This is a genomic window from Bacillus sp. T17B1, assembly GCF_026796395.1.
GTDB lineage: Bacteria > Bacillota > Bacilli > Bacillales > Bacillaceae > Bacillus > Bacillus spizizenii_A.
Genome location: NZ_JALAYA010000001.1, coordinates 57672 through 115342, shown reverse-complemented (window position 1 = coordinate 115342; position 57671 = coordinate 57672). Strand labels below are relative to the sequence as shown.

Sequence of the window (57671 nt, the reverse complement as noted above, 5' to 3'; positions counted from 1 at the left end):
ACAGGAAGCGATGCTTTAGCGGCTTTACAGCTTGACGATGCGATTCTTGAGCTTGGTTTAACGCCAAACCGCGCGGATGCCATGAACATGCTTGGTGTTGCTTACGAGGTTGCAGCGATTTTAGATACAGAGGTAAAACTTCCGAAAACGGATTATCCGGCTGCTTCAGAACAAGCGTCTGATTACATCGCTGTCAAAGTCGAAGATCAAGAAGCGAACCCGCTGTACACTGCAAAAATCATTAAAAACGTTACGATCGCTCCATCACCGCTTTGGATGCAGACGAAGCTGATGAATGCAGGCATTCGCCCGCACAACAACGTCGTCGACATCACAAACTTTGTCCTGTTGGAATACGGACAGCCGCTTCACGCGTTTGATTATGACAGATTCGGCTCGAAGGAAGTTGTAGTAAGAAAAGCAGCTGAAAATGAAACGATCGTAACCCTTGATGATCAAGAACGAAAGCTTTCTGCCGATCACCTTGTCATTACAAACGGAACGAAAGCGCAAGCCGTTGCCGGTGTCATGGGAGGAGCAGAGTCAGAAGTTCAGGAAGACACGAAAACGATTTTGCTGGAGGCTGCGTATTTCAATGGACAGACAGTTCGCAAGGCTTCCAAAGACCTTGGTTTGAGAAGTGAATCAAGTGTAAGATTTGAAAAAGGCATTGATCCGGCTCGTGTACGTCTTGCAGCAGAACGGGCTGCACAGCTGATCCATCTGTATGCTGGCGGTGAAGTGCTCACTGGCACGGTTGAGGATGATCACCTGACAATCGAAGCAAATAACATTCATGTATCTGCTGACAAAGTGAGCAGCGTTCTCGGCCTGACAATCGGCAAAGAAGAACTCATCAGCATTTACAAGCGTCTCGGTTTTACTGTCGGTGAAGCGAATGAACTTCTCGTTGTAACAGTACCATCACGCCGCGGTGACATTACAATCGAAGAGGATTTAATTGAAGAAGCGGCACGACTGTACGGCTACGATAACATTTCGTCCACGCTTCCTGAGACAGCGGGAACAACAGGCGGATTAACGCCATATCAGGCAAAACGCCGTAAGGTCAGACGTTTTCTTGAAGGCGCAGGCTTGTCACAAGCCATCACGTACTCACTGACAAACGAGAAGAAAGCGGCAGCGTTTGCGATTGAAAAATCATTGAACACTGTGCTTGCGCTTCCAATGAGTGAAGAAAGAAGCATTCTCAGACACAGTCTTGTTCCTAATCTGCTTGAGTCCGTTTCTTACAACCTGGCGAGACAGACTGACTCAGTCGCACTGTACGAAGTCGGCTCCGTTTTCCTGACGAAGGAAGAGGATACAAAACCTGTTGAAACAGAACGCGTGGCAGGAGCTGTTACCGGATTATGGCGCAAGCAGCTGTGGCAGGGCGAGAAAAAACCGGTTGATTTCTTTGTCGCCAAAGGAATTGTGGAAGGGCTGTTAGACAAACTGAACGTCCTCGACAGCGTTGAATTTGTTCAATCTGAACGCAAACAGCTGCACCCGGGCAGAACAGCGAACATTCTATTGAATGGTTCACTTATTGGCTTTATCGGCCAAGTCCATCCTTCTGTGGAAAAAGAATTGGATATAAAAGAGACATATGTGTTTGAGATTGACCTTCATGCACTGCTCGCAGCGGATACAGCGCCGCTTGTTTACACGGCGATTCCAAAATATCCGTCTGTGACACGTGATATCGCGCTTGTAACAGATCAATCCGTCACAAGCCGCCAGCTCGAGAGCGTGATTAAAGAGGCTGGCGGCAAGCTTCTGAAAGAAGTATCCGTCTTTGACGTATACGAAGGCGAGCATATGGAGGAAGGCAAAAAGTCAGTCGCTTTCTCACTTCAATACGTCAACCCTGAACAGACACTGACTGAAGAAGAAGTGACAAAGGCGCACAGCAAAGTGCTGAAAGCGTTAGAAGACACATATCAGGCTGTTTTGAGAGGCTAATAATAAAGCTTGCAGATTTCTCTGCAAGCTTTTTCTATGAGCGTTTTTTATCAGCAAGGCGCTGCGCTTTCTGCGTATTGGCAAAATGGAGTTTTGTAAAGGTTCTGAGAGCGGATGCCCCTTTTTTGAGGATCAGCTTTGCAGCCGCTTCATCCACGTGCGGGCCGGCCCCTTTCGGAAGTGTCATTCCTGCCTCGCGCGACAGTTTATCCATTTCCATTAAAAACGAATATCTTGCAATGATTGAAGCAGCAGCGACTGACAAGTGAATGCCTTCAGCCTTTGTGCTGAAGTAGGTCCGCTCCCTCACAATGTCTCTGCCCTTTAAATGATTGAAGTAGACGCCTGGCTCAGCGAATTGATCAATCAAAATGGCCTCAGGCTTTACCCCATCCATTTTTCTTAACAAATGGGTGATGGCTTGATTGTGCAGCAAAGCTTTCATTTTCCCTTGGCTCATGCCTTTTTCCTGCATGCTGTTGTACTTTTCATTCTTTAAAACCAACAAGCTGTATGGAATGGTTTTGATCAGGTTTCGGGCAATCTCGATGATTTGCGGATCCTTTAAGTCTTTAGAGTCCTTAACACCTAGTTCCTTCATTAAGGGAAGCATCGTTTTGTCGACGTACGCGCATACAACTGTCATCGGGCCAAAGTAATCTCCGGTTCCAACCTCGTCAGAGCCGATAACAGACATGCTGGCGATATCTGCCGGAGGGGCATAACGGGGGTCAGCCAGCTTTTTGGCCGTTTTCTTCTTTTCCTGCGGCTCTGCTGTTCCCCAGCGCGCGGATTCTGCCGGTGCGTTTTTGCCTTGAAACAGGACCTTGCCGGATTTATATGCTGTAATGGTACAGCCTGGCGGTTTCGCCTGAAAAACGGCTCCCTGCGGAACAGAGGCAGTAAGCGAACCGCTGTATGTCGTTTTCATTTGGTCAATAGCAGACAACGATACTTTTATCACAGAATGGGACACGTAATAATCTCCTTTTTTTACACTATTCGCTGTATATACCAGTGTATCATAACAGCGGGGGGCTCGTCTTTCCATTCATTTAATAAACATGTTATGATAAGAACTAGGATTCTCGCGGAATGGAGGAGAAACGTTGTCTGACGGCAAAAAAACAAAAACAACCGTTGACATTTACGGCCAGCACTTCACGATTGTCGGTGAAGAAAGCAGAGCCCATATGAGGTATGTCGCCGGAATTGTTGATGATAAAATGAGAGAAATCAATGAAAAAAATCCATATCTTGATATAAATAAACTTGCAGTGCTGACAGCGGTAAATGTGGTGCACGATTATGTCAAATTACAAGAGAAATGTGAGAAATTGGAGCGTCAGCTTAAAGAAAAGGATTGAACAACTATGCTAGATATCATCATCTTAATCTTGCTCCTGATGGGGACTTTACTGGGGTTGAAACGCGGTTTCATCCTGCAGTTTATCCGCTTGACGAGCTTTATTTTATCGATCGCCTTTGCGGCTTTATTTTATAAAAATGTGGCGTCGCATTTAAAGTGGATTCCCGCACCAGACTTTTCAGCGGGACAGCCGGCTCTTTCTTTTTTCACGGGAAATTTGGAAGCGGCCTACTATAATGCGATCGCGTTTATCGTTTTATTCATCATCGCTAAAATATTACTGAGAATCATCGGCTCTTTCCTGAGTATTGTCGCCGGCATTCCGGTGATCAAACAAATTAACCAGTTGCTGGGCGCTGTTCTCGGTTTTCTAGAAGTCTATTTATTTACATTTGTGCTGCTGTATGTCGCATCCGTGCTTCCGGTAGATGCTTTGCAGCAAATGATGGGGCAATCGTCTCTCGCAAATGTGATCATTAACCATACACCGTATTTGTCAGGGCTTTTAGAAGAGCTGTGGACACAGTACGGAGCATAAAAACTTCTCTTGTCCGGAGAAGTTTTTTTCGAGTATGATGAAAACATATGTGAACGTCTGGGGGTTATTGTATGCATAAAAAAGACATTATCCGGCTGCTTGAAACCATTGCAGTCTACATGGAACTCAAAGGGGACAACCCGTTTAAAGTATCCGCCTTCCGAAAAGCAGCGGCAGCCCTGGAACAGGACGACCGCAGCTTATCAGAAATCGACGATATGATGTCGCTGTCAGGCATTGGGAAAGGAACGTACAGCGTCATTAAAGAGTATATAGATGAAGGAAAGTCAAGCACGCTCGAATCGCTGCAGAAAGAAGTGCCGGAAGGGCTCGTGCCTTTATTAAAGCTGCCGGGGCTCGGCGGCAAAAAAATCGCAAAGCTGTATAAAGAGCTCGGTGTACATGATGCAGAATCTCTGAAGGAAGCCTGTGAACAGCAAAAGGTACAAGGTCTTGCGGGTTTCGGCAAAAAATCAGAAGAAAAAATATTACAGGCGCTCGGAGAAGCCGGAAAACAGCCTGAACGGTTCCCGATCGGCTACGCCCTCCGGATCGCCCGGGACATTGAAGAGCACCTTTCTCAATTTACGGATATCATCAAATTTTCTCGTGCCGGGAGTCTCCGCAGAGCGCGGGAAACGGTGAAGGATCTGGATTATATCATTGCCACAGATCACCCGGCTGAAGTAAGAGAGCAGCTTCTTGCATTGCCAAACATCAAAAGCGTGATCGCGAGCGGAGATACGAAGGTATCTGTGATCCTTTCCTTTGAATATGAAACAAGCGTCGATTTCCGTCTTGTGACGGAAGAGCAGTTTCCGACAACACTTCATCATTTTACGGGATCAAAGGATCACAATATTAAGATGCGCCAAATCGCGAAAGAACGCGGCGAGCGGATCAGTGAATACGGCGTCGAGACAGTTGAAACCGGAGACATCAAAACATTTCCGAGTGAACGTGAATTTTATGCACACTTCGGCCTGCCGCTGATTCCGCCGGAGCTCCGTGAAAGCGGGCAAGAAGTGGAAACCTACAGCGACAGCATTGAACTCATAGAGCCGGGGCAAATCAAAGGAGATCTCCACATGCACTCAACGTGGAGCGATGGTGCCTTTTCGATTAGAGAGATGGCTGAAGCATGCATGAATAAAGGCTATCAATATATGGCGATTACCGATCACTCGCAATATTTAAAGGTCGCCAACGGGCTGACTGCAGAAAGACTAAAGCAGCAGGCAAAAGAAATTGACGCGCTCAATGCGGAATTCAAGAATTTCCGTATCTTGAAAGGTGTCGAGATGGATATCTTGCCTGATGGCACGCTTGATTATGATGACGACGTGCTGGCGGAAATGGATATCGTCATTGCATCGATTCATTCCAGCTTTAATCAGCCGGAACACGTCATTATGAAACGGCTTGAGACGGCGCTGACCAACAAGCATGTTGACATTATCGCACATCCGACCGGACGCCTGATCGGCAGACGGGCCGGTTACGACATTGATATTGACAAGCTGATTGAGCTTGCGAAGAAAACAAATACGGCGCTTGAACTCAACGCCAACCCTGCGCGTCTCGATCTGCGCACAGAACATTTAATCAAAGCAAACGAACAAGGCGTTACATTGGTGATTAATACTGATGCCCATAATATTGAGATGTTAGACGATATGAAAACCGGCGTTACTGCCGCGCGCAAAGGATGGACGGAAACGAAAAACGTTCTGAATGCCCGATCGCTTGAAGACGTAGAGGCATTTCTGAAGCGCAACGATTAAGTAAGGAGGCTCACACAATCGTGCAGCAAAAAGTATTATCAGCTCTTGAATTTCATAAAGTGAAAGAACAGGTTATTGAGCATGCCGCTTCATCGCTCGGAAAAGAAATGCTTCTCGAGCTTAAGCCTTCTGTTTCTATTGACGAAATTAAAAAACAGCTGGATGAAGTAGACGAAGCTTCTGCCATTATCAGGCTGAGAGGCCAGGCGCCATTTGGCGGCCTTACTGATATCAGAGGAGCGTTAAGACGGGCGGAAATCGGCAGCGTACTCAGTCCCTCAGAATTCACTGAAATCTCAGGCCTGCTTTATGCAGTTAAACAAATGAAACATTTTATCAGCCAAATGGCTGAAGATGGCGTCGACATTCCGCTAATCCATCAGCATGCTGAACAGCTTATCACGCTGTCCGATTTAGAGCGGGACATTAATTCCTGCATCGATGATCACGGAGAAGTGCTTGATCACGCGTCGGAAACATTAAGAGGAATCCGCACACAGCTCAGAACACTTGAATCGAGAATCAGAGACCGGTTAGAGTCAATGCTGCGCTCCTCTTCCGCCTCAAAAATGCTGTCTGATACGATTGTTACGATTCGGAATGACCGCTTTGTGATCCCGGTCAAACAAGAGTACAGATCAAGCTACGGAGGAATTGTGCACGACACTTCTTCCTCAGGCGCGACACTGTTCATAGAACCACAGGCAATTGTAGATATGAACAACTCGCTTCAGCAGGCGAAAGTGAAAGAAAAACAAGAAATTGAGCGCATTTTGCGCGTGCTGACAGAGCAAACGGCTGAACACACAGAAGAGCTCTTTCAAGATTTGCGCGTCCTGCAGACGCTTGACTTTATCTTTGCAAAAGCAAGGTACGCAAAAGCGGTCAAAGCGACAAAACCCGTCATGAACGACAATGGCTTTGTCCGTTTGAAAAAAGCCCGCCATCCATTGCTTCCGCCTGATCAGGTAGTTGCCAATGACATCGAGCTTGGCGGCGATTTTTCTACCATTGTCATTACAGGACCAAACACCGGGGGGAAAACAGTCACCCTTAAAACGTTAGGCCTGTTAACCTTGATGACGCAATCCGGTCTTCATATTCCTGCTGATGAAGGATCAGAGGCCGCGGTATTTGAGCATGTATTCGCTGATATCGGCGATGAACAGTCGATTGAGCAAAGCTTAAGTACGTTCTCATCCCATATGGTGAACATTGTCGGCATTTTAGAACAGGTCAATGAAAACAGCCTAGTGCTCTTCGATGAACTGGGAGCAGGGACAGACCCGCAAGAAGGGGCGGCCCTCGCTATGAGCATCTTGGATGACGTACATCGCACTCATGCAAGAGTGTTGGCCACGACGCATTATCCGGAATTGAAGGCGTACGGCTATAACAGAGAAGGCGTCATGAATGCCAGCGTGGAATTTGACATTGAAACGCTGTCGCCGACCTATAAACTTTTAATTGGTGTGCCGGGACGAAGCAACGCCTTCGAAATCTCAAAACGTCTTGGGCTCCCGAACCATATCATCGGGCAGGCGAAATCAGAAATGACAGCCGAGCATAACGAAGTCGATACGATGATTGCGTCGCTGGAACACAGCAAAAAACGTGCGGAAGAAGAGCTTTCTGAGACAGAATCAATTAGAAAAGAAGCAGAAAAACTGCATAAAGAGCTGCAGCAGCAGATCATCGAGCTCAACAGCAAAAAAGACAAAATGCTCGAGGAGGCTGAACAGCAAGCGGCTGAAAAAGTAAAAGCGGCAATGAAAGAAGCCGAAGACATCATTCATGAATTGCGCTCAATAAAAGAAGAACACAAATCCTTCAAGGATCACGAGCTGATCAACGCGAAGAAACGGTTAGAAGGCGCAGTTCCTACCTTTGAAAAGTCCAAAAAACCGGAAAAAACGAAAACGCAAAAACGTGACTTCAAGCCAGGTGATGAGGTGAAAGTCCTTACCTTCGGGCAAAAAGGAACACTGCTTGAAAAAACCGGCGGCAATGAGTGGAATGTTCAAATCGGCATATTAAAAATGAAAGTAAAAGAAAAAGACCTGGAGTTTATCAAATCAGCTCCGGAACCAAAAAAAGAAAAAATCATTACGGCGGTCAAGGGAAAGAATTATCACGTATCGCTTGAACTTGATCTTCGCGGCGAACGCTATGAAAATGCCCTGAGCCGTGTTGAGAAATACTTGGACGATGCAGTGTTAGCCGGATATCCAAGAGTGTCAATCATCCACGGAAAAGGAACCGGCGCTTTAAGAAAAGGCGTGCAGAATCTTCTGAAAAACCACCGCAGCGTCAAAAGCTCCCGTTTCGGTGAAGCAGGTGAGGGAGGATCAGGCGTTACGGTTGTTGAACTAAAATAAAAGGGAGTATGGCCATGAGTGATTTTTGGGAAAACGAGCTTGTGGAAATCGCGGCGTATTACAGTGTCGCGGTTCTCTGCCTCGTCCTCTTTTTGACTGTGTTTGAGCTGGTGACGGCTTATAAAAACTGGGAAGAGATTCAAAAAGGAAATCTTGCGGTGGCAATGGCGACCGGCGGAAAAATTTTAGGAATCGCAAACGTATTTCAGCATTCCATCTCCCAGCACAATTCTCTGCTGCAGATGATCGGCTGGGGCGTTTACGGATTTGTTATGCTTCTGCTAAGCTACTTTATTTTTGAGTTTTTGACTCCGCGCTTTAAAATTGATAAGGAAATTGAGAATGATAACCGGGCTGTCGGCTTTATTTCATTTGTCATTTCTGTCGGGCTTTCATTTGTGGTGGCAGCCGGTATATAAGGGGACGGAGAATAGATGGAAAAGCTTGCAAAAGTACTGCTCGCCGCGGCGGGAATCTTTTTGTTAATTGGTCTTATATATCTGTTCGTATGATGAGAAAAAGAAAGATTTACCTTTCTTTTTCTTTTTTTTGCCGTCCATCTGCTATAATGATAGGGTGGAACTCTAAAACCGAAAGGGGAGGTTTTATGCAGTCTCAAAAGCCATGGCTTGCCGAGTATCCCGACGATATCCCGCACGAGCTTCCGTTGCCAAACAAAACCCTGCAATCCATCCTGACAGACTCCGCCGCACGATTCCCTGACAAAACCGCAATATCTTTTTATGGAAAAAAACTCACATTTCATGACATTATGACGGATGCTCTTAAACTCGCAGCTTTTTTGCAGGGCAATGGCCTGCAAAAAGGAGACAGAGTGGCTGTCATGCTGCCCAATTGCCCGCAAACAGTGATTTCTTATTATGGCGTTTTGCTTGCCGGTGGCATTGTGGTGCAGACGAATCCGCTTTATACCGAGCACGAGCTTGAATACCAGCTGAGAGATGCTGAGGCAAGCGTGATCATCACCTTAGATTTACTTTTCCCGAAGGCAATAAAAATGAAAACGTTATCAATAGTGGATCAGATATTGATTACCAGCGTAAAAGATTATTTGCCTTTTCCGAAGAATATTCTTTACCCGCTGACGCAAAAACAGAAAGTGCATGTCGATTATGACAAAAAAGCTAACATTCACACATTCGCCTCAAGTATGAAAGAGGAAAAAACTGAGCTCTTGACAATCCCAAAGATCGACCCTGAACATGATATCGCTGTCCTCCAATATACTGGAGGAACAACGGGGGCACCAAAAGGAGTCATGCTCACGCACCAAAACATTTTGGCCAATACAGAAATGTGCTCCGCTTGGATGTACGATGTGAAGGAAGGGGCTGAAAAAGTGCTTGGGATCGTCCCGTTTTTTCACGTCTACGGACTGACGGCAGTGATGAATTATTCGATTAAACTAGGCTTCGAAATGATTCTTCTTCCTAAGTTTGATCCGCTCGAAACGCTCAAAATCATCGACAAACAAAAACCGACGCTCTTTCCTGGCGCACCGACAATTTACATTGGCCTTTTGCATCACCCCGAATTGCAGCATTATGATCTGTCATCCATTAAAAGCTGTCTTAGCGGATCAGCCGCACTCCCTGTGGAGATAAAGCAGAAATTTGAAAAGGTGACTGGCGGAAACCTTGTGGAAGGCTACGGCTTGTCTGAGGCATCCCCAGTGACACATGCCAATTTTATCTGGGGGAAAAACAAGCCAGGCAGTATTGGCTGTCCTTGGCCGAGTACTGACGCAGCGATCTATTCGGAAGAGACGGGTGAGCATGCCGCTCCATATGAGCATGGAGAAATCATTGTAAAAGGTCCGCAAGTCATGAAAGGATATTGGAACAAACCGGAGGAAACTGCCGCTGTATTGAGAGACGGCTGGCTGTTCACCGGAGACATGGGCTACATGGATGAAGAGGGCTTTTTCTATATTGCCGACAGGAAGAAGGATATCATCATCGCCGGCGGCTACAATATTTATCCGCGTGAAGTAGAAGAAGCACTTTATGAACATGAGGCCATCCAGGAAATTGTCGTTACCGGTGTGCCTGATTCCTATAGAGGAGAAACAGTAAAAGCGTTTGTCGTGTTGAAGAAAGGCGCAAAAGCCGATGCAGAAGAACTGGACACTTTTGCGAGATCCCGCCTCGCTCCCTACAAAGTGCCAAAAGCCTACGAGTTCAGAAAAGAGCTGCCGAAAACGGCAGTCGGAAAAATTTTAAGAAGGCGTTTACTTGAAGAAGAAGCCGAAAATCATCATGTCAAATAACAAATGACATAAGAAAAAGAGAATACCTGTGAATAAACTTGACAAAGCCGCAAATCCTTTTTATCATGAAATTATGAATGAATAGTCATTCATTTCTATAGGAAGGAACGATGAACATTGAAGCAAAAACGGCCAAAGTATATGCAGATTATTGATGCAGCAGTAGAAGTTATTGCGGAAAACGGCTACCACCAGTCACAGGTATCCAAGATTGCCAAACAAGCCGGAGTGGCGGACGGCACCATCTACTTGTATTTCAAAAACAAAGAAGACATTTTAATTTCTCTTTTTAAAGAAAAAATGGGTCAATTTATTGAGCGGATGGAAGAGGACATAAAAGAAAAGACAACAGCGAAAGAGAAACTGGCGCTTGTGATTTCAAAGCATTTTTCCCTTTTAGCGGATGATCATAATCTCGCGATTGTCACTCAGCTTGAGCTCCGCCAGTCAAACTTGGAGCTGCGGCAGAAAATCAATGAAATATTAAAAGGCTACTTAAATATTTTGGATAGCATTTTGATGGAAGGCATACAATCAGGCGAATTAAAAGAAGGCCTCGATGTCCGCCTCGCCCGGCAGATGATTTTTGGAACGATTGACGAGACCGTGACAACTTGGGTGATGAATGACCAAAAGTACGATCTCGCTGCCTTGTCAGACAGCGTTTTAGAATTGCTGGTGTCCGGAATTCACAATAAGTAAAGGGGTTCTGTCCTATGAATGCAATTTCACTTGCGGTTGATCAATTTGTGGCATTCTTAACGATTCACAATCCGCCGGCAAATGCGCTTTCCAGCCGGATATTAGAAGAGCTGTCCTCCTGTCTAGATCAATGTGAGACAGATGCAGGCGTGCGAAGCATTATCATTCATGGTGAAGGAAGATTTTTCTCAGCCGGTGCTGATATTAAAGAATTTACATCGCTTAAAGACAATGAGGATTCCTCACTGCTGGCCGAGCGCGGCCAGCAGCTAATGGAAAGAATTGAAGGCTTCCCAAAACCGATTATCGCGGCAATTCACGGTGCTGCTCTTGGAGGCGGGCTGGAGCTTGCGATGGCTTGTCATATCAGAATTGCGGCAGAAGACGCCAAGCTGGGGCTCCCGGAACTTAACCTTGGTATTATACCGGGTTTTGCGGGAACACAGCGTCTTCCGAGATATGTCGGTACAGCGAAAGCACTAGAGCTCATCGGATCAGGAGAACCGCTATCCGGAAAAGAAGCGCTTGATCTCGGACTTGTGTCAATTGGAGCAAAAGATGAAGCAGAAGTGCTTGAAAAAGCAAAGGCACTTGCCGCTAAGTTTGCTGAAAAAAGCCCGCAAACGCTGGCATCCCTGCTTGAGCTTCTTTATTCCAATAAGGTGTATTCCTATGAAGGCAGCTTAAAGCTTGAAGCAAAACGGTTTGGAGAAGCATTTGAGTCAGAGGACGCCAAAGAAGGCATCCAGGCATTTCTCGAAAAAAGAAAGCCTCAGTTCAAAGGCGAATAAAAGGGGATATGATCATGAATCTATTTGTACTGATGAAACGGACGTTTGACACAGAAGAAAAAATCGTCATTGAAGCAGGAAAGATTCAGGACGACGGAGCGGAATGGATCATTAATCCATACGATGAATACGCGATAGAAGAAGCCATCCAGCTGAAGGAAAAGCACGGGGGCACGATCACCGCCGTCACTGTCGGCGGCGAAGAAGCGGAGAAAGAATTGCGCACTGCGCTTGCCATGGGATGTGACCAAGCCGTTTTAATCAACATAGAAGATGATCTCGAGGAGCCCGACCAATATTCCATTTCTCAAGTTTTATACCACTATATGAAGGATCAGGAGTTTGATTTGATTCTCGGCGGAAATGTTGCCATTGACGGAGGTTCCGGACAAGTAGCGCCTCGGCTTGCCGAGCTGCTGGACATTCCGTGCATCACAACAATCACCAAACTCGAAATCAGCGGCACTGATGCAGAAGCAGAAAGGGACGTCGAAGGTGATGTTGAAAAAATCAAAACAACACTTCCATTGCTTGTCACAGCTCAGCAGGGCTTGAATGAACCACGCTATCCATCGCTTCCGGGTATTATGAAGGCCAAGAAAAAACCGCTTGAAGAGCTAGAACTTGATGATCTTGATCTGGACGAAGAGGATGCCGAACCTAAGATGAAAACCATTGAACGTTTTCTGCCGCCGAAAAAAGAAGCCGGGAAGGTTCTCCAAGGTGAGCCTGCCGAACAGGCAAAAGAGCTCGTCTCATTGCTCCGCAGCGAAGCTAAAGTCATTTAAAGCTTGGACATTCAAAGAAACAGGGGGATGTTAGAATGGGAAAAAAAGTGATCGTACTCGGAGAAATTCGCGATGGAGAATTGCGGAATGTCACCTTTGAAGCATTAGCTGCAGGAAAAACAATTTCAGGCGATGGAGAAGTCGTCGGGGTTCTCATCGGAGAAAATGTACAAAGCGTTGCACAAGAGCTTATCCATTACGGAGCTGATAAAGTTCTCACTGCCGAGGATCCGAAGCTGAAAGCATACACGGCAGACGGATACAGCCAGGTCATGAGGGCCATTATTGACCAAGAAAAACCTGATTCAGTCATATGCGGGCACACGGCAATGGGCAAAGACCTTTCACCGAAACTCGCGGCCCGGCTGCAAACAGGCTTAATTTCTGATGCTACAGATGTAAGCGTTACCGGCGAGAATGTCGTGTTCACGCGGCCAATTTACTCGGGGAAAGCATTTGAACGCGTCATTTCAACCGACCCGCTGATTTTTGCAACGATTCGCCCTAATAATATTCAAGCTTCAGAAAAAGACGCCAGCAGGTCAGGGAGTATTGAAAGCATTGATGTTTCTCTTACTGACCTCCGCACCGTAATTCAAGAAGTCATGAAAAAAACCGCGGACGGGGTTGATCTCTCCGAAGCCAAAATTATCGTTGCTGGCGGCCGCGGAGTTAAAAGCAAGGAAGGATTTCAGCCGCTGCAAGAGCTTGCCGAGGTGCTGGGAGCCGCAGTCGGGGCATCTCGCGGGGCGTGTGACGCTGATTATTGCGATTACGCTCTCCAAATCGGGCAGACCGGGAAAGTCGTTACCCCGGATTTGTACATTGCCTGTGGCATTTCCGGGGCCATCCAGCATTTGGCCGGCATGTCAAACAGCAAGGTGATAGTCGCCATCAATAAAGATCCCGAAGCGGATATCTTTAAAATAGCGGATTACGGCATTGTAGGCGATTTATTTGAAGTCGTCCCGTTATTAACGGAGGAATTCAAACAATTAAATATACACTCGTAGAGAAAACCCCGGACTGCTGAAGTTCGGGGTTTTGATATCTTTAAATATATACGTACAAATATAAATTTTATAAAATATTTCGTTGACATGTACGAACATATATAATAAGGTTACTTTAAAAGCGCTTACATTCATGATAACTCCTCAGGCAAAAGACAGAACTCATATTTGACTGTGGTGCTTTTCATATTCGTATGAAAGGAATGATCATGCATGTCTGAACATCAAGCAGTGATCCAAACAGATATTGTAAAAGGAACCATTAACAAAAACATATACGGTCATTTTGCCGAACATTTAGGTAGAGGGATTTATGAGGGAATTTGGGTCGGAACGGACTCGAACATTCCCAACATAAACGGAATACGAAAGGATGTGCTGGAAGCGCTCAAACAGCTGAATATTCCTGTCCTTAGGTGGCCGGGCGGGTGTTTTGCGGACGAATATCATTGGGCAAACGGTGTCGGTGACCGTAAGACGATGCTTAATACGCATTGGGGCGGTACAGTCGAATCAAATGAATTCGGAACGCATGAATTTATGATGCTTTGCGAGCTGCTTGAATGCGAGCCTTATATTTGCGGCAATGTCGGAAGCGGAACGGTTCAGGAAATGGCGGAATGGATCGAGTATATGACGTTTGAAGAAGGCACGCCGATGTCAGACTGGAGAAAACAAAATGGAAGAGAGGAGCCTTGGCGGCTGAAATATTTCGGCGTAGGCAATGAAAACTGGGGCTGCGGCGGCAACATGCATCCTGAATACTACGCAGATCTGTACCGGCGTTTTCAAACCTATGTCCGCAATTACAGCGGAAATGAAATATACAAAATTGCAGGCGGCGCAAATGTGGACGATTTTCATTGGACGGACGTACTCATGAAAAAAGCCGCTGGCCTGATGGACGGATTGAGTCTTCATTATTACACGATTCCGGGTGATTTCTGGAAAGGCAAAGGATCAGCTACAGAATTCACGGAGGATGAATGGTTCATTACGATGAAAAAAGCCAAATACATCGATGAATTGATTCAAAAACACGGCACGATTATGGACCGGTACGATCCGGAGCAGCGGGTCGGGCTGATTATTGATGAATGGGGCACGTGGTTTGATCCTGAGCCAGGCACGAACCCTGGATTCCTGTATCAGCAAAACACCATTCGTGATGCACTGGTGGCGGCTTCTCATTTCCACATTTTCCATCAGCATTGCCGCCGAGTGCAAATGACCAACATCGCCCAAACAGTAAACGTTCTTCAAGCAATGATTTTGACTGAGGGAGAGCAGATGCTTTTGACACCGACGTACCATGTATTTGATATGTTTAAGGTACACCAGGACGCTTCTCTTTTAGACACTGAAACAACGTCTGCTGACTATGAATGGAAGGGCGAAACGCTGCCGCAAATCAGTATTTCAGCCTCGAAACATGCAGAAGGCGATATCAATATCACAATCTGCAACATCGATCACCAAAACAAAGCGGAGGCTGAGATCGAGCTAAGGGGTCTTCACAAGGCAGCGGACCATTCCGGAGTCATTCTGACAGCTGACAAAATGAATGCACATAACACGTTTGAGAATCCTCATCACGTCAAACCGGAATCTTTCAGCCAATACACGCTCAACAAAAACAAACTGAAGGTAAAACTCCCGCCAATGTCAGTCGTCTTACTCACGTTGCGTGCTGATTCTTGATCGAGCGAGAGCGCCGGAGCTTCATGCCGGCGCTCTTTTCATGTTTTAAAACAGCTCCGGCAGGGCATGGTAAAGGTACATGACAGTGAAGAGGAGATGTTATTCTATGCTTCGTACCATTCTAATGATCATTGGGGCGATTGTAGTCATTGGGGCCATTATCAGATTCGTGTTTTAATGAAAAGTGACATAACCCATTCAATCCAGATAAACATGAGTAAAGCGATTGTGATCAGGAAAAAATAATTTGTAAGCATTAAAATAGCGTGAACGAATGGGAGATGCTATACTAAAAATCATCATTTCACAATTGGAGGAATACAATAATGGCTATCGTAAAAGCAACTGATCAATCTTTCTCAGCTGAAACAAGCGAAGGCGTCGTACTGGCTGACTTCTGGGCTCCTTGGTGCGGACCTTGTAAAATGATTGCACCTGTTCTTGAAGAACTAGATCAAGAAATGGGAGACAAACTGAAAATCGTAAAAATCGATGTAGACGAGAACCAAGAAACAGCCGGCAAATACGGCGTTATGAGCATCCCGACACTTCTTGTCTTAAAAGATGGAGAAGTTGTTGAAACATCTGTCGGCTTCAAACCGAAAGAAGCGCTTCAAGAGCTTGTAAACAAACATCTTTAATTTTCGGCTGCCGACATGCCAGAGCGATTCCGATTGAGGGATCGCTTTTTTTATTCACCAATCGTGAAGCATAGAGAAAAACAAACGTTCGTGTTAAACTGGAAACAAAGGAATAAACTTAAGGAAGGGTAATATATGAACAAACAACTGAAAGAAAAACTCGCCCTCCTTCCCGATCAGCCCGGGTGTTATCTCATGAAAGACCGGCAGCAGACTGTGATCTACGTAGGAAAAGCAAAAGTGCTGAAAAACAGAGTGCGCTCCTACTTCACAGGTTCTCATGATGCGAAAACACAAAGGCTTGTGACGGAAATCGAGGATTTTGAATATATCGTGACGTCCTCCAATCTAGAAGCGCTTATTTTAGAAATGAATCTGATCAAAAAGCATGATCCGAAATACAACGTCATGCTGAAAGACGACAAAACCTATCCTTTCATAAAACTCACCCATGAACGCCACCCAAGGCTGATTGTCACCCGCAATGTCAAAAAAGACAAAGGGCGCTATTTCGGGCCGTACCCGAATGTTCAGGCCGCAAGGGAAACAAAAAAACTGCTTGACCGTCTGTACCCTCTCAGAAAATGCTCCAAGCTGCCGGACAGAGTGTGCCTCTACTATCATCTGGGCCAATGTCTCGCTCCGTGCGTAAAGGACATTTCCGAAGAGACGAACAGAGAACTGGTTGAAAGCATTACCCGTTTCTTAAAGGGCGGCTATAATGAGGTCAAAAAAGAGCTTGAAGGGAAAATGCATGAAGCTGCTGAGAATCTAGAGTTTGAACGGGCAAAAGAGCTTCGCGACCAAATCGCCCATATTGAATCAACGATGGAAAAACAAAAAATGACGATGAACGATCTAGTCGACCGTGACGTATTCGCGTACGCATATGATAAGGGCTGGATGTGCGTACAGGTCTTTTTTATCCGCCAAGGAAAGCTCATTGAACGCGATGTCAGCATGTTCCCGCTCTATCAGGAAGCAGATGAAGAGTTTCTAACGTTCATCGGGCAGTTCTATTCAAAAAACAACCACTTCCTTCCAAAGGAAATTTTGGTTCCGGACAGCGTTGATCAATCCATGATCGAGCAGCTGCTCGAAACAAACGTCCACCAGCCAAAAAAAGGCTCGAAAAAAGAACTGCTTATGCTGGCCCATAAAAACGCGAAAATCGCGCTGAAAGAAAAATTCTCCTTAATTGAACGGGACGAGGAGCGCTCAATCGGGGCTGTGCATAAACTCGGTGAGGCACTGAATATTTATACTCCGCACAGAATTGAAGCGTTTGATAACTCAAACATACAGGGGACAAACCCGGTTTCCGCGATGATCGTGTTTATCGACGGCAAGCCGAACAAAAAGGAATACCGCAAATATAAAATCAAAACCGTTACGGGACCGGATGATTACGGCTCAATGAGAGAGGTCGTTAGAAGACGCTATACGAGAGTGCTTCGCGAAAATCTGCCTCTGCCTGATTTGATCATCATTGACGGAGGAAAAGGGCAGATCAACGCTGCAAGGGATGTTATTGAAAATGAACTTGGCTTGGATATCCCGATCGCCGGTTTAGCCAAAGACGAAAAACACAGAACTTCAAATTTATTAATTGGCGATCCGCTGGAGACGGTGTATCTGGAACGGAACAGTCAAGAATTTTACCTCCTGCAGCGCATTCAGGACGAGGTGCACCGTTTTGTAATCAGCTTTCACAGGCAAATCCGCGGAAAAAGCGCGTTTCAATCCGTATTGGACGACATCCCGGGTATCGGAGAGAAAAGAAAGAAAATGCTGTTAAAGCATTTCGGTTCGGTTAAAAAAATGAAGGAAGCAAGCCTTGAGGACATCAAAAAAGCGGGTGTTCCCGCAGCGGTTGCTCAGCTGCTTTACGATAAATTGCAAAAATAATGTTGTCCTTTTAAAAAAGATCTGATAAAATGTGAACTAATTTCATAGTTAGATCGTGTTATATGGTGAAGATAGAGGTGCGAACTTCAAGAGTAAGCCTTTGGAGAAAGATGGATTCTGTGAAAAAGGCTGAAAGGGGAGCGTCGCCGAAGCAAATAAAACCCCATCGGTATTATTTGCTGGCCGTGCATTGAATAAATGTAAGGCTGTCAAGAAATCATTTTCTTGGAGGGCTATCTCGTTGTTCATAATCATTCATGATGATTAAATGTAAGCAATGAGAGAAATTCCTCTCGTTGCTTTTTTTATTGTGGACAAAGCACTCTTTCTCCTCACCCGCACGAACCAAAATGTAAAGGGTGGTCATACATGGGTCTTATTGTACAAAAATTCGGAGGTACTTCCGTCGGCTCAGTCGAAAAAATTCAAAATGCGGCAAACCGCGCGATTTCAGAAAAACAGAAGGGCCATCAAGTCGTTGTTGTCGTTTCAGCTATGGGAAAATCCACTGACGAATTGGTCGGTCTTGCAAAAGCAATTTCTGACCAGCCGAGCAAACGAGAAATGGATATGCTGCTGGCGACGGGCGAGCAGGTCACCATTTCCTTGCTTTCAATGGCGCTGCAGGAAAAAGGCTATGACGCTGTGTCCTATACCGGCTGGCAGGCGGGAATCCGCACGGAAGCCGTTCACGGAAACGCCAGAATCACAGATATTGACACTTCGGTTTTAGCAGACCAGCTTGAGCAAGGAAAAATTGTTATTGTCGCAGGATTCCAAGGCATGACAGAGGATTGCGAAATCACGACATTGGGCCGGGGCGGTTCAGACACAACTGCAGTTGCTTTGGCTGCCGCATTACAAGCGGATAAATGTGATATATACACGGACGTGCCCGGCGTGTTTACTACCGATCCGCGCTATGTGAAATCAGCGAGAAAACTTGCCGGCATCTCATACGATGAAATGCTTGAGCTTGCCAATTTGGGCGCCGGCGTTCTTCATCCGAGAGCCGTTGAATTCGCGAAAAATTACCAAGTGCCTTTAGAAGTGCGTTCAAGTACAGAAACAGAAGCGGGAACATTAATTGAGGAGGAATCATCCATGGAGCAAAATTTAATTGTCAGAGGCATTGCGTTTGAAGATCAAATTACAAGGGTAACCATTTACGGGCTGACTGGCGGCCTGACAACCCTATCTACCATTTTTACAACACTTGCCAAAAGAAACATTAACGTCGATATCATTATCCAAACGCAGGCTGGAGACAATCAGACTGGAATTTCCTTCTCTGTTAAAACAGAAGACGCAGACCAAACCGTTGAGGTGCTTGAAGAGTATAAAGACGCGCTTGAATTCGAGAAAATCGAGACAGAAAGCAAATTGGCCAAAGTATCCATTGTCGGATCCGGCATGGTCTCAAATCCTGGTGTAGCGGCTGAAATGTTTGCTGTACTGGCGGAAAAAAACATATTAATCAAAATGGTCAGCACATCTGAAATCAAAGTTTCAACAGTCGTAAGCGAAAATGACATGGTGAAAGCGGTCGAAGCGCTGCACGATGCATTTGAGCTTTCAAAACATCCTTCAGCTGTGTAATGACAATCAAAAAGGCGGGACTATGCAGTCACCGCCTTTTTGATTACACAGGGTCTTTCATATCCCATTTCACAGTCAGAACCACCTTATCGGCTCTCTTTTTCACTTGTTCATATGATTCAGCAATCTGGTCATTCATCAATTGAATTTGTTCAGCAATAAAACCTGCTTCCAGCTGAAAGCATGGCTCTTTCTGATGTTTAAGCCGGTTGGAAATAATCGGCCCTTCAAGTTCAAATTCAAGCTCCTGTTTTTTAGAACTTACGTTGGTGAGGGTTCCCCAGCCCGCTTCTTCAAAGAAGGCCGGAAATTCCTCCCATGATTCAAGAGGAAATTTACGGGCGAGATGTTTCCCTGCCCAATACATCATGGAAGAGTAATCTTGGCCAAGCATATCTGGGAGAACGATCTCTCGTATTAGTTCGTAGGCATAGGCATTCATTTCAATTTCTTTTAGGTTGTCAATAGATGCTTCAAATTTTGACTTCATATCTGTCTCCCCTCTCTCCTTGGTATATTATAGCCCAAACAGGGGGGAGGATTACAGAATGATCCTATAATTCTTATGAAAAATTAAACAGAAACATATATTGATAAAATAAAATTTTTAAATCAACTATTCAATTCGGAAAATTATAATTTATGTACGCGTTTTCTTGACGCCCTTTTGAGGGAGGAGTAAAATGAAATTGTCAATAAATCTTAATAAAGTGCTTACAATTGAAAGAAGTGGGGGAAGAGATTTAGCACATTTCGCACTTATCAAACAGGGGGTAAAGTAATGTCTGGGAACAGAGAGTTTTATTTTCGAAGATTGCATTCCTTGCTTGGCGTCATACCGGTCGGCATCTTTCTCATTCAGCATTTAGTCGTCAACCAGTTTGCCGCAAGGGGCGCTGAAGCATTCAATAGTGCTGCTCATTTTATGGATAGTCTGCCTTTCAGGTATGCCTTGGAAATTTTTATAATCTTCTTACCATTAATTTATCATGCAGTTTATGGTGTGTACATAGCGTTTACTGCAAAAAATAACGCAGGCCAATACAGCTATATGAGAAACTGGCTCTTCGTCCTGCAGCGTGTAACCGGTATCATCACCCTCATTTTCGTGAGCTGGCACGTGTGGGAAACCCGTATTGCCGCACAAATGGGCGCTGAGGTCAATTTCGACATGATGGCGAATATCTTGAGCTCTCCGGCTATGCTTGGCTTTTACATTGTTGGTGTTTTATCAACAATTTTCCACTTCTCGAACGGTTTATGGTCTTTCGCTGTTACATGGGGCATCACGGTAACGCCTCGTTCTCAAAGAATTTCGACATACGTTACGCTGATTATTTTTGTTGCACTGTCTTACGTAGGCTTAAAAGCGATTTTTGCATTTGTATAAGAGTACTAGATTACTAGAGGGAGAGGGGCTATCATGAGTCAATCAAGCATTATCGTAGTCGGCGGGGGTCTTGCCGGCCTCATGGCGACAATTAAAGCAGCGGAATCAGGAATGGCGGTTAAGCTGTTTTCCATCGTTCCTGTCAAACGTTCTCATTCGGTTTGTGCGCAAGGCGGCATAAACGGAGCGGTCAATACAAAAGGGGAAGGTGACTCTCCGTGGGAACATTTTGATGACACTGTATACGGAGGAGACTTTCTTGCAAACCAGCCGCCGGTTAAAGCGATGTGTGAAGCGGCGCCTTCTATCATCCACTTATTAGACCGGATGGGCGTCATGTTTAACCGGACGCCTGAAGGACTGCTTGATTTCCGCCGATTCGGGGGTACACAGCACCACAGAACAGCTTATGCGGGTGCGACGACGGGACAGCAGCTGCTTTACGCACTGGACGAGCAAGTGCGCAGATACGAAGTTGCGGGTCTGGTTACAAAATACGAAGGCTGGGAATTCCTTGGCGCTGTATTAGATGATGACAGAACCTGCCGCGGAATTGTTGCGCAAAACCTGACAAGCATGCAAATTGAATCCTTCCGTTCAGACGCTGTCATCATGGCAACGGGCGGACCGGGAATCATTTTTGGAAAATCGACGAACTCCATGATTAACACAGGGTCTGCTGCGTCAATCGTTTATCAGCAGGGAGCGTATTATGCAAACGGAGAATTTATTCAAATCCACCCGACAGCCATACCGGGCGATGATAAACTAAGACTGATGAGTGAATCAGCGCGCGGTGAAGGCGGACGCGTGTGGACATATAAAGACGGTAAGCCATGGTATTTCTTAGAGGAGAAATATCCGGCTTATGGAAACCTGGTGCCGCGTGATATTGCGACACGCGAAATATTTGATGTGTGCGTCAACCAGAAGCTCGGCATTAACGGCGAAAACATGGTGTATCTCGATTTGTCTCATAAAGATCCGAAAGAGCTTGATATCAAGCTTGGCGGCATCATTGAGATTTATGAGAAATTCATGGGAGACGACCCGCGGAAGCTTCCGATGAAAATCTTCCCGGCGGTCCATTATTCAATGGGCGGTTTATGGGTGGATTACGATCAAATGACAAACATCCCGGGACTCTTTGCAGCGGGGGAATGTGATTACTCCATGCACGGAGGCAACCGCTTGGGGGCAAACTCCCTGCTCTCCGCGATTTACGGAGGAATGGTGGCCGGGCCGAATGCGGTGAAATATGTAAACGGCTTAGAATCTTCAGCAGAAGACATGTCTTCATCTTTATTCGACGCTCACGTTAAAAAAGAAGAAGAAAAATGGGCTGAGATTATGAATATGGACGGAACCGAAAATGCCTATGTTCTTCACAAAGAGCTTGGGGAGTGGATGACGGCGAACGTCACAGTTGTCCGCCATAACGACAAGTTATTGAAAACGGATGACAAAATTCAGGAATTAATGGAGCGGTTTAAAAAGATCAACATCAATGACACAACAAAATGGAGCAACCAGGGGGCAATGTTCACACGCCAATTCTCGAACATGCTTCAGCTTGCAAGGGTGATTACCCTTGGCGCATACAACCGCAATGAAAGCCGGGGTGCCCATTATAAACCGGATTATCCTGAACGTAATGATGATGAATGGCTCAAAACAACAATGGCTAAACATGTAAGCCCGTATGAAGCGCCGGAATTTGAGTATCAGGATGTCGATGTCTCACTGATAACGCCTCGGAAACGGGATTACTCGAAGAAGAAGGTGGCGAAATAATCATGAGTGAACAAAAAACCATACGATTTATTATCACACGTCAAGATACAGCTGACAGCACGCCTTATGATGAAGAATTTGAGGTTCCATACCGCCCGAACCTGAACGTCATTTCCGCTTTGATGGAAATTCGCCGGAATCCGGTTAACGTGAAAGGTGAAAAGACAACCCCTGTCACTTGGGATATGAACTGTCTTGAAGAAGTATGCGGCGCATGTTCAATGGTCATAAACGGAAAACCCCGCCAGTCTTGTACGGCACTTATCGACCAGCTTGAACAGCCGATCCGCTTAAAACCAATGAAAACATTCCCAGTCGTGCGTGATTTGCAGGTTGACCGGAGCAGAATGTTTGATTCATTGAAAAAGGTAAAAGCGTGGATACCGATTGACGGTACGCACGATTTAGGACCGGGACCGAGAATGCCGGAAAAACGCCGTCAATGGGCATATGAATTATCAAAATGCATGACGTGCGGCGTCTGCCTCGAAGCCTGCCCGAATGTGAACAGCAAATCGAAGTTCATGGGGCCGGCACCGATGTCTCAGGTCCGCCTGTTTAACGCACATCCGACAGGTGCCATGAATAAATCTGACCGATTAGAAGCACTGATGGATGAAGGCGGCCTTGCAGATTGCGGCAACTCGCAAAACTGTGTTCAATCCTGTCCGAAAGGCATCCCGCTTACTACATCTATTGCAGCCTTGAACAGAGATACAAACTTACAAGCGTTCCGCAATTTCTTCGGAAGCGACAGAGTATAAGAAGAAAAAACCTCTTCCGCATGGGAGAGGTTTTTTTAACAATAAGGAGATGAAATAAAGATGAAGCTACCCGCTTATATTGATATGCCGTTCCAAGAATGGAAAACATCCTTTTCTTTTTTTAATGAAGTATCCGTGCGGTTTTCCGAGACGGACATGTTTGGACATATGAATAATGTAACGCCTTTTATATATTTTGAGGAGGCACGGATTTCTTATTTTAAAAAGCTGAATATGATGAATGAAAACAAACAGACTATGACGGTCGTGGCAAGCCAGCAATGCGATTATTTGCGCCAAGTTATGCCTTATGAAGAGCTGCGTATCTATGTGAAAACAAGTGCTGTCGGCAGCTCATCTCTTACCCTGCACTATTTCGGAGAGAACCGCTCCGGTGAACCCTGCTTCACCGGAGCAGTTGTGATGGTTCAAGTCTCAAAGGATAGCGGCAAGGCTGTCAGCTGGACGGATGAGGAAAAACAAACCCTTCTCCATACACCATAAACTAATTCTCTTGTAAACGTCACCTCCTGTGCCCTTCTTACATATGATATCTCGACTATATCAAAACCCATTCGTTTCTGATTCGCTCTCACCTTAGCAAGGAGGGTTACAATACTTGAAGGAGAAAGAATTTCAATCGAAGCCGCTGCTAACGAAAAGAGAAAGAGAAGTGTTCGAATTGCTCGTTCAAGATAAGACAACAAAGGAGATTGCAAGCGAGCTATTTATCAGTGAGAAAACCGTTCGAAACCATATTTCAAATGCCATGCAGAAATTGGGTGTGAAAGGGCGTTCGCAAGCCGTTGTTGAGCTTCTCAGAATGGGTGAGCTAGAGCTTTAATCCTTGCCGGTATTCCTTCTTTTCAGGAAGGAGCCGGTTATTGCTGTTTGTTTGGAATGGAAAGTTTGAAACCATATTTGGAATGCTATGCAAAACATGGATGGCAAGGGCGTAAAACCAATTTTTTTATTTGATGTTGTTTGCCTAGAGTCCTCTATTTCTCTCCAGCGAGTCTTGCATTTTCTTCAAAAAAGAAGGAAAATAGACACGGAACGCTTTTGTGCGTAAGAGATCCTTGAGTGAGGGATGGACAAATGACATCAAAACCTTTGGAGCATGTTGCGGATATTGAAAAGTCACTCCGCCACATTGCCGCGATCATTAAGCAAAAAGGACGAGAAATCCTTAACCAATATGCGATTACACCGCCGCAATTTGTCGGCCTGCAATGGCTTTATGAATTAGGAGATATGACAATCGGCGAATTATCGGGCAAAATGTATTTAGCATGCAGTACGACAACGGACTTAATTGACCGCATGCAAAAAAATGAGCTTGTTGAACGGGTCAAGGACCCGGCCGACAGACGCGTCGTTCGGATACATTTGCTGCCTGAAGGAGAACGGATTATCCAAGAGGTCATTACCAAAAGGCAGGAATATCTGCGTGATATGTTCGAAACGTTTACAGATGAAGAAATAGCCATCTTCGAAAAGTCATTGATGAAACTGCAGCATGAAATGAAGAGAAAATGAGGCGATTTTGTTGGAACAACCAATAGGAGTCATTGATTCCGGGGTTGGCGGTTTAACCGTTGCAAAGGAAATCATGAGACAGTTACCAAAAGAAAATATTATCTACGTCGGGGATACGAAACGGTGTCCATACGGACCGCGCCCTGAAGAAGAAGTTCTTCAATATACGTGGGAGCTGACGAACTATTTACTCAAAAACCACCATATCAAAATGCTTGTGATCGCCTGCAACACAGCAACAGCGATCGCATTGGAAGATATCCAGCGCAGTGTCGATATACCTGTGGTCGGAGTGATCCAGCCGGGTGCGAGAGCAGCGATAAAAGTAACGGAAAATCAGCATATCGGTGTCATCGGTACTGAGAATACGATTAAGAGCAATGCGTACGAAGAGGCGCTTTTGGCATTAAATCCTGATCTGAAGGTTGAGAACCTAGCCTGCCCTCTGCTTGTGCCTTTTGTGGAAAGCGGGAAGTTTCTTGACAAAACAGCAGACGAGATTGTCAAAGCATCGCTGTATCCTTTAAAAGACACATCGATTGATTCGCTGATTTTAGGCTGCACCCACTATCCTATTTTAAAAGAATCCATTCAGAGATATATGGGAGAGCACGTAAACATTATTTCGTCCGGCGATGAAACAGCAAGGGAAGTCAGCACGATTCTCTCATATAAAGGGCTGCTGAACCAGTCTCCGGTTGTTCCGGATCATCAGTTCCTGACAACAGGAGCGCGTGATCAGTTTGCAAAGATTGCAGATGACTGGTTTGGCCATGAGGTGGGCTATGTGGAATGCATCTCACTGCAAGAACCGATTAGAAGATAATTTCTCCCGCAACGGCATGTTGCGGTTTTTTTCTGTTTTGCCTGAATTCTTCGGTCTATTTCCTAATAAGGCTCGTATACATGATAGTACAAACAGTCTTAGGAGGGAAAAGTATGCTGAAAAAAGGACCTGCAGTCATTGGTGCCACTTGTCTCACCTCTGCCTTGCTTTTATCCGGTTGCGGTTTGTTTCAATCTGATAAGGTAGCCGAGGAAATTGATCCGCCTCAAGACGTTACATACGTGAACGATGAAGCGGGGGCCAATTCAAATACAACAGTAACCGAAAAAACAGAAAGCAAAACAAATGACACAACGGATCAAGCCTCATCTACAGTCATGAGGGAGCTTTATCTCATTGATAAAAACGGGTATGTCGTAGCGCAAACGCTGCCCCTTCCGAAAAGTGAAGGCACGGCCAAACAGGCGCTTGAATACCTCGTTCAGGGCGGACCTGTGTCAGAAATTCTTCCGAATGGCTTCAGAGCCGTATTGCCGGCTGACACAACCGTTAATGTTGACATCAAAAAAGATGGGACAGCAATAGCTGATTTCTCTAGTGAATTTAAAAATTATAAGAAGGAAGACGAACAGAAAATCGTTCAGTCTGTGACATGGACACTTACGCAATTCAGTTCAATAGATAAAGTGAAGCTCAGAATAAACGGCCATGAACTGAAGGAGATGCCTGTAGGCGGCACGCCGATCTCAGATGATTTAAGCCGTAAAGACGGGATTAACATGGAAACATCTGGGGTGAATGATCTCACTGCAACACATCCGCTCACAGTTTATTATTTGGCGGAAAACGAAGACAGTGAGTACTACGTGCCGGTGACAAAACGGATCGACAATTCAGAAAAAGACGACATCAGAGCAGCGATCAATGAATTGGCTAAAGGCCCAAGCAAGGTGAGCGGGCTGTTAACAGACTTCAGTGAAGATGTAAAGCTGGTCAGCAAACCGAAAATCAAAGATGGACGTGTAACGTTAGATTTTAATCAATCTATATTTGGCAGCGCCGACGAAAAGACGAAAATGATTTCTTCAGAAGTGCTGAATAGCATTGTGCTGACGTTAACAGAGCAGCCGGATGTAAAAAGCGTATCTGTTAAAGTGAACGGGAAAGCCGAACTCGTGAACGAAAAAGGCGAAAAACTTTCAGAAGCGGTATCCAGACCGTCTCAAGTGAATACGGGTAGTTTTTAAATTGGGATTTTTGATATACTAGAAAGAAAGAGGTTAGCGTTCCGGCTGCCTCTTTCTTTATTCAATTCCGGGACAAAAATGGTTTATGTACATACAATCGGAGGTAAAACATGAGACATGACGGAAGACAACATGATGAGCTGCGTCCAATCACATTCGATTTGGATTTTATCAGCCATCCGGAAGGTTCTGTTCTAATAACAGCAGGAAATACAAAAGTAATCTGCAACGCGTCGGTTGAGGACCGCGTGCCGCCATTTTTACGAGGGGGAGGAAAAGGCTGGATTACAGCTGAATACAGCATGCTGCCGCGGGCAACAAACCAAAGAACAATCAGAGAATCTTCTAAGGGGAAAATCTCCGGCAGAACAATGGAGATTCAACGCCTGATCGGCCGCGCGCTTCGGGCAGTCGTTGATTTGGAAAAGCTCGGTGAACGGACGATTTGGATTGACTGTGATGTCATTCAGGCTGATGGCGGGACAAGAACAGCTTCCATTACAGGTGCATTTCTTGCTATGGCAATTGCGATTGGCAAGCTGATCAAAGCGGGAACGATCAAGGCAAATCCGATCACTGATTTTCTTGCTGCGATCTCTGTCGGAATTGATAAGGAACAGGGAATTTTGTTAGATTTAAATTATGAAGAAGATTCCTCCGCTGAAGTTGACATGAATGTCATTATGACTGGCAGCGGCCGTTTTGTAGAGCTGCAGGGAACCGGGGAAGAGGCGACTTTTTCAAGGGAGGATCTGAACGGTCTTCTCGGTCTTGCAGAAAAAGGCATTCAGGAACTGATTGACAAGCAAAAAGAAGTGCTGGGTGATTCTCTGCCAGAACTGAAATAAAGACAGAAAGGCTTGATCATCATGAAAGAAGCAATTATTGCGACACATAATCCGGGAAAAGTGAAGGAATTCAAAGAAATCCTTGAGCCAAAAGGCTATGATGTTAAATCTTTAGCTGACATTGGATTCACAGAAGAAATTGAGGAAACAGGCCAGACGTTTGAAGAAAATGCCATTTTAAAAGCTGAAGCTGTTGCCAAGGCAGTGAACAAAATGGTGATTGCTGACGACTCCGGTCTCTCCATCGATAATCTTGGAGGCAGACCCGGCGTTTATTCCGCCCGCTATGCAGGGGAGCAGAAAGACGACGAGGCAAATATCGACAAAGTGCTCAGCGAGCTGAAAGGATTCGAAAAAGAACAGCGCACGGCCCGTTTCCGGTGCGCGCTGGCTGTGAGTATCCCCGGTGAGGAAACAAAAACAGTCGAAGGCCATGTGGAAGGGTATATTGCTGAAGAACCGAGAGGACAATACGGCTTTGGCTATGACCCGATCTTTATTGTGAAAGATAAAGACAAGACAATGGCCGAACTGACAAGTGATGAAAAAAATAAAATCAGCCATAGGGCTGACGCGCTTAAAAAGCTGTCTAAGCTTTTGGAGGCATAAGGAGGAAGCTTGTACATGAACGTGCTGATTATCAGTGACAGCCATGGGCTTGAAGAAGAACTCCAAACCATTGCGAAACGGCATGAAGCAGAAGTTGATTTCATGATTCATTGCGGAGACTCTGAGCTTGAAACTGGGCATCCGGCATTGAATCCTTATGCGCTTGTAAAAGGCAATTGTGATTTTACGGGCGATTTTAAGGACGAGCTTCTTCTGACTGCCGGCTCAAGAAAAATACTGGTCACGCACGGCCACCTTTACGGTATAAAACAGACCTTGTTAAACGTATACTATCGTGCAGAGGAGCTCGGAGCAGATATTATATGTTTCGGGCATTCGCACATCGCGGGAAGTGAAGTGCTGCGCGGAAAACTGATGATTAATCCAGGCAGCATCCGGCTTCCGAGGGTGCGCAGGACTGAAAGCTATGCTATACTAACATTAGAAAATGATACCGCGACAGTGCGTTTTTACGACAGAACAGGCCGTGAAATTGAGGATCTGCAAAACCAGGTCAAACTATAAAAAAGTCATGAGGAAGAAAATTTTCTTCCTCATGAAAAAAATTCTAAAAAACCGTTGACTTATTGTTGCATCCCATATATAATAAATCTTGTCGCTGATAGTTAAAGCAAAAACAAAAAATAAAACGTGTCCCAGTAGCTCAGCTGGATAGAGCAACGGCCTTCTAAGCCGTCGGTCGGGAGTTCGAATCTCTCCTGGGACGTACCAAAAGAAAAACCTCAAATCCTTTAAGGATTTGAGGTTTTTTGTTGTATGTTAAAGATCTATTATTTGTTATTATTTAATGGATCATCATCCAAGTCGTCAACTTTTCCTTCTTTATTCATGCGAGGCTCTTCTTTCTTCACAGTTTCAGAAATATGCTCATTTTCTTCAACAGTCCGTTTTCCGATGACCACTTCATCAGTGACAACCGGTTTTTTAGTCACTTCGAGCTTTTCCTCAACGATTGGAACTCTGACCGTTTCTGAATCATTTACAGGGGAAGCGTCCGCAGTGTTTTCATCCACTGGGCGGCGTTCGACATAAATTTCATCGTGTCTCACCGGGATGTCCATATCTCTTTGTTCTGTTTTGACTTCTTTTCCTATCTCTACTTCTCCAGTTTGAACGTCTTCCTTATCGACTTTCAACTGTTCTTCTCGCAGCGGCATTGTTTTTTCTTCTTTTGTTGTATAATCCGCCATCTCATTTGTGCTTGAAAAGCCGCCTGAAAGGGCATTGCCGTTATCGATAGGAGCATTTACATCTGCATCTGTCTCAACGGCCACAAGGAGTTTGCCGTCATCCAAATCTTCTTGGTACTTGTCTATTTCGTTAGTCGTGATATCCAAATCGGATAATGCTTTGCTATGTGTGGCGGTATCATCCATTGTGAAATAATCTTTCAGTTTATCGAAAAAAGATTCAGATTCGCCCTCGCGTGCATCGATGGCCTGATTGACTTCTGTTCCTGTGCGTGTTTCAAGATAATCTGTATCTCGCCGGCTTGTCACAACAGAGATGTCGTCAGAATCATAGCCCTTTGTTAATAAGCCTTCAATCGCTGCAATGGTTTCTTGCGGAGTTTCGTATACACCAACTATACTTTTCATATTAATTTCCTCCTTAATCAATTTTGCATTTTATCGTTCATGTCGTTTTTAATTCCCGCTGCTCTTTAAATTAAACAAAATTGAAAACACCGGGTGTGTTCCATGCACACGAATTAGATGTGTGAAACTAAAAAAGGATAGACAAGACAGAACGCTTTCTGTACTTATCTACCCCCATATAAATGCCTCACAGCTTCTTCGTCATAAACACACTGTTCGGATCTTCAACATAGTCTGCAAACGGTTCACAGTACTGAAAACCGAAGCTTTCATACAATTTTCTTGCCGGCTCAAATGAAGCCATTGAACCCGTTTCTAAGCTTAGCCGCTCATAGCCTCGCTTTGCAGCCTCTTCTATAATGTGCTGAAGAACCTTGCTGGCAACGCCCTTTCTTAAATGGGAAGAAGAGGTTCGCATCGACTTAATTTCTCCGTGCCGGCTGTCCAGTTCCTTGAGCGCTCCGCAGCCGGCTAGTTCATCATTCTCCCAGGCGCTCCAAAATGTTATTTCAGGCGCTCTAAGCCTTTCTAAACCTAAGGCGTGGATGCTTTCTGGCGGGGACATGAGTGTCATGCTATGTAAATGCTCATTCACAAGTGAAATCACCTGATGTCCAGTTACATCATCTATTTTTATATACAATTCTATTCCTCCTCAAAAACTTGCAGATTTGCAGAACGTATTTTCATTTCATCTTAATCATATTCCATCCTGTTTCCAAATATAAAGACAGAAAATCTGACAGTATAGATCATTCTTTGGAATGAATAATTTGTGAAAGACGTTTCAAAGCAAAAAAGGGCCAAAAAAGATGTTCGGCCCTTGGTCTTCTTTAATATCTATAGCCTCCATGTACGCCTGGTGCTCCGCTGAATCCGCCGGCGTGCGTCGCCGGGATGCTGAAACCTCCGCCATGGCTGCCATAGCCGGCACCTGCAAACTGCTGCCCGTAAAATCCTGAAGCATATGGATAGGAGGAGTACATAGCAGAGGGAGTGCTAATCGGGCTGTATGCCTGGCTGTACGGCTGCCCGTATCCATATCCACCAAATGGCTGATGGCTTTGCTGGTAAAAGGCAGGGGCAGTAGGATAATACGGTTGCGGAAAGCTGGGAAAGCCTGCGGGGGATCCTTGCATATCTGCTAATGATTTATTCATTGTATCACCTTTTCTTTGCAAGATATCATCAATGTATGCAGGGGACTAATGGAAGTGCCTATCCGCATTGAAATGGTTTGCAAGATGATCTGTTAGGCTGCAATGGGTATATGAATGATAGTGTGTTATAAAATATGCCATGTTTATATCGAATTGAAAAATTTCGGTGTATTATTGATAGATTAATAAAAAAATTATAAAAACTTTTAACATTTACAATTGCTTACGTACCAATAATGAAAGCGTATACAATATAGATTGATTAATCAAAATTGTCTAATAATTTTAAAAAATGCTGTTGACACTGCGTCCAAAGCGGCGTAATATGAGTTCAACAAATGATAAACGCAAGCTTCACAAGCAAAAGTGATCGCAATATAATTCTGAAAAATGAAAAAACAAACGACCTCCTTGAACAGCCCAAAGCTGTTCCGGAGACTGAATATCAAAAGCGCAGATGAGGATAAGTAGCCTTGAATAAAGCTTTCCACAGAGAACCGGGTTAGCTGAGAACCGGCGAAACTTTACAAGGTGAACTCGCCTCAGAGTGCCAGTCTGAAACGATAGTAGGACTTGGCCGGGTGAACTTGATTCACTCGTTATTAAAGCGGATAGAAATATCCATGAGACGGCCGATTTAACAGGCCGTAAACAAGGGTGGTACCGCGGAAAGAAGAGCCTTTTCGCCCCTTTTAGCTATCGCATTCACTGCGCGGCTGATTGTGGGCGGAAGGGTTTTTTTTATTGAATAATCAGCTATCAAGCTAATAAAAAAGGATCTTTAGAGGATGAAAATCCAAAAGGAGGAACTAAAATGGGGACTAATGTACAGGTGGATTCAGCATCTGCCAAATGTACAAAGACGATGAGCGGAGCGTTAATGCTGATTGAATCATTAAAGAAAGAAAAAGTAGAAATGATATTCGGTTATCCGGGCGGTGCGGTGCTTCCGATTTACGATAAGCTCTACAATTCAGGGATGGTACATATCCTTCCCCGACACGAGCAAGGTGCCATTCATGCGGCGGAAGGATACGCGAGAGTTTCTGGAAAACCAGGGGTCGTTATTGCGACATCAGGCCCGGGAGCGACAAACCTTGTTACAGGCCTTGCGGATGCCATGATTGATTCATTGCCTTTAGTTGTGTTTACCGGGCAGGTAGCAACTTCTGTTATCGGGAGCGATGCATTTCAGGAAGCGGACATTTTAGGGATTACGATGCCGGTGACAAAACACAGCTACCAGGTTCGCCGGCCGGAAGATCTGCCGCGCATCATTAAAGAAGCGTTCCATATTGCAACAACTGGAAGACCCGGACCTGTATTGATTGATATTCCGAAAGATGTAGCAACAATTGAAGGGGAATTCAGCTATGATCATGAGATGAATCTTCCGGGATACCAGCCGACAACAGAGCCGAATTATTTGCAGATTCGCAAGCTTGTGGAAGCTGTAAGCAGCGCAAAGAAACCGGTTATCCTGGCGGGTGCGGGCGTGCTGCATGCAAAAGCGTCAGAAGAATTAAAAAATTATGTGGAACAGCAGAAAATCCCTGTGGCACACACGCTTTTGGGGCTGGGAGGCTTCGCGGCTGACCATCCGCTTTTCCTGGGGATGGCGGGAATGCATGGCACTTATACGGCGAACATGGCCCTTCATGACTGTGATCTTTTAATCAGTATCGGCGCCCGTTTTGATGACCGCGTCACAGGAAACCTGAAGCACTTTGCAAGAAACGCAAAGATTGCCCACATTGATATTGATCCGGCTGAAATCGGAAAAATCATGAAAACACAGATTCCTGTAGTTGGAGACTGCAAAATTGTCCTGCAGGAGCTGATCAAACAAGACGGCAAACAAAGCGATTCAAACGACTGGAAAAAACAGCTTGCGGAATGGAAAGAAGAGTACCCGCTCTGGTATGTAGATAATGAAGAAGAAGGCTTTAAACCTCAGAAATTGATTGAATATATTCACCAATTTACAAAAGGCGAGGCCATTGTCGCAACGGATGTCGGCCAGCATCAAATGTGGTCAGCACAGTTTTATCCATTCAAAAAAGCAGATAAATGGGTCACATCAGGCGGACTTGGAACAATGGGATTCGGCCTTCCGGCAGCGATTGGCGCACAGCTAGCTGATAAAAATGCTACTGTTGTGGCGGTTCTCGGAGATGGCGGTTTTCAAATGACGCTTCAAGAACTCGATGTCATTCGCGAATTGAATCTTCCGGTCAAAGTCGTGATTTTAAATAACGCTTGTCTCGGAATGGTCAGACAGTGGCAGGAAATTTTCTATGAAGAACGCTATTCAGAATCAAAATTTGCTTCTCAGCCTGACTTCGTTAAATTGTCCGAAGCATACAGCATTAAAGGCATTAGAATTTCATCCGAAGCAGAAGCGAAAGAAAAGCTGGAAGAGGCATTAACATCAAAAGAACCGGTTGTCATTGACGTGCGGGTTGCCAGCGAAGAAAAAGTATTTCCTATGGTGGCTCCGGGGAAAGGGCTGCATGAAATGGTGGGGGTGAAACCTTGAAAAGAATTATCACATTGACTGTGGTGAACCGTTCCGGCGTATTAAACCGGATCACCGGTTTATTCACTAAAAGACATTACAACATTGAAAGCATTACAGTTGGACACACAGAAACAACAGGCGTTTCCAGAATCACCTTTGTCGTTCATGTTGAAGGAGAAAATGATGTTGAACAACTGACGAAACAGCTCAACAAACAGATTGATGTGCTAAAAGTCACGGACATCACTAATCAATCAATTGTCCAGAGGGAGCTGGCCTTGATCAAGGTCGTATCTGCACCGCCAACGAGATCAGAGATTAATGGAATCATAGAACCATTCAGAGCCTCTGTCGTTGATGTCAGCAGAGACAGCATCGTTGTTCAGGTGACAGGCGAATCTAACAAAATTGAAGCGCTTATTGAATTGTTAAAACCTTATGGCATTAAAGAAATCGCGAGAACAGGTACAACGGCTTTTGCGAGGGGAACCCAGCAAAAGGCGTCATCCAATAAAACAATATCTATTGTATAAAACATAACAAGGGAGAGATTGAAATGGTAAAAGTATATTATAACGGTGATATCAAAGAGAACGTGTTGACTGGAAAAACAGTAGCAGTTATCGGATACGGGTCGCAAGGTCACGCACATGCCCTGAACCTTAAAGAAAGCGGAGTTGACGTAATCGTTGGGGTTAGACAAGGAAAATCTTTCACTCAAGCACAAGAAGATGGACATAAAGTATTTTCAGTAAAAGAAGCGGCAGCTCAAGCCGAAATCATCATGGTTCTGCTTCCGGATGAACAGCAGCAAAAAGTATACGAAGCTGAGATCAAAGATGAATTGACAGCTGGAAAATCATTGGTGTTCGCTCACGGATTTAACGTTCATTTCCATCAAATTGTTCCTCCTGCAGATGTAGATGTATTCTTGGTAGCGCCTAAGGGTCCGGGACACTTGGTAAGAAGAACATATGAGCAAGGAGCTGGCGTACCGGCATTGTTCGCGATTTATCAAGATGTGACTGGAGAAGCAAGAGATAAAGCCCTTGCATATGCAAAAGGAATCGGCGGCGCAAGAGCAGGCGTTTTGGAAACGACATTTAAAGAAGAAACAGAAACAGATCTGTTCGGTGAGCAAGCAGTTCTTTGCGGCGGCTTGAGCGCGCTAGTGAAAGCTGGATTTGAAACATTAACTGAAGCAGGTTATCAGCCTGAACTTGCATACTTTGAGTGTCTTCACGAGCTGAAATTAATCGTAGACCTCATGTACGAAGAAGGCTTGGCAGGAATGAGATATTCAATCTCTGACACAGCACAGTGGGGAGATTTCGTATCAGGGCCTCGCGTTGTTGATGCTAAAGTAAAAGAATCTATGAAAGAAGTATTAAAAGATATCCAAAACGGCACATTCGCAAAAGAGTGGATCGTCGAAAATCAAGTAAACCGTCCTCGTTTCAACGCCATCAATGCGAGCGAGAACGAACATCAAATCGAAGTTGTTGGGAGAAAGCTTCGTGAAATGATGCCATTTGTGAAACAAGGCAAGAAGAAGGAAGCGGTGGTCTCCGTTGCGCAAAATTAATTTTTTCGACACGACGCTTCGTGATGGTGAACAGTCCCCTGGCGTGAACTTAAATACTCAGGAGAAACTTGCCATAGCAAAGCAGCTCGAAAGACTCGGGGCAGATATCATTGAAGCGGGATTTCCCGCTTCGTCCCGAGGTGACTTTTTAGCTGTTCAGGAAATTGCAAGAACCATTAAAAATTGTTCAGTGACTGGCCTTGCCCGTTGCGTAAAAGGTGATATTGATGCTGCTTGGGAAGCGTTAAAGGACGGTGCTCACCCGAGAATTCACGTATTTATCGCCACGTCGGACATTCATTTGAAACACAAGCTGAAAATGACTCGTGACCAAGTGATTGCAAGAGCAGTTGAAATGGTGAAATACGCAAAAGAGCGCTTTCCGGTTGTGCAATGGTCAGCTGAAGATGCCTGCCGGACTGAACTGCCGTTTTTAGCGGAAATCGTCGAGAAAGTCATTGACGCAGGTGCCAGTGTTATCAATCTTCCAGATACGGTGGGCTACCTGGCACCAGTGGAATACGGAAATATCTTTAAATATATGAAAGAAAACGTACCGAACATTCACAAAGCAAAGCTTTCGGCCCACTGTCACGATGATTTGGGAATGGCAGTCGCAAACTCTCTTGCTGCCATTGAAAATGGTGCTGATCAAATCGAATGTGCTGTGAACGGAATCGGTGAAAGAGCTGGAAACGCGGCATTAGAGGAAATTGCCGTTGCCCTTCATATCAGAAAAGATTTCTATCAAGTTGAAACAGGCATTACATTGAATGAGATTAAGCGAACGAGCGATTTAGTCAGCAAGCTGACAGGCATGGCTGTTCCGCGGAATAAAGCGGTTGTAGGCGATAATGCCTTTGCTCATGAATCGGGCATTCACCAGGACGGCTTCTTAAAAGAAAAGTCCACTTATGAGATTATTTCACCGGAGCTTGTCGGTGTAACAGCAGATGCGCTTGTCCTGGGGAAACATTCAGGACGCCACGCATTTAAAGACCGGCTGACTGCTTTAGGATTCCAATTTGATAGTGACGAGATTAATAAATTCTTTACGATGTTTAAAGAGTTGACTGAGAAGAAAAAAGAAATTACTGATGAGGATCTTATTTCTCTTATTTTAGAAGAAAAAGTAACAGACCGCAAGATTGGGTATGAATTTCTTTCTCTGCAAGTGCAATACGGAACAAGTCAGGTTCCAACGGCTACACTTTCTTTGAAAAACCAAGAAAACGCAGAGCTTATTCAAGAAGCGGCAACTGGAGCCGGAAGCGTGGAAGCGATCTACAACACGCTTGAGCGCTGCATCGATAAAGACGTGGCGTTATTAGACTACCGCATTCAGTCCAATAGAAAAGGCGAAGACGCATTTGCCCAGGTATATGTAAGGGTTTTGGTGAATGGAAAAGAATCAGCAGGGCGGGGCATAGCGCAAGACGTATTAGAAGCATCAGCGAAAGCCTATTTGAACGCAGTCAACCGTCAATTGGTTTTTCAGTCGAATATGAGCGGACTTAAAAACCATACAGCTGTCGGATCATAAAAGAAAGGAGAACGGATAACTTGAAGAAACGTATTGCTCTATTGCCTGGAGACGGGATCGGCCCTGAAGTATTAGAATCAGCGACAGACGTACTGAAAAGTGTTGCCGAACGCTTTCATCATGAATTTGAATTTGAATATGGCCTGATTGGAGGGGCGGCGATTGATGAACATAACAACCCCCTCCCAGAGGAAACCATTGCCGCTTGTAAAAGTGCCGACGCTATATTGCTTGGCGCTGTCGGCGGACCGAAATGGGATCAAAATCCTTCGGAGCTGAGACCGGAAAAAGGTCTGCTCAGCATCAGAAAACAGCTTGATTTGTTTGCGAATCTTCGGCCTGTGAAGGTGTTTGAAAGCCTATCTGACGCATCACCTTTGAAAAAAGAATATATAGATAATGTTGATTTCGTTATCGTCCGTGAGCTGACAGGCGGCTTATATTTCGGCCAGCCGAGTAAACGCTATGTAAACACTGAAGGTGAGCAGGAAGCAGTAGACACACTGTTTTATAAGCGGACGGAAATTGAACGCGTGATCAGAGAGGGCTTTAAAATGGCGGCAGCCAGAAAAGGCAAGGTAACCTCTGTTGACAAAGCGAACGTTCTTGAATCAAGCAGACTGTGGCGTGAAGTGGCTGAGGACGTTGCACAAGACTTTCCTGATGTGAAGCTGGAGCACATGCTTGTGGATAACGCGGCTATGCAGCTGATTTATGCACCGAATCAATTTGATGTCGTGGTGACTGAAAACATGTTCGGTGATATCTTAAGCGACGAAGCGTCCATGCTTACAGGCTCACTCGGAATGCTCCCGTCAGCAAGCCTATCAAGTTCAGGTCTTCATCTGTTTGAGCCTGTTCATGGTTCCGCGCCCGACATAGCCGGTAAAGAGATGGCAAATCCGTTTGCGGCCATATTGTCAGCGGCAATGCTTTTGAGAACATCTTTCGGGCTTGAAGAGGAAGCGAAAGCTGTAGAAGATGCAGTTAACAAAGTCTTAACTTCCGGAGAAAGAACAAGAGACTTGGCGCGAGGCGAAGAGTTCAGCAGCACCCAGGCCATTACAGAGGAAGTCAAGGCAGCAATAATGAGCGAAAATACAATTTCTAATATGTGACAGCTTACGTAAGCTGTCTTAGTTCATAGGTAGAGGGAGGAAATAAAAGATGATGCCTCGAACAATCATCGAAAAGATTTGGGATCAGCATATTGTAAAACATGGTGAGGGAAAACCGGATCTTCTCTATATTGATTTGCATCTTATTCATGAGGTGACGTCTCCTCAGGCATTTGAAGGGTTGAGACAAAAGGGTAGAAAGGTCAGAAGACCCCAGAACACGTTTGCGACAATGGACCACAACATCCCGACCGTCAATCGTTTTGAGATAAAGGATGAAGTGGCGAAACGCCAAGTGACGGCGCTTGAACGAAACTGTGAAGAATTTGGCGTACGCCTTGCCGATCTTCACAGTGTGGATCAAGGGATTGTCCATGTCGTCGGTCCTGAACTGGGCTTAACGCTTCCAGGGAAAACGATTGTATGCGGCGACAGCCATACTTCAACCCATGGCGCATTCGGCGCTCTTGCATTCGGAATCGGGACGAGTGAAGTTGAACATGTCCTTTCCACACAGACACTTTGGCAGCAACGTCCGAAAACACTTGAAGTGCGAGTAGACGGAACACTTCAAAAAGGGGTAACGGCAAAGGATGTCATTCTTGCTGTCATCGGCAAATACGGGGTGAAATTTGGCACTGGCTACGTCATTGAATACACTGGGGAAGTATTCAGAAATATGACGATGGATGAACGAATGACCGTTTGTAACATGTCAATTGAAGCAGGGGCAAGAGCTGGTTTGATTGCACCTGACGAGGTGACATTTGAATATTGCAAAAACCGCAAGTATACGCCAAAAGGTGAAGTATTTGACAAGGCTGTAGAGGAATGGAAGGCGCTGCGCACAGATCCGGGCGCTGTTTACGATAAATCTATCGTCCTTGACGGCAACGAAATTTCTCCAATGGTGACATGGGGCATCAACCCGGGAATGGTTCTTCCTGTCGATTCAGAAGTTCCTGCGCCGGAAAGTTTTTCCGCAGAAGATGACAAAAAAGAAGCGATTCGAGCTTATGAATATATGGGATTGACCCCTTATCAGAAAATTGAAGACATTAAAGTGGAGCATGTATTTATCGGTTCCTGCACAAATTCCCGCATGACTGACCTTCGCCAAGCTGCTGATATGATTAAAGGAAAGAAGGTGGCTGATAGCGTAAGAGCCATTGTCGTTCCGGGATCTCAAAGCGTGAAGCTTCAGGCTGAAAAAGAAGGGCTTGACCAGATCTTTTTGGAAGCTGGATTTGAATGGAGAGAGTCAGGCTGCAGCATGTGTTTGAGCATGAATAATGATGTTGTTCCTGAGGGAGAGCGCTGTGCGTCAACCTCTAACCGCAACTTCGAGGGCAGACAAGGGAAAGGTGCAAGAACACATCTCGTCAGCCCGGCAATGGCTGCGATGGCTGCCATTCACGGACACTTCGTTGATGTCAGAAAGTTTTATCAGGAAAAAACAGTTGTGTAAGGAGTGCGCGAGATGGAACCTTTGAAAACACATACGGGGAAAGCAGCCGTATTAAATCGAATCAATGTTGACACAGACCAGATTATTCCTAAACAATTTTTAAAGAGGATTGAAAGAACAGGCTACGGCCGTTTTGCATTCTTTGACTGGAGATATGATGAGAAAGGTGAACCGAACCCTGAATTTGAATTGAACCAGCCTGCTTATCAAGGCGCTTCCATTTTAATAGCCGGAGAAAATTTCGGCTGCGGGTCATCGCGTGAACACGCTCCGTGGGCGCTTGATGATTATGGGTTTAAAATTATCATTGCACCATCATTTGCTGATATTTTCCATCAAAACTGCTTTAAAAACGGTATGCTGCCAATTCGCATGCCATATGACAATTGGAAAAAGCTTGTCGGCCAGTATGAAAACCAGTCCTTGCAAATGACTGTTGACCTTGAAAATCAGCTAATTCATGATAGTGAAGGCAATCAAATTTCATTCGAAGTTGATCCGCATTGGAAAGAGATGCTCATCAACGGCTATGATGAAATTTCGTTAACGCTTTTGCTTGAAGATGAAATCAAGCAATTTGAATCACAAAGAAGCTCTTGGCTTCAAGCCTAAAAAGCAGCCGGCATTTGTCCGGCGGCTTTTTTTGCCTGGTGAAACCTTTCATTTCTTGTGTTTGTTCACAGGTGTTGATACACTTGAACAAAATAAATGCCTGAAAGGAATATAGGTATGACGCATGACAAGAAGAACGCAAAAATTATTCCTTTTCCTCATCTGAAAGACCGTCTTGTGGAAAAAGGGATGGCATCACTAAAGGAAAAAAAGTATCAAGAAGCACTTGAGCTGTTTTCGGAGGCGATGAAATATGATGATACTGAATCCGATCTTCACTTAGGGATGGCCATCTGCTTTTTAGAGCTGGGCGAGTTGGAAGAGGCAAAAAGCGTATGCGAGAAGATGCTAAAAGAAGGCTATGGCCATTATTTTACGGTTTTGCAGGTGTACATGACCATTCTCGTTCAACTCAAAAAATACGAAGAAGTCAAAAGTACCATTGAAGCCGTTTTGGAAGAAAATCAGCTTCCTCCGGAAAGTGCCGAGCAATTTTATAAACTGCTTGATTTCAGCCGGAAAATGACCGATCCGGAACGTGAGGGCGAGGCTTGGGCCGAGGAATATGAGGATACAATTGATACGGAGAAAGTGCTGGCAAGCCCTGAGGAGCAAATGAATTTAATTCATTCCCTAAAAGACCGCAATATAGCGAAATATACAGGCCTGCTCAAAACAATTCTTCAAGACCCCTCAGCTCACCCGATTATCAAAACGATGATTGTTATGCTATTGGCTGAGCACGAGTACAGCAAACCCGTGCACATTACGAAATTTGGCGAGTCTTTGACTATTGAACCGTCTGAGACTGTCCCGCCTGATGCCGCTCCGATTTTACACCGTGTTCTCCGTGTACTGGATGAGACACTTGGAAATGAAAATCCAACATTATATGCGGCAGTAGAAGAATTGTGGAGGAGACATTTGTACGTTTTATATCCGTTTCAGCCGAAATTGCTGTCGGCCGATCTTTGGGCGGCTGCCCTGCATAAAGTCGGTTACGAGATGCACGGAATTGAAATTGAAAAGGAAGAACTTCATATGATGTATGAGTTTATAGACAGAGAACTCGATGAAGCGTGCACAATGATAAAAGATATTGAAGAAATTTCTTATTTGTAAATCGCGCCATATAGTTGAAAGCGCTATGTGTTATGTTATAATATAATGGTTGTATTTGTGTATAACGGGTTATGAGAAATACGGTTGGACAGGCTTTGCAGTTCATTATTAACATCTATACATAATGATTCTGATCTTTGGCAGCTTTGTTTTTGTTGGACGAAGCCGAATGATTGCTTTAGAATGGAAGACCGACACAACCTGAATAGATTTTTGGAGGGAAACACATGTCTGTAAAATGGGAAAAACAAGAAGGCAACGAAGGCGTTTTAACGGTTGAAGTTGATGCTGAAACGTTTAAAACAGCACTTGATGATGCATTTAAAAAAGTAGTAAAACAAGTTTCAATTCCTGGATTCCGTAAAGGTAAAATTCCTCGCGGATTATTCGAACAGCGCTTTGGCGTAGAAGCTCTTTACCAAGATGCTTTGGATATTCTTCTTCCTGTAGAATACCCTAAAGCGGTTGAAGAAGCTGGAATCGAGCCTGTAGACCGTCCTGAAATCGATGTTGAAAAAATCGAAAAAGGCGAAAGCTTAATCTTCACTGCGAAAGTAACAGTAAAACCTGAAGTGAAGCTTGGCGACTACAAAGGCCTAGGCGTTGAAAAAGACGACACAGCTGTAACTGACGAAGATGTTCAAAACGAACTCAAAGCACTTCAAGAACGTCAAGCTGAGCTTGTAGTAAAAGAAGAAGGCGCTGTTGAAGAAGGAAACACAGTTGTTCTTGATTTCGAAGGATTTGTTGACGGTGAAGCATTCGAAGGCGGAAAAGCTGAGAACTACTCTTTAGAAGTAGGTTCTGGTTCATTCATCCCTGGCTTCGAAGATCAGTTAGTCGGCCTTGAAGCAGGTGCTGAGAAGGATGTTGAAGTGACATTCCCCGAAGAGTATCACGCTGAAGAGCTTGCAGGCAAACCGGCTGTGTTCAAAGTGAAAATTCACGAAATCAAAGCGAAAGAGCTTCCTGAGCTTGACGATGAATTCGCAAAAGATATCGATGAAGAAGTGGAAACACTTGCTGAACTAACTGAAAAAACAAAGAAACGTTTAGAAGAAGCAAAAGAAAACGAAGCTGACGCTAAATTGCGTGAAGAGCTTGTTCTGAAAGCTTCTGAAAATGCTGAAATCGATGTGCCTCAAGCAATGGTTGACACTGAGCTTGACCGCATGCTGAAAGAATTCGAACAGCGTCTGCAAATGCAAGGCATGAACCTTGAGCTTTACACTCAATTCTCAGGCCAAGATGAAGCTGCGTTAAAAGAGCAAATGAAAGAAGATGCTGAAAAACGCGTGAAATCTAACCTGACTCTTGAAGCGATTGCGAAAGCGGAAAACCTTGAAGTATCAGATGAGGAAGTTGAAGCTGAGCTTACTAAAATGGCTGAAGCGTACAACATGCCTGTTGAAAATATTAAACAAGCCATCGGTTCTACTGACGCGATGAAAGAAGATTTAAAAGTTCGCAAAGCAATTGATTTTCTTGTAGAAAACCGTTAATATGGTGCATAATAATAGTAATAATAAAACAGGGCGCGAATGATTCGTGCCTTGTTTTGTACAATTATGATTTATCTCTTTTTCTTGGGGCAAGATAGTTAATGCAGGGCTGTTTTTTGTCATACATATAGAATGTGCAAGTCAGAAACACATTGTTACCGTCTTTTTGGAAAGTATGGTAAAATGCAATACATACTCGTTCGTTTCAAGAATCATTTTCTTTTGCTCTGCCGGTAAAAGAAAAAGTGAGACAAGATTAAGGGGTGAAAGAATGTTTAAATTTAACGAGGAAAAAGGACAGTTAAAATGCTCGTTCTGTGGAAAAACACAAGATCAGGTTCGTAAGCTTGTAGCTGGACCTGGTGTATATATATGTGACGAATGTATCGAACTCTGCACTGAAATTGTAGAGGAAGAACTCGGAACAGAAGAAGAAGTAGAATTTAAAGACGTACCGAAGCCTCAGGAAATCCGCGAAATTCTGAATGAATATGTCATCGGCCAGGATCAAGCGAAGAAATCACTCGCTGTTGCTGTGTATAACCACTATAAGCGCATTAACTCCAACAGCAAGGTTGATGATGTTGAGCTTTCGAAAAGTAATATTTCATTAATCGGCCCTACAGGAAGCGGTAAAACCCTTCTAGCTCAAACATTGGCTCGTATCTTAAATGTGCCGTTTGCGATAGCAGACGCTACGTCTTTGACTGAAGCTGGATACGTGGGTGAAGATGTAGAGAATATTCTCTTGAAGCTCATTCAAGCTGCTGATTATGATGTGGAAAAAGCAGAAAAAGGCATTATCTATATCGATGAAATCGATAAAGTGGCAAGAAAATCAGAAAACCCGTCCATTACACGTGACGTGTCAGGTGAAGGTGTACAGCAGGCATTGCTTAAAATTCTTGAGGGTACAGTGGCAAGCGTGCCGCCTCAAGGAGGACGTAAGCATCCTCATCAAGAATTCATTCAAATTGACACAACAAATATTTTGTTCATTTGCGGCGGTGCTTTCGATGGTATCGAACAAATCATCAAACGCCGTTTAGGCCAAAAAGTGATTGGATTCGGTGGAGACAATAAAGCTGCTGATCTTGAGAAAGAAGATCTTCTTTCAAAAGTGCTTCCTGAAGACTTGCTCCGCTTCGGGTTAATTCCTGAATTTATCGGACGTCTTCCGGTTATTGCAAGTCTTGAAAAGCTCGATGAAGAAGCGTTGGTTGCGATTTTAACAAAACCGAAAAATGCTCTTGTTAAGCAATTCAAGAAAATGCTTGAGCTTGACAATGTAGAGCTTGAGTTTGAAGAAGAAGCGCTTTCTGAAATTGCTAAAAAAGCAATTGAACGCAAGACTGGAGCACGTGGACTCCGCTCTATCATTGAAGGTATCATGCTTGATGTGATGTTTGAGCTGCCTTCTCGTGATGACATTGAAAAATGTGTGATTACTGGGGCAACTGTGACACACGGAGAGCCACCTCGCCTCTTACTAAAAGACGGCACTGAGGTAAGCCAAGATAAAACATCTGCATAAAGATAAGGACGAAACCTCCTGAATGGTGACATTCAGGAGGTTTTTTTGTTATGCGAATCTCTTCCGGAAAAACGTTTATTCCCGCCTTCTGTGGGAGATACTAGCAATCAGAGGAATGAAGTGGATACATAAATTGTTTTTCAGGAGGGACCATCATGAGTTGGACAGGGATCGCGTTATTTATTCAGCTGTTTTTTGGGATCATCATTGGTTTGTATTTTTGGAATTTGCTTAAAAATCAAAGGACACAAAAGGTCACGATAGATAAGGAATCAAAGAAGGAAATGGAGCAGCTTCGGAAAATGCGCGCTATCAGCTTGTCCGAGCCATTATCTGAAAAGGTCCGCCCCAAAAGCTTTAAAGATATCGTCGGACAGGAAGATGGCATTAAAGCTCTAAAGGCGGCTTTATGCGGGCCGAATCCTCAGCATGTCATTGTCTATGGGCCTCCGGGTGTCGGGAAAACAGCTGCTGCACGCCTTGTGTTAGAAGAAGCAAAAAAACATAAACAATCTCCGTTTAAAGAGCAGGCTGTTTTTGTGGAACTTGATGCGACGACAGCACGTTTTGATGAAAGAGGGATTGCCGATCCGCTCATCGGCTCTGTCCATGACCCCATATACCAAGGAGCCGGAGCTATGGGGCAGGCGGGAATTCCGCAGCCGAAGCAGGGAGCTGTTACCCATGCCCACGGGGGTGTGCTGTTTATTGATGAAATAGGGGAACTGCATCCCATTCAAATGAATAAAATGCTGAAGGTCCTTGAGGACAGAAAAGTCTTTTTAGACAGTGCGTATTACAGTGAGGAAAACACACAAATCCCGAATCATATTCACGATATTTTTCAAAATGGGCTGCCGGCAGATTTTCGTCTGATTGGCGCGACGACAAGAATGCCGAATGAAATTCCGCCAGCTATCCGATCCCGCTGTTTAGAGGTGTTTTTCCGCGAGCTTGAAAAGGATGAGCTGAAAACAGTTGCTAAAACAGCAGCGGATAAAATTGAAAAAAACATTTCTGATGAGAGTCTGGACTTGCTGACCAGCTATACGCGGAACGGACGCGAAGCCGTTAACATGATTCAAATCGCTGCAGGAATGGCAGTGACGGAGAATCGGAAAGACATTACGATTGAAGATATTGAATGGGTTATCCATTCCAGCCAGCTTACTCCGAAGCACGAGCAGAAAATCGGAGCCGAACCGCAAGTCGGCATTGTAAATGGGCTTGCCGTATATGGACCTAACAGCGGATCGCTTCTGGAAATCGAGGTAAGTGTAACCGCGGCTCACGATAAAGGATCAATTAACATTACAGGAATAGCTGAGGAAGAAAGCATCGGAAGCCAATCAAAATCAATCCGGCGAAAAAGCATGGCGAAGGGTTCGGTTGAAAACGTGTTAACGGTGCTCCGGACAATGGGAATGAAACCGTCTGATTATGATATTCACATCAATTTTCCAGGTGGGATCCCGATTGACGGACCGTCGGCAGGCATCGCGATGGCAGCGGGAATTTTCTCGGCGATTCACAAAATCCCAATTGACAATACCGTTGCCATGACGGGCGAAATCAGCCTGAACGGTCTTGTAAAGCCCATTGGAGGCGTCATTCCGAAAATAAAAGCGGCCAAGCAGTCCGGTGCGAAAAAAGTGATTATCCCATATGAAAATCAGCAGGCGATCTTAAAGCAGATTGACGGAATCACGATTATTGCGGTGAAGACGTTCCAGGAAGTGCTTGATGAAATTTTAGTAAATCCGCCAACAGAACAAAAACCATTCCATATTGAAATCAATAAAGAATCCGTTTAACCCTATTTTTATAATAGGGTTTTTTTCATGAAGGACATCTTTTCCTTTTTCATATCAGAAAGAAAGGGTATACTACGAGGAGACTGTTTTATAGAAAATGGAACCATGCCGTTTATTGTACAAGGATGAAAAAGTTGTATTATAATGGTTCATACTAAAGTCACGGAGGTGTCAGTCACATGGCAGAAGAATTAAAACGCAGCATCCCGCTCCTCCCTTTAAGAGGTTTATTAGTGTACCCGACGATGGTTCTGCACTTAGATGTAGGACGTGACAAGTCGGTTCAGGCCCTTGAACAGGCAATGATGCATGACCATATGATATTTTTAGCCACTCAGCAGGATATTTCGATAGACGAACCAGGTGAAGACGAGATTTTTACTGTCGGCACTTATACAAAAATTAAGCAAATGCTGAAGCTTCCGAACGGTACGATTCGTGTGTTGGTTGAGGGCCTCAAGCGTGCCCAAATCGTCAAATACAATGAGCATGAGGATTACACGTCGGTCGACATTCAGCTGATTCATGAAGATGATTCAAAAGATACAGAAGACGAAGCATTGATGCGGACTTTGTTAGACCACTTTGATCAGTACATAAAAATTTCTAAAAAAATCTCGGCTGAAACGTATGCTGCGGTTACTGATATCGAAGAGCCAGGGAGAATGGCAGACATCGTTGCTTCTCACCTGCCCCTTAAGTTAAAAGATAAGCAGGATATCTTAGAAACAGCTGACGTCAAAGACAGACTGAACAAGGTCATTGATTTTATCAATAATGAAAAAGAAGTGCTGGAGATCGAGAAAAAAATAGGACAGCGCGTCAAACGTTCGATGGAGCGTACGCAGAAGGAATATTACTTGCGTGAACAAATGAAGGCGATTCAAAAAGAGCTTGGCGATAAAGAAGGTAAAACAGGCGAAGTTCAGACACTCACGGAAAAAATTGAAGAAGCAGGCATGCCTGACCATGTAAAGGAAACCGCGCTTAAGGAATTGAACAGATACGAGAAAATTCCGTCAAGTTCTGCGGAAAGCTCTGTGATACGCAACTATATCGACTGGCTGATCGCTCTCCCGTGGACGGATGAGACAGATGATAAGCTTGATTTGAAAGAGGCAGGCCGTCTCTTAAATGACGAGCATCACGGACTTGAAAAAGTGAAAGAACGTATCTTAGAATATTTGGCTGTCCAAAAGCTGACAAAATCCCTGAAAGGCCCGATCCTCTGCTTGGCAGGACCTCCAGGTGTCGGAAAAACGTCTTTAGCTAAATCAATTGCAAAAAGTATGGGCCGGGAATTCGTCAGAATCTCACTCGGCGGAGTGCGAGACGAATCAGAGATCCGCGGACACAGACGGACCTATGTTGGAGCAATGCCTGGACGCATTATTCAAGGGATGAAAAAAGCCGGCAAGCTGAATCCTGTCTTCTTATTAGATGAAATTGATAAAATGTCATCCGATTTCAGAGGCGACCCGTCATCTGCGATGCTTGAAGTGCTCGATCCAGAGCAAAATAGCACCTTCAGTGATCACTATATTGAAGAAACCTTTGATTTATCAAAAGTGCTGTTTATTGCAACGGCTAACAATTTGGCCACAATCCCGGGTCCGCTCAGAGACAGAATGGAAATTATTAATATTGCGGGGTACACAGAAGTAGAAAAACTCGAAATTGTGAAAGACCACCTGCTTCCTAAGCAGATCAAGGAGCACGGGCTGAAGAAAAGCAACCTGCAGCTGCGTGACCAGGCGATTCTTGATATTATCCGCTACTATACCAGAGAAGCGGGTGTGAGAAGCCTTGAACGCCAGCTTGCGGCGATTTGCCGTAAGGCTGCAAGAGCCATTGTTGCTGAAGAGCGAAAACGGATTACGGTCACTGAGAAGAATCTTCAGGACTTTATCGGAAAACGCATTTTCAGGTACGGACAAGCTGAAACAGAAGATCAAGTTGGTGTAGTTACAGGGCTAGCCTATACAACCGTCGGCGGAGATACGCTGTCGATTGAAGTATCGCTTTCTCCGGGGAAAGGGAAATTGATCCTGACAGGAAAGCTTGGAGATGTCATGAGAGAGTCAGCTCAGGCTGCTTTTAGCTATGTGCGTTCAAAAACAGAAGAACTTGGCATTGAACCTGACTTTCATGAGAAGTATGATATTCATATACATGTACCTGAGGGTGCGGTGCCTAAAGATGGTCCGTCAGCCGGTATTACGATGGCGACAGCGCTTGTTTCTGCTTTAACGGGACGTGCCGTTTCGCGTGAAGTCGGCATGACTGGGGAAATTACGCTTCGCGGGCGCGTGCTGCCGATAGGCGGCTTGAAGGAAAAAGCGCTTGGCGCACATAGAGCGGGATTAACGACCATTATTGCGCCTAAAGAGAATGAAAAAGATATAGAGGATATTCCTGAAAGCGTCAGAGAGGGGCTCACATTTATATTGGCGTCCCACTTAGACGAAGTTTTGGAACATGCCTTAGTAGGAGAGAAAAAATGAAAGTCACAAAGTCAGAAATCGTGATCAGTGCAGTTAAGCCGGAACAATATCCTGAGGGCAGGCTTCCGGAAATTGCACTGGCCGGAAGATCGAACGTGGGAAAATCGTCTTTTATCAATTCATTAATCAATCGCAAAAATCTTGCGAGAACATCATCTAAACCGGGAAAAACACAAACACTCAATTTCTACATTATCAATGATGAGCTGCATTTTGTGGATGTGCCGGGTTACGGCTTTGCCAAAGTGTCAAAATCCGAGCGTGAAGCTTGGGGCAGAATGATTGAAACCTACATCACGACACGCCAGGAATTGAAGGCAGTGGTACAGATCGTTGATTTGCGGCATGCGCCGTCTAATGATGATGTGCAGATGTATGAATTCTTAAAGTATTATGGCATTCCTGTTATTATTATCGCTACAAAGGCAGATAAGATCCCGAAAGGAAAGTGGGACAAACACGCGAAGGTTGTCCGACAGACTCTAAATATTGATCCGGAAGACGAGCTGATTCTCTTCTCCTCAGAAACGAAAAAGGGGAAAGACGAAGCTTGGGGAGCGATCAAAAAAATGATAAACCGGTAGAGAAAACTCTCTGCCGGTTTTATTTATCGTATAGATTTTTTCCGTTTTATCAATAATAACAATAAACTGATTCCAATAAAGACAAACGGCCAATACTCTTTAAGAAGCGCTGTCGGAATATGCGCAGATTCTAGCCATGCCATAATTTGTTTGAAAAAGTGTAAAAACAGGGAAAAACAAATCATCGATAAAGCTTCATATACATATTCTTTTTTCTGTACGGTTAACACCAAAAGCGAGAAGCCGATTATAAATACGAGCATTTCAAAATCATCCGGCCACCATGGCCATTTCGGCTTGGCGAAAAAGTGCAAGCCGATCCCGAAAAGAACCGAACCGATAAAGAAGTGTGGTGTAACGGCTTCTTTTTTCCCTTGATACACAAAGGCTGCGCCTAACAGCATGAGGAGAACAGGCCATTGATCCTGCCCTGAAAACAGTTCGGCTTGGCCGCTTTCAAGCCATGCATATACAGAAGCAGCAAGCAGCAGACAAGGGAATAAAATTGATTTTTGTTTCATGCATATCACCTTCTTGTTTTTTAGAGCTGATGTGTAGTAAATTTCTGCTGTTTTTGGTATTGTCAATAGGAATGCTTCTATTCTGAGAAGCTTTTTCTAATATAGCATAGGAATTTTAAAATCTGTTCACAATTTGGGAAAGAAACTATGTTATAATTATTATAAATAATGAGTTCTATGTTAGAATGATTATAAATAAAGATTGGGTGTTGGGGGTGTAATTAAGGCGATGCATATACTTGTTGTGGGAGTAGATTATAAATCCGCCCCTATTGAGATACGTGAAAAAGTAAGTTTTCAGCCGAATGAGCTGGCAGAAGCGATGGTGCAGCTGAAGGAAGAGAAAAGCATTCTTGAAAACATCATCGTTTCCACATGCAATCGCACTGAAATTTATGCGGTAGTCGATCAGCTCCATACAGGCCGTTATTATATAAAGAAGTTTTTAGCTGATTGGTTTCAATTAAGCAAAGAAGAACTGTCGCCGTTTTTAACATTTTACGAAAGCGATGCGGCTGTTGAGCATTTATTCCGTGTAGCCTGCGGACTTGATTCTATGGTGATTGGTGAAACCCAGATTCTCGGCCAGGTGCGCGACAGCTTTAAAACAGCTCAGCAAGAAAATACGATCGGGACTATTTTTAATGAGCTGTTTAAGCAGGCCGTTACAGTGGGCAAACGGACTCATGCTGAAACAGACATTGGCTCAAATGCAGTGTCAGTAAGCTATGCAGCAGTTGAACTTGCTAAAAAAATCTTCGGAAATCTTTCAAGCAAGCACATATTGATTCTCGGTGCGGGAAAAATGGGCGAGCTTGCTGCGGAAAACCTGCATGGACAGGGAATCGGCAAGGTCACTGTCATTAACCGAACATACTTGAAAGCGAAGGAGCTTGCAGACCGTTTCTCTGGTGAAGCGAGAAGCTTAAATCAGCTTGAAAGCGCGCTTGCGGAGGCTGATATCCTAATCAGTTCAACCGGTGCAAGTGATTTTGTCGTGTCCAAAGAGATGATGGAAAACGCGAATAAGCTTCGCAAGGGACGTCCGCTGTTTATGGTGGACATTGCCGTGCCTAGAGACCTTGATCCTGCGCTGAATGATCTTGAAGGTGTTTTCCTTTATGATATCGACGATCTCGAAGGCATTGTAGAAGCGAACATGAAAGAGCGGAGAGAAACCGCTGAAAAAGTTGAACTGTTAATTGAAGAAACCATTGTGGAGTTCAAACAATGGCTGAATACACTTGGTGTTGTGCCGGTTATTTCCGCATTGCGCGAAAAGGCGCTTGCGATCCAGTCAGAAACGATGGACAGCATCGAGCGGAAGCTGCCTCACTTAAGCACAAGAGAGAAAAAACTGTTAAACAAACACACCAAAAGTATCATTAATCAAATGCTGCGTGATCCGATCTTAAAGGTGAAAGAGCTTGCGGCAGACGCTGATTCTGAAGAAAAGCTGGCCTTGTTTATGCAGATTTTTGATATTGAAGAAGCGGCTGGCCGTCAAATGATGAAAACTGTTGAAAGCAGCCAAAAGGTCCATTCTTTTAAGAAGGCTGAATCAAAATCGGGCTTTGCCCCACTTGTAAGTGAGTGAATGCTGAATGATTGATACTGCAATGGCAAGACTTAATGAGGGAACAATCGTCATTTATGCATTAAGTGTACTCTTTTATTTTATAGATTTTCTTCAACACAACCGGAAGGCTGGAAAAATGGCCTTCTGGTTGCTTTCTATTGTCTGGACTCTGCAAACCGTGTATTTGGCCTATTTTATGTGGGTGACGGGGCGGTTTCCGGTATTAAATGTGACGGAGGCGCTTTATTTTTATGCCTGGGTGCTTGTCACGCTGTCACTTGTCCTGACAAAGCTTTTACGAGTTGACTTTATTGTGTTTTTTACAAATGTAATAGGGTTTTCTATGATCGCCATTCATACATTTTCACCGACAGAGCAGCAGTCTGCCGCTTTTTCCGGGCAGCTTGTATCTGAGCTTTTGGTGATTCATATTACAATGGCGATTCTTTCATACGGCGCTTTTTCCCTTTCTTTTGTTTTTTCTGTCCTGTATATTTTTCAATATCATTTGCTGAAAAAGAAAAAGTGGGGTAAATGGCTGTTGAGAATTGAAGATTTGTCTAAGCTTGATTATATGGCATACGTTCTGAATGTCATCGGAGTCCCGATGCTGTTGCTGAGTTTGATTCTCGGCGTCATTTGGGCGTATGTCTCACTAGAAACGCTGTATTGGTTCGACGCCAAAGTGCTTGGTTCGTTTGTCGTCTTGCTGCTGTACAGCTATTATCTTTATATCAGGCTGATTAAAGAGCTGCAAGGAAAGGTCGCAGCATTGTGGAATACGGCTTGTTTTCTCGTGCTGATGATCAATTATTTCCTGCTTGGAAGCCTGTCGCAATTTCATTGGTTTAGTTAAATGATGTCCCAAGCAGATTCGGGAGGAAAGAAAACGATGAGAACAATAAAAGTAGGTTCCAGACGGAGCAAACTCGCTATGACTCAAACAAAATGGGTGATTCAAAAACTGAAGGAAATCAATCCTTCATTTGCCTTTGAAATCAAAGAAATCGTGACAAAGGGAGACCGGATCGTCGATGTTACGCTCTCAAAAGTGGGTGGAAAAGGGCTGTTTGTCAAAGAGATTGAACAAGCGCTTTTGAACGAAGACATTGATATGGCGGTGCACAGCATGAAGGATATGCCTGCTGTTTTGCCTGAAGGCCTTGTGATCGGCTGTATTCCTGAACGAGAAGACCCACGTGATGCCCTTATTTCAAAGAATCGCGTAAAGCTTTCAGAAATGAAGGAAGGCGCTGTCATCGGCACAAGCAGTTTAAGAAGAAGTGCACAGCTTTTGATTGAGCGCCCTGACATTACAATTAAATGGATTAGAGGTAATATAGATACGAGGCTTCAAAAGCTGGAAACTGAGGATTATGACGCGATTATTTTAGCTGCTGCCGGCCTTTCGAGAATGGGCTGGAAGCAAGATGTAGTAACCGAATTCCTAGAGCCTGAGCGCTGTTTGCCTGCTGTGGGCCAAGGAGCACTGGCGATTGAATGCAGAGAATCGGATGAGGAGCTAATGGCGTTGTTTTCTCAGTTTACGGATGAGTATACAAAACGGACTGTGCTGGCGGAACGTGCTTATTTAAACGCGATGGAGGGCGGATGCCAGGTTCCGATCGCAGGCTACTCAGTGTTAAACGAACAGGATGAAATTGAATTGACAGGGCTTGTCACTTCTCCTGACGGCAAGATCATTTTTAAAGAAACTGTCACCGGAAACGATCCGGAGGAAGTCGGAAAACGCTGTGCCGCTCTTATGACTGACAAAGGAGCCAAAGAATTAATTGATCGTGTCAAACGGGAGCTTGATGAGGATGGAAAATGATTTTCCGCTGAAAGGAAAAACAGTGCTTGTCACCCGGAATAAGGCGCAGGCAAAATCGTTTCAGCAAAAAGTGGAGGCCCTTGGCGGAAAAGCGGTTTTGACCTCTTTGATTACGTTTCGCCGCGCTTTGGCGAATGATCTTGCAAAACAGGTGAAAGAGGATCTTGCCGCGCCCGGCTGGCTTGTTTTTACAAGTGTGAACGGAGTAGACTTCTTTTTTTCTTATCTAAAGGAAAATCAGCTCATTTTTCCAGCGCATAAAAAAGTTGCGGCTGTCGGTGAAAAAACGGCTCGCCGTTTGGAAACGTATAACGTATCGGTTGATGTGATGCCTAAGGACTATATTGCTGAAAAGTTGGCAGAGGCTCTTAAGCAGCATGCTGAACCGGCGGAACGAATTAGCGTGGTTAAAGGCAATTTGTCGCGTGATGTGATAAAACAAGAGCTTGTACCGCTCGGTTTTGAAGTGAAGGAATGGGTTGTCTACGAAACGATTCCGGATGAAGAAGGCATCGAGGCACTGATAGAGGCCGCGAGTCAATATTCATTTGATTATGTGACATTTACGAGTTCATCAACCGTACATACGTTTATGCATGTCTTGGGAGAAGAATTGAAAAAGTGGCAGGCGAACAGAGCGGCATGTATCAGCATCGGACCTTTAACAAGGGACGCTCTGCTGGCTTATGACATTACATCGCATATGCCTCATACATTTACAATAGATGGCATGCTTGACTTAATGTGCAGCATGTCAAGAGAGGAAGAGAGAATATGAGTCAATCTTTTAACAGACACCGCCGTCTGCGGTCATCAAAAGCAATGAGAGAGATGGTAAAGGAAACGCGTTTGCACCCATCTGATTTTATATATCCGATTTTTGTCGTTGAAGGGCTGGAAGGCAAAAAAGCTGTTCCGTCAATGCCTGATGTTTACCATGTATCATTAGATCTATTGAAGGATGAAGTGGCAGAGCTGGTTAAACTGGGCATTCAATCTGTCATCGTGTTTGGCATCCCGGAAGAAAAAGATGATTGCGGAACGCAAGCGTATCATGATCACGGCATCGTTCAAAAAGCCATCACAGAAATAAAAAAACACTTCCCTGAGATGGTTGTTGTCGCTGATACGTGCCTATGCGAATATACAGATCACGGCCATTGCGGACTAGTCAAAGACGGCGTCATCCTCAATGATGAATCGCTGGAGCTTTTAGCGCAGACAGCTGTCAGCCAAGCGAAAGCAGGTGCCGATGTCATTGCACCTTCAAACATGATGGACGGATTTGTTACAGTGATCAGAAAAGCGCTTGATAAAGAAGGGTTCGTCAATATTCCAATCATGTCTTACGCTGTGAAATATTCAAGTGAGTTTTACGGTCCGTTCCGTGATGCAGCAAACAGCACGCCGCAATTCGGGGACCGCAAAACATATCAGATGGACCCTGCCAACCGTATGGAAGCACTCCGCGAAGCACAATCAGATGTCGAGGAAGGCGCGGACTTTTTGATTGTCAAACCTTCGCTTTCATATATGGATATCATGCGTGACGTAAAAAATGAGTTTGCTTTGCCGCTCGTCGCTTATAATGTAAGCGGAGAGTATTCAATGGTAAAGGCTGCAGCGCAGAACGGCTGGATCAAAGAAAAAGAAATTGTGTTAGAAATTTTGACAAGCATGAAGCGTGCAGGCGCCGACCTGATTATTACGTATCATGCAAAAGACGCAGCGAAATGGCTTGCAGAGTAATTATATTCAGTTGACAGGAGTTGAGGCAGATGAGAAGCTATGAAAAATCAAAAGCGGCTTTTAAAGAAGCGCAAAAACTCATGCCGGGCGGTGTAAACAGTCCCGTTCGCGCATTTAAATCGGTAGACATGGACCCGATTTTTATGGAGCGCGGAAAAGGCTCAAAAATCTTTGATATTGATGGGAATGAATATATTGACTACGTCTTGTCATGGGGACCTTTAATTTTAGGGCATACAAATGAACGCGTCGTAGAGAGCCTCAAAAAAGTGGCTGAATATGGGACAAGCTTCGGTGCTTCTACTGAAGTAGAAAATGAACTGGCAAAGCTTGTTATTGATCGTGTGCCATCTGTAGAAATTGTACGAATGGTCAGCTCCGGAACAGAGGCTACTATGAGTGCCCTCCGTTTGGCAAGAGGCTATACAGGCCGCAACAAGATTTTAAAATTTGAGGGCTGTTATCATGGGCACGGCGATTCCCTCTTGATTAAAGCGGGTTCAGGAGTGGCCACTCTCGGTCTGCCTGACAGCCCTGGTGTTCCTGAAGGCATTGCGAAAAACACGATTACCGTTCCGTACAATGATTTAGAAAGTGTAAAGCTTGCTTTCCAACAGTTCGGTGAAGACATTGCGGGAGTTATTGTAGAGCCGGTTGCCGGAAATATGGGAGTTGTCCCGCCGCAAGAAGGCTTCCTGCAAGGGCTGCGTGATATCACTGGGCAATACGGTTCCCTGCTGATTTTTGATGAAGTAATGACAGGCTTCCGGGTCGATTATAATTGTGCTCAAGGGTACTTCGGCGTAACACCTGATCTGACTTGTTTAGGAAAAGTGATCGGGGGCGGACTTCCTGTCGGTGCTTATGGCGGTAAGGCTGAAATCATGGAGCGGATCGCTCCGAGCGGTCCAATTTATCAGGCTGGCACATTGTCGGGCAACCCGCTTGCGATGACCGCTGGCTTAGAAACATTGAAGCAGCTGACACCTGAATCCTACAAGAATTTCATCAAAAAAGGCGACAGGCTGGAAGAAGGCATTTCAAAGGCCGCCGAGGCTCATGGCATTCCTCATACCTTTAACCGCGCAGGTTCAATGATCGGCTTCTTCTTTACAAACGAACCTGTCATCAATTATGAAACAGCCAAAGCATCTGATTTGAAGCTGTTTGCTAACTATTATAAAGGCATGGCAAATGAAGGTGTATTCCTTCCGCCATCTCAATTCGAAGGCCTTTTTCTTTCAACGGCCCACACTGAGGAAGATATTGAAAAAACAATTCAAGCAGCTGGAAAAGTATTTGCTGAGATCAGCCGCGGATAAGAGTAAAAACCGGTATCAAGGACATCCTTGTACCGGTTTTTTTTTCTGTGCTCGCCCACTCATATTTTCCCCAATTCATACATACACCTTTAGTGACATCTAATTTTAAGGATTAGATGAAAGGAGGATATGAACTTGCCGCAAAATCATCGATTGCAATTTTCTGTAGAAGAATCGATCTGTTTCCAAAAAGGACAGGAAGTTTCTGAACTGCTTTCTATTTCATTAGATCCTGACATTAGGGTTCAGGAAGTAAATGATTATGTATCAATCAGAGGATCGCTTGAACTAACAGGTGAGTACAACATAGATCAAAACAAACATACCGATGAGTTTTATACTGATAAGCGGTTTGTTGAAGAAGTCAGAAAGAGAGAGGATGGAAGCGCAGAACTGACTCACTGTTTTCCTGTGGATATTACCATTCCGAAAAATAAAGTGAGCCATTTACAGGATGTCTTCGTCTTTATTGACGCATTTGACTATCAATTAACGGATTCTCGCATTTTAACGATTCAAGCTGATTTAGCGATCGAAGGGCTTTTAGATGATACGGCAGACAAAGAGCCAGAGATTCCTTTATATGAGTCTCCTGCGGCATTCATAGGGGAAGGGGAAGAGGTTTCAGAGCCGCCGATACAAAGTGCAGTAGAAACGGGTTCATCTTCGGGAGCGGAAGCAGTTTTGCAGGATGAAACGCCAGCCCAACCGCCAGAACTTTTTGTATCGAAAGCGGGGCTCCGTGAAGAAATGGAAATAGAAAAAGAAGAATCTGTGCCGCCGGAATCAGTCGCTTCAGGATCGAAGGCGCGAAAAGATGTGAAAGAGGAAACCGAGCCGCCAGAGCTTCTAGTGCAGGAAGCAAAGAGTCGTGAAGAATCGGAAACAGAAGAAGCTGAGCCAGAAGCTTATGCTTCAGAAATAGGAATTCAAGAGATCGTTAAAGCAGAAAATGAAACGCCAGAGCCAGTATCTGCAATAGCAGATGTTCGTGAAGAAGCGGACCCTCCAGCGGAGGATAATCTTCGTAAAGATTCTGGAGCAGAAGGATCGCCTGCTTTGGAAGCTGAACCATATGCAGAGACTGTGATATCAGAGGGAGAAGTAGAAACTCCTGGGTCTCCTATTCTTGAATCTGCGTTCCGCCAAGAGGTTCCAAATGAGGAAGCGGGTCAACCGGAACGAGCGAAGCATGAATACCGTCAAAAAGAGAAAGAAGCAGCTCAGCCGGAGTACTCTGAGCCCGCACTCTGTCAAGAAGAGGAAGAAAAGGCTCAACCGGAGCACGCTGATCCTGGATTCCGTCAAGAGGTGGAAGAAGCGCCTCAACCGGAGCATGCTGAGCCTGCACTACGTCATGAAGAGAAAGTAACAGCTCAACCAGAACATGCTGAAACCGCGCTTCGTCAAGCAGCGGAAGAAGCTCTCGAGGCTGAATCTCAGGCTGACCTCTCCATAGAAGAAAGCAAAGAGAAGATAACAGCCTCAGCTCCATATATGGAGAATGGCGAAACCGCTTTACAGCTTCATTT

52 protein-coding genes, 1 tRNA gene, 1 riboswitch and 1 other annotated feature (2 of these 55 cut by a window edge) are annotated in these 57671 nt (G+C 44.7%); of the genes, 47 read left to right on the top strand and 6 right to left on the bottom strand.

Translation table 11 applies throughout. The annotated features are described in order from the left end of the window. On the top strand, nt 1–1968 hold the 3' portion of the coding sequence (gene pheT, locus MOF34_RS00565) for a phenylalanine--tRNA ligase subunit beta (protein WP_268397902.1). The gene continues 447 nt to the left of window position 1, outside the view; 1968 of the gene's 2415 nt are visible here — the last part of the coding sequence; the start codon falls outside the window, past its left edge; the stop codon is at nt 1966–1968. A gap of 34 nt (nt 1969–2002) precedes the next feature. Here pheT and rnhC read toward each other — a convergent pair whose 3' ends face one another. Then, complete coding sequence (gene rnhC / locus MOF34_RS00560) at nt 2003–2944, bottom strand: ribonuclease HIII (protein WP_268397900.1); 942 nt, start codon at nt 2942–2944, stop codon at nt 2003–2005. Between the two features lie 133 nt (nt 2945–3077). Between rnhC and zapA the strand changes: the two genes are divergently transcribed. The 14 genes from zapA to MOF34_RS00490 all read left to right on the top strand — a co-directional run bounded on the left by zapA (nt 3078) and on the right by MOF34_RS00490 (nt 19470). Further along, nucleotides 3078–3335, top strand: coding sequence for a cell division protein ZapA (zapA, locus tag MOF34_RS00555; protein ID WP_003229534.1), 258 nt, complete (start codon nt 3078–3080; stop codon nt 3333–3335). Between the two features lie 6 nt (nt 3336–3341). Further along, nucleotides 3342–3875 carry a CvpA family protein gene (locus tag MOF34_RS00550; protein WP_268397898.1) on the top strand — a complete coding sequence of 178 codons (534 nt, stop codon included), beginning with the start codon at nt 3342–3344 and terminating at the stop codon, nt 3873–3875. 71 nt (nt 3876–3946) lie between these two features. After that, the gene (gene polX, locus MOF34_RS00545; RefSeq protein ID WP_019715308.1) at nt 3947–5659 is read left to right on the top strand and encodes a DNA polymerase/3'-5' exonuclease PolX; all 1713 of its coding nucleotides are present in this window, start codon (nt 3947–3949) and stop codon (nt 5657–5659) included. A gap of 20 nt (nt 5660–5679) precedes the next feature. Beyond that, nucleotides 5680–8037 carry an endonuclease MutS2 gene (locus MOF34_RS00540; protein WP_268397896.1) on the top strand — a complete coding sequence of 786 codons (2358 nt, stop codon included), beginning with the start codon at nt 5680–5682 and terminating at the stop codon, nt 8035–8037. Nucleotides 8038–8051: 14 nt separating this feature from the next. After that, on the top strand, nt 8052–8456 hold the full coding sequence (locus MOF34_RS00535) for a DUF350 domain-containing protein (protein ID WP_003222485.1): 405 nt from the start codon (nt 8052–8054) through the stop codon (nt 8454–8456). A gap of 188 nt (nt 8457–8644) precedes the next feature. Continuing rightward, nucleotides 8645–10327: a long-chain-fatty-acid--CoA ligase LcfA gene (lcfA, locus tag MOF34_RS00530; protein WP_268397895.1), complete on the top strand. Its 1683-nt coding sequence runs from the start codon at nt 8645–8647 to the stop codon at nt 10325–10327. Nucleotides 10328–10444: 117 nt separating this feature from the next. Continuing rightward, the gene (gene fadR, locus MOF34_RS00525) at nt 10445–11029 is read left to right on the top strand and encodes a fatty acid metabolism transcriptional regulator FadR (protein WP_003222489.1); all 585 of its coding nucleotides are present in this window, start codon (nt 10445–10447) and stop codon (nt 11027–11029) included. Nucleotides 11030–11043: 14 nt separating this feature from the next. After that, complete coding sequence (locus MOF34_RS00520; protein ID WP_268397893.1) at nt 11044–11820, top strand: enoyl-CoA hydratase; 777 nt, start codon at nt 11044–11046, stop codon at nt 11818–11820. 14 nt (nt 11821–11834) lie between these two features. Further along, on the top strand, nt 11835–12608 hold the full coding sequence (etfB, locus tag MOF34_RS00515; RefSeq protein WP_019715303.1) for an electron transfer flavoprotein subunit beta: 774 nt from the start codon (nt 11835–11837) through the stop codon (nt 12606–12608). A gap of 35 nt (nt 12609–12643) precedes the next feature. Beyond that, nucleotides 12644–13621, top strand: coding sequence for an electron transfer flavoprotein subunit alpha (gene etfA / locus MOF34_RS00510; protein WP_268397891.1), 978 nt, complete (start codon nt 12644–12646; stop codon nt 13619–13621). Between the two features lie 213 nt (nt 13622–13834). Further along, on the top strand, nt 13835–15322 hold the full coding sequence (abfB, locus tag MOF34_RS00505) for an alpha-L-arabinofuranosidase AbfB (RefSeq protein ID WP_019715301.1): 1488 nt from the start codon (nt 13835–13837) through the stop codon (nt 15320–15322). A gap of 326 nt (nt 15323–15648) precedes the next feature. Continuing rightward, complete coding sequence (trxA, locus tag MOF34_RS00500; protein ID WP_003222500.1) at nt 15649–15963, top strand: thioredoxin; 315 nt, start codon at nt 15649–15651, stop codon at nt 15961–15963. 135 nt (nt 15964–16098) lie between these two features. Beyond that, nucleotides 16099–17871: an excinuclease ABC subunit UvrC gene (gene uvrC, locus MOF34_RS00495; protein WP_019715300.1), complete on the top strand. Its 1773-nt coding sequence runs from the start codon at nt 16099–16101 to the stop codon at nt 17869–17871. Between the two features lie 64 nt (nt 17872–17935). Next, a riboswitch (Lysine riboswitch) is annotated at nt 17936–18115 on the top strand. A 125-nt stretch (nt 18116–18240) separates the two neighbouring features. Beyond that, nucleotides 18241–19470: an aspartate kinase gene (locus tag MOF34_RS00490; RefSeq protein WP_268397889.1), complete on the top strand. Its 1230-nt coding sequence runs from the start codon at nt 18241–18243 to the stop codon at nt 19468–19470. Between the two features lie 43 nt (nt 19471–19513). Here MOF34_RS00490 and MOF34_RS00485 read toward each other — a convergent pair whose 3' ends face one another. Then, complete coding sequence (locus tag MOF34_RS00485; RefSeq protein WP_019715298.1) at nt 19514–19960, bottom strand: YslB family protein; 447 nt, start codon at nt 19958–19960, stop codon at nt 19514–19516. A 291-nt stretch (nt 19961–20251) separates the two neighbouring features. Here MOF34_RS00485 and sdhC point away from each other — a divergent pair, with 291 nt between their 5' ends. The 12 genes from sdhC (at nt 20252) to MOF34_RS00425 (ending at nt 29175) form a co-directional block, all read left to right on the top strand. After that, on the top strand, nt 20252–20860 hold the full coding sequence (gene sdhC / locus MOF34_RS00480; protein ID WP_003222512.1) for a succinate dehydrogenase cytochrome B558: 609 nt from the start codon (nt 20252–20254) through the stop codon (nt 20858–20860). Nucleotides 20861–20893: 33 nt separating this feature from the next. Beyond that, nucleotides 20894–22654: a succinate dehydrogenase flavoprotein subunit gene (gene sdhA, locus MOF34_RS00475; RefSeq protein ID WP_019715297.1), complete on the top strand. Its 1761-nt coding sequence runs from the start codon at nt 20894–20896 to the stop codon at nt 22652–22654. A 2-nt stretch (nt 22655–22656) separates the two neighbouring features. After that, complete coding sequence (gene sdhB, locus MOF34_RS00470) at nt 22657–23418, top strand: succinate dehydrogenase iron-sulfur subunit (RefSeq protein WP_019715296.1); 762 nt, start codon at nt 22657–22659, stop codon at nt 23416–23418. Between the two features lie 60 nt (nt 23419–23478). After that, nucleotides 23479–23922, top strand: a complete 444-nt coding sequence (locus tag MOF34_RS00465) for an acyl-CoA thioesterase (protein ID WP_268397887.1) — start codon at nt 23479–23481, stop codon at nt 23920–23922. Nucleotides 23923–24037: 115 nt separating this feature from the next. Then, on the top strand, nt 24038–24262 hold the full coding sequence (gene gerE / locus MOF34_RS00460) for a spore germination transcription factor GerE (RefSeq protein WP_003184172.1): 225 nt from the start codon (nt 24038–24040) through the stop codon (nt 24260–24262). Nucleotides 24263–24516: 254 nt separating this feature from the next. Beyond that, nucleotides 24517–24957: a MarR family winged helix-turn-helix transcriptional regulator gene (locus MOF34_RS00455; protein WP_003222521.1), complete on the top strand. Its 441-nt coding sequence runs from the start codon at nt 24517–24519 to the stop codon at nt 24955–24957. 7 nt (nt 24958–24964) lie between these two features. Then, entirely contained in the window at nt 24965–25783 is an 819-nt protein-coding gene (racE, locus tag MOF34_RS00450) for a glutamate racemase (RefSeq protein WP_268397886.1), read from the top strand. 113 nt (nt 25784–25896) lie between these two features. Continuing rightward, nucleotides 25897–26991, top strand: coding sequence for a spore germination protein GerM (gene gerM / locus MOF34_RS00445; protein WP_268397884.1), 1095 nt, complete (start codon nt 25897–25899; stop codon nt 26989–26991). 110 nt (nt 26992–27101) lie between these two features. After that, the gene (gene rph / locus MOF34_RS00440; RefSeq protein ID WP_268397883.1) at nt 27102–27839 is read left to right on the top strand and encodes a ribonuclease PH; all 738 of its coding nucleotides are present in this window, start codon (nt 27102–27104) and stop codon (nt 27837–27839) included. A 12-nt stretch (nt 27840–27851) separates the two neighbouring features. Continuing rightward, nucleotides 27852–28448, top strand: a complete 597-nt coding sequence (locus MOF34_RS00435; protein WP_268397881.1) for an XTP/dITP diphosphatase — start codon at nt 27852–27854, stop codon at nt 28446–28448. Between the two features lie 15 nt (nt 28449–28463). After that, nucleotides 28464–28973: a metallophosphoesterase gene (locus MOF34_RS00430; protein ID WP_268397879.1), complete on the top strand. Its 510-nt coding sequence runs from the start codon at nt 28464–28466 to the stop codon at nt 28971–28973. 128 nt (nt 28974–29101) lie between these two features. Beyond that, nucleotides 29102–29175, top strand: a tRNA-Arg gene (locus tag MOF34_RS00425). Nucleotides 29176–29239: 64 nt separating this feature from the next. Here MOF34_RS00425 and MOF34_RS00420 read toward each other — a convergent pair. From MOF34_RS00420 to MOF34_RS00410, 3 genes are all read right to left on the bottom strand, one after another. Further along, on the bottom strand, nt 29240–30067 hold the full coding sequence (locus MOF34_RS00420; RefSeq protein ID WP_268397877.1) for a YsnF/AvaK domain-containing protein: 828 nt from the start codon (nt 30065–30067) through the stop codon (nt 29240–29242). A gap of 187 nt (nt 30068–30254) precedes the next feature. Continuing rightward, entirely contained in the window at nt 30255–30710 is a 456-nt protein-coding gene (locus MOF34_RS00415; protein ID WP_268397875.1) for a GNAT family N-acetyltransferase, read from the bottom strand. Nucleotides 30711–30900: 190 nt separating this feature from the next. Further along, nucleotides 30901–31227: a hypothetical protein gene (locus tag MOF34_RS00410; protein ID WP_268397873.1), complete on the bottom strand. Its 327-nt coding sequence runs from the start codon at nt 31225–31227 to the stop codon at nt 30901–30903. Nucleotides 31228–31672: 445 nt separating this feature from the next. Beyond that, nucleotides 31673–31921, top strand: a binding site (T-box leader). Nucleotides 31922–32041: 120 nt separating this feature from the next. Between MOF34_RS00410 and ilvB the strand changes: the two genes are divergently transcribed. The 13 genes from ilvB (at nt 32042) to yihA (ending at nt 49134) form a co-directional block, all read left to right on the top strand. Then, a complete protein-coding gene (ilvB, locus tag MOF34_RS00405) occupies nt 32042–33766 on the top strand; it encodes an acetolactate synthase large subunit (protein ID WP_268397872.1) in 1725 nt (574 codons plus the stop codon). Next, entirely contained in the window at nt 33763–34281 is a 519-nt protein-coding gene (gene ilvN / locus MOF34_RS00400; protein ID WP_019715285.1) for an acetolactate synthase small subunit, read from the top strand. Before ilvB ends, ilvN begins: the two co-directional genes overlap by 4 nt. Before the next feature lie 23 nt (nt 34282–34304). Further along, nucleotides 34305–35333, top strand: coding sequence for a ketol-acid reductoisomerase (ilvC, locus tag MOF34_RS00395; RefSeq protein WP_015384289.1), 1029 nt, complete (start codon nt 34305–34307; stop codon nt 35331–35333). Next, nucleotides 35320–36876, top strand: coding sequence for a 2-isopropylmalate synthase (locus MOF34_RS00390; protein WP_268397868.1), 1557 nt, complete (start codon nt 35320–35322; stop codon nt 36874–36876). The genes ilvC and MOF34_RS00390 overlap by 14 nt, the downstream gene beginning before the upstream one ends. Nucleotides 36877–36896: 20 nt before the next feature. After that, nucleotides 36897–37994, top strand: coding sequence for a 3-isopropylmalate dehydrogenase (leuB, locus tag MOF34_RS00385; RefSeq protein ID WP_268397866.1), 1098 nt, complete (start codon nt 36897–36899; stop codon nt 37992–37994). A gap of 49 nt (nt 37995–38043) precedes the next feature. After that, a complete protein-coding gene (leuC, locus tag MOF34_RS00380; protein WP_268397863.1) occupies nt 38044–39462 on the top strand; it encodes a 3-isopropylmalate dehydratase large subunit in 1419 nt (472 codons plus the stop codon). A gap of 12 nt (nt 39463–39474) precedes the next feature. Beyond that, nucleotides 39475–40074: a 3-isopropylmalate dehydratase small subunit gene (gene leuD / locus MOF34_RS00375; protein WP_014114679.1), complete on the top strand. Its 600-nt coding sequence runs from the start codon at nt 39475–39477 to the stop codon at nt 40072–40074. A 117-nt stretch (nt 40075–40191) separates the two neighbouring features. Beyond that, complete coding sequence (gene ddcA / locus MOF34_RS00370; RefSeq protein WP_268397858.1) at nt 40192–41196, top strand: DNA damage checkpoint antagonist DdcA; 1005 nt, start codon at nt 40192–40194, stop codon at nt 41194–41196. A 227-nt stretch (nt 41197–41423) separates the two neighbouring features. Continuing rightward, nucleotides 41424–42698 (top strand): trigger factor, encoded by a 1275-nt coding sequence (gene tig, locus MOF34_RS00365; RefSeq protein WP_268397855.1) that lies wholly within the window; start codon nt 41424–41426, stop codon nt 42696–42698. 271 nt (nt 42699–42969) lie between these two features. Continuing rightward, nucleotides 42970–44232, top strand: a complete 1263-nt coding sequence (clpX, locus tag MOF34_RS00360; protein WP_003222561.1) for an ATP-dependent protease ATP-binding subunit ClpX — start codon at nt 42970–42972, stop codon at nt 44230–44232. A 155-nt stretch (nt 44233–44387) separates the two neighbouring features. Further along, the gene (lonB, locus tag MOF34_RS00355; protein WP_268397851.1) at nt 44388–46046 is read left to right on the top strand and encodes an ATP-dependent protease LonB; all 1659 of its coding nucleotides are present in this window, start codon (nt 44388–44390) and stop codon (nt 46044–46046) included. A 179-nt stretch (nt 46047–46225) separates the two neighbouring features. Further along, nucleotides 46226–48550, top strand: a complete 2325-nt coding sequence (gene lon / locus MOF34_RS00350; RefSeq protein ID WP_019715277.1) for an endopeptidase La — start codon at nt 46226–46228, stop codon at nt 48548–48550. Then, nucleotides 48547–49134: a ribosome biogenesis GTP-binding protein YihA/YsxC gene (gene yihA / locus MOF34_RS00345; RefSeq protein ID WP_019715276.1), complete on the top strand. Its 588-nt coding sequence runs from the start codon at nt 48547–48549 to the stop codon at nt 49132–49134. The genes lon and yihA overlap by 4 nt, the downstream gene beginning before the upstream one ends. A 23-nt stretch (nt 49135–49157) precedes the next feature. On the opposite strand, the gene MOF34_RS00340 is transcribed toward yihA, so the two are convergent. After that, a complete protein-coding gene (locus MOF34_RS00340) occupies nt 49158–49655 on the bottom strand; it encodes a hypothetical protein (RefSeq protein WP_268397847.1) in 498 nt (165 codons plus the stop codon). Nucleotides 49656–49884: 229 nt separating this feature from the next. Between MOF34_RS00340 and hemA the strand changes: the two genes are divergently transcribed. The 7 genes from hemA to MOF34_RS00305 all read left to right on the top strand — a co-directional run. After that, nucleotides 49885–51252 carry a glutamyl-tRNA reductase gene (gene hemA, locus MOF34_RS00335; RefSeq protein ID WP_268397844.1) on the top strand — a complete coding sequence of 456 codons (1368 nt, stop codon included), beginning with the start codon at nt 49885–49887 and terminating at the stop codon, nt 51250–51252. A gap of 7 nt (nt 51253–51259) precedes the next feature. Continuing rightward, nucleotides 51260–52090: a cytochrome c biogenesis protein gene (locus tag MOF34_RS00330; protein ID WP_019715273.1), complete on the top strand. Its 831-nt coding sequence runs from the start codon at nt 51260–51262 to the stop codon at nt 52088–52090. 36 nt (nt 52091–52126) lie between these two features. Next, a complete protein-coding gene (hemC, locus tag MOF34_RS00325) occupies nt 52127–53068 on the top strand; it encodes a hydroxymethylbilane synthase (protein ID WP_019715272.1) in 942 nt (313 codons plus the stop codon). Next, nucleotides 53058–53846 (top strand): uroporphyrinogen-III synthase, encoded by a 789-nt coding sequence (gene hemD / locus MOF34_RS00320; RefSeq protein WP_268397841.1) that lies wholly within the window; start codon nt 53058–53060, stop codon nt 53844–53846. The genes hemC and hemD overlap by 11 nt, the downstream gene beginning before the upstream one ends. After that, nucleotides 53843–54817, top strand: a complete 975-nt coding sequence (gene hemB / locus MOF34_RS00315; protein WP_019715270.1) for a porphobilinogen synthase — start codon at nt 53843–53845, stop codon at nt 54815–54817. The genes hemD and hemB overlap by 4 nt, the downstream gene beginning before the upstream one ends. A 29-nt stretch (nt 54818–54846) precedes the next feature. Beyond that, nucleotides 54847–56139, top strand: a complete 1293-nt coding sequence (gene hemL, locus MOF34_RS00310) for a glutamate-1-semialdehyde 2,1-aminomutase (RefSeq protein ID WP_268397837.1) — start codon at nt 54847–54849, stop codon at nt 56137–56139. 135 nt (nt 56140–56274) lie between these two features. Beyond that, nucleotides 56275–57671 carry the 5' portion of a LysM peptidoglycan-binding domain-containing protein gene (locus MOF34_RS00305; protein WP_268397836.1) on the top strand. It continues 532 nt past the right edge of the window, so only the first 1397 of its 1929 coding nucleotides appear in the window; the start codon lies at nt 56275–56277; the stop codon falls past the right edge of the window.

Coding starts and splice junctions, on each gene's coding strand:
- clpX (WP_003222561.1), top strand. CDS start 42,970: ATGTTTAAATTTAACGAGGAAAAAGGACAGTTAAAATGCTCGTTCTGT.
- sdhA (WP_019715297.1), top strand. CDS start 20,894: ATGAGTCAATCAAGCATTATCGTAGTCGGCGGGGGTCTTGCCGGCCTC.
- ddcA (WP_268397858.1), top strand. CDS start 40,192: ATGACGCATGACAAGAAGAACGCAAAAATTATTCCTTTTCCTCATCTG.
- MOF34_RS00420 (WP_268397877.1), bottom strand. CDS start 30,067: ATGAAAAGTATAGTTGGTGTATACGAAACTCCGCAAGAAACCATTGCA.
- leuD (WP_014114679.1), top strand. CDS start 39,475: ATGGAACCTTTGAAAACACATACGGGGAAAGCAGCCGTATTAAATCGA.
- tig (WP_268397855.1), top strand. CDS start 41,424: ATGTCTGTAAAATGGGAAAAACAAGAAGGCAACGAAGGCGTTTTAACG.
- sdhC (WP_003222512.1), top strand. CDS start 20,252: ATGTCTGGGAACAGAGAGTTTTATTTTCGAAGATTGCATTCCTTGCTT.
- MOF34_RS00430 (WP_268397879.1), top strand. CDS start 28,464: ATGAACGTGCTGATTATCAGTGACAGCCATGGGCTTGAAGAAGAACTC.
- MOF34_RS00535 (WP_003222485.1), top strand. CDS start 8,052: ATGAGTGATTTTTGGGAAAACGAGCTTGTGGAAATCGCGGCGTATTAC.
- etfA (WP_268397891.1), top strand. CDS start 12,644: ATGGGAAAAAAAGTGATCGTACTCGGAGAAATTCGCGATGGAGAATTG.
- polX (WP_019715308.1), top strand. CDS start 3,947: ATGCATAAAAAAGACATTATCCGGCTGCTTGAAACCATTGCAGTCTAC.
- MOF34_RS00330 (WP_019715273.1), top strand. CDS start 51,260: ATGATTGATACTGCAATGGCAAGACTTAATGAGGGAACAATCGTCATT.
- lcfA (WP_268397895.1), top strand. CDS start 8,645: ATGCAGTCTCAAAAGCCATGGCTTGCCGAGTATCCCGACGATATCCCG.
- sdhB (WP_019715296.1), top strand. CDS start 22,657: ATGAGTGAACAAAAAACCATACGATTTATTATCACACGTCAAGATACA.
- MOF34_RS00340 (WP_268397847.1), bottom strand. CDS start 49,655: ATGAAACAAAAATCAATTTTATTCCCTTGTCTGCTGCTTGCTGCTTCT.
- hemB (WP_019715270.1), top strand. CDS start 53,843: ATGAGTCAATCTTTTAACAGACACCGCCGTCTGCGGTCATCAAAAGCA.
- gerM (WP_268397884.1), top strand. CDS start 25,897: ATGCTGAAAAAAGGACCTGCAGTCATTGGTGCCACTTGTCTCACCTCT.
- etfB (WP_019715303.1), top strand. CDS start 11,835: ATGAATCTATTTGTACTGATGAAACGGACGTTTGACACAGAAGAAAAA.
- trxA (WP_003222500.1), top strand. CDS start 15,649: ATGGCTATCGTAAAAGCAACTGATCAATCTTTCTCAGCTGAAACAAGC.
- hemL (WP_268397837.1), top strand. CDS start 54,847: ATGAGAAGCTATGAAAAATCAAAAGCGGCTTTTAAAGAAGCGCAAAAA.
- MOF34_RS00490 (WP_268397889.1), top strand. CDS start 18,241: ATGGGTCTTATTGTACAAAAATTCGGAGGTACTTCCGTCGGCTCAGTC.
- uvrC (WP_019715300.1), top strand. CDS start 16,099: ATGAACAAACAACTGAAAGAAAAACTCGCCCTCCTTCCCGATCAGCCC.
- MOF34_RS00550 (WP_268397898.1), top strand. CDS start 3,342: ATGCTAGATATCATCATCTTAATCTTGCTCCTGATGGGGACTTTACTG.
- MOF34_RS00465 (WP_268397887.1), top strand. CDS start 23,479: ATGAAGCTACCCGCTTATATTGATATGCCGTTCCAAGAATGGAAAACA.
- hemA (WP_268397844.1), top strand. CDS start 49,885: ATGCATATACTTGTTGTGGGAGTAGATTATAAATCCGCCCCTATTGAG.
- MOF34_RS00410 (WP_268397873.1), bottom strand. CDS start 31,227: ATGAATAAATCATTAGCAGATATGCAAGGATCCCCCGCAGGCTTTCCC.
- hemD (WP_268397841.1), top strand. CDS start 53,058: ATGGAAAATGATTTTCCGCTGAAAGGAAAAACAGTGCTTGTCACCCGG.
- MOF34_RS00485 (WP_019715298.1), bottom strand. CDS start 19,960: ATGAAGTCAAAATTTGAAGCATCTATTGACAACCTAAAAGAAATTGAA.
- rph (WP_268397883.1), top strand. CDS start 27,102: ATGAGACATGACGGAAGACAACATGATGAGCTGCGTCCAATCACATTC.
- MOF34_RS00455 (WP_003222521.1), top strand. CDS start 24,517: ATGACATCAAAACCTTTGGAGCATGTTGCGGATATTGAAAAGTCACTC.
- lon (WP_019715277.1), top strand. CDS start 46,226: ATGGCAGAAGAATTAAAACGCAGCATCCCGCTCCTCCCTTTAAGAGGT.
- yihA (WP_019715276.1), top strand. CDS start 48,547: ATGAAAGTCACAAAGTCAGAAATCGTGATCAGTGCAGTTAAGCCGGAA.
- hemC (WP_019715272.1), top strand. CDS start 52,127: ATGAGAACAATAAAAGTAGGTTCCAGACGGAGCAAACTCGCTATGACT.
- ilvC (WP_015384289.1), top strand. CDS start 34,305: ATGGTAAAAGTATATTATAACGGTGATATCAAAGAGAACGTGTTGACT.
- leuC (WP_268397863.1), top strand. CDS start 38,044: ATGATGCCTCGAACAATCATCGAAAAGATTTGGGATCAGCATATTGTA.
- abfB (WP_019715301.1), top strand. CDS start 13,835: ATGTCTGAACATCAAGCAGTGATCCAAACAGATATTGTAAAAGGAACC.
- lonB (WP_268397851.1), top strand. CDS start 44,388: ATGAGTTGGACAGGGATCGCGTTATTTATTCAGCTGTTTTTTGGGATC.
- MOF34_RS00520 (WP_268397893.1), top strand. CDS start 11,044: ATGAATGCAATTTCACTTGCGGTTGATCAATTTGTGGCATTCTTAACG.
- ilvB (WP_268397872.1), top strand. CDS start 32,042: ATGGGGACTAATGTACAGGTGGATTCAGCATCTGCCAAATGTACAAAG.